The following is a 44,245-nucleotide window of genomic DNA, read 5'->3' as shown; positions in this document are numbered from 1 at the left end:
GCATCAGGAAACAACAATATACGATTCAAGGGAACCGGCTTTTCAAAATATTCCGAATAGAGGCATCGCGCGGGTGGATACAAGACGTGCTTCCGATATATCCATTTCTTATCGCTACAAGTCATTATGTCACTTCCGGGATTGGAAAGGTGATACAGACACCAAATCCCCTGTCAGACCCTGCTAGCGGGGAACGTAGGCGCAGGATTACATCCATCTGGGTTGCGATATTATTGGCGATGGCCAAGCCAAGGCCGCTACCATGCGTCCCGCTGCCGCCGCGCACGAATGGGTTGGTCAGGCGCGCCAACATGTCCGGCGGCATTGCAGGGCAATCATTCGTGATATCAATGCCGCCATCCTGCAGGACGGCCACCTGCACGGGCATATCGCCCCCCCCATGCATCAGGGCGTTTTCAAGCAGGTTGCGCAGCATGATTCCGGTGGCGTCCATGTCACCATGTACGAATATATGATCGCCCCCGTCCGACACCATGACAATACGCTGTCCCTCACGCGGATTGTGCCCAAGGTCATCGACAAGGACATGCAGGACAGTCAGTAGGTCAAAACGGTCGCGCCGAAAGGCAACACCGGACGAGGCGCGGGAAAACTGCAGGAGTTTTTCCACCGTTCGCCCCAGTCGGCGGGTCCGGTCGGCAATGATGTCCACCCGCCTGCCCGCATCCGACCCATCGGGCACCATGCGACCCAGCATCTGTACCTGCGCCAGCAGGGCACCCAGCGGATTGCGCAGTTCATGTGCGGCGCTAGCGGCAAAAGCCCGTTCGGTAGAGAGTGCCGCCTCCAGTCGCGTCAGCAACGTATTGACCGCACGCTGGATGGAGATCAGTTCATCAGGAAGGTCAAGCAGTGGAATGGGCTGAAGGTTGCCACTGCCACGTGCGCGCATCTCGTCATGCAGGCGGTCCAGCGGGCGCAGGGCGCGCCGCACGACCAGTCGCACCAGCCACCAGATCACCGGCAGGAAAAGCAGCATGGGCACAACAGAAATCAGCATCGCGCGACGGACGGCCTCGCGCCTGTGAAAAATCGGTTCGCCCACAAGAACACGGTATTTCTGCGCCATGAGATCCGCAATATAAACGCGAAAATGCGGCACATTGGCGAACCCGGTCCGCCAGTTGCGCACAAATGCGTCCGGCGGGGCATTCTGGGAACGCAACACGACATGCCCTGCGACATCCACGACCTGATAGGCCAATGTGCGCGGCCCAACCTCTGGCAGCCAGGCGATGGACGGTGCGGCACCTGACTCATGCAACCGTGTCGCGACTGCCGTCTGCAGGCGCTCGGACACTTCCTGTAGCGAATTGTCCAACCGTTCCGTCACCTCGTAGCGGGTAAATCCACCCACCGCGATACTGAGGATAAGTAGCCCCAGTATGACGACCATGAGTACACTGCTGGTAATCCGTGTGGCCAGACTCCAGCTTTTCATGAGCCGCTCCTTGCATCGAGGCAGTAGCCACGGCCGCGCATAGTCCGGATGACCGTATTGCCTACCTTGCGCCTCAGGCGGCTGATGAAGACCTCGACGGTATTGCTGTCCACATCCCGGTCCAGCGCATAAAGGACCGTGTCGATTTGCTGACGGGAATAGATCCGCCCCGGACTGCGCGACAGCAGTTCCATGATGGTCCATTCCCGCGCGGTCAGGTCCAGCCGCTCGCCATCACGCGATACGGAACGGTTTTCCCGGTCTATCGTAATGTCCCCCACGCGGCAGCACGCCTGTCTGCGCGGTGATGCATACCGACGGGCCACTGCAACAATGCGGGCCACGAGTTCATTCAGGTCATAGGGTTTGACGATATAGTCATCCGCCCCCTCAGACAGCCCCTCGATGCGATCGCTGATCTGGTCCTCTGCCGTGGTGATAAGGATGGCAATATTCGCTGACGTCCGCCGGATGTCACGCAGCAGGTCGCGCCCGTTCCCATCTGGCAGGCCAAGGTCGAGAAGCATGAAATCGTAATCCACCGTCGCCATGGCGGCACGCGCGTCCTCCAGTGTCGTGAACCAGTCCACCGCATGCCCATCCTGGCGCACGCGCTCCTGCACCGCCACGCCCAGATCGTATTCATCTTCAACAATAAGGATACGCATCAGTCTTTATCCCTTTCCCGCATGACCCGGGCATACAGTGATGGCAATACCAGCAGCGTCAGGAGCGTGGACGTAACCAACCCCCCGATTACCACGCTAGCGAGGGGGCGCTCGACCTCGGCGCCCGCGCTGTCTGAAAACGCCATCGGGAAAAAGCCAAGGCTGGCGACAAGTGCTGTGGCCATGACTGGGCGGAAGCGGGATTCAGCCGCCGCAAAGGCCGCCTGCGCCACCGCCATGCCGCGTGCCCGCAGAGCCGCGATCTCGCTGAGCAGTACTACGCCGTTGAGGATCGCCACGCCAAACAGCGCGATGAAGCCGATCCCCGCCGAAATGCTGAACGGCAGGCCGCGCAGTGTCAGCGCCACGATGCCGCCGGTCGCCGCCACCGGCAGGTTGATGAAGACCAGAAGGGCTGGCCGCATAGCCCCGAACGCCACCACCAGCAGCGCGAAGATCAGGCCAAGGGCGATGGGCAGCACGATTTCCAGCCGCTGCATGGCCGATTGCAGGTTACGGAACTGCCCGTCCCACTGCATGGTATAGCCTGCAGGCAGTTTCACGTCGCGCGCCACGCGGGCCTGAGCTTCGGCCACGTAGGAGGCCAGATCCCGCCCGCGCACGTTGGCCTGCACCACCATGCGACGGCGCACCCGGTCGCGGCTTATGCGCGGTGGGCCATCGACTTCATGCACATGCGCCACCTGTGACAGCAGGACATTCCCCCGCCCGTCCATCCGCCGGACCTGCAGCGCGCCAATCGCGGCAGTCGAACCGGCAATGCGCGGGTCAAGGCGCACCTGCGTGCCGATGATCGCGTTATCCACAATGACTGGCCGGGCACCGATATGCCCGCCAATCGCCTCCACCGTATCCAGAATGTCCTGCACCGCCACGTTGCGGCTTGCCGCCTGCGAGCGGTCGATGTCGGCCACGATCAGCGGTACGGTGCCATCGCCCGCTGCCGCCACGTCCGCCGCCCCCTTCACGCCTGACATGGTGGCCACGACCCTATCGCCCAGTTCGGCCAGTGTGGCCAGGTCATCGCCAAAGATCGAGACGGCAATCTGCGTGCGCACGCCAGAGAGCAGGTCATCCATGCGCATCTGCACCGGCTGGCTCCATGAATACAGCGCGTCGGGCAGTTCGCGCCGCAGCGTGTCGTCCATCGCGGCGACAAGCCCGGCTTGCGTGCGGGCGGTTTTCCATGTGGAGGGCGGGTTGAGGAAAATGAAGCTGTCGGTCTCGTTCATGCCCATCGGGTCGGTGGGAATGGCCGATGTGCCGGTATTGCTGACCACGGAACAGACTTCGGGGAAGCGGCGCAGGATCTGCTCCTGCTTCGTGACCGAGGCCAGAACGGTGTCAAGCGAGGCCGAGGGCAGCCGCGTGGTCGTGACCGCCAGCGCGCCCTCGTCAAGCTGGGGAATGAACTCGCCGCCCAGTCGCGTAGCCAGCCCCGCAGAGAGCAGCAGCACCGCAATCGTGCCCCCAAACAAAATGCGCGGATGCGCCTCCCCCCATGTCACCATATAGGTATAGGGGCGGCGCATGAAGGCGATCAGCCGGGTATCGCCCGCAGGTCGGACATGCCTGAGCGCAAGGCTGGCCAGAACGGGTATGCAGATGAAGCAGTACGCAAGCGATGCCAGCAGCGCCATGATGACCGTCTGCGCCATCGGGCGGAACATGTGCCCCTCGATCCCCTGCAGGGTCAGGATGGGCAGGTAGACCATGACGATGACCAGTATGGCGAACCCTACCGGGCGCATCACCTGCTGCACTGATGAGATGACCAGCGGAACGAATTCCGCCTCCGGTTCCTCCTCTCGCCGTGACAGAACATGTTCGATCACCACCAGTGAGCCATCGACGATCATGCCGAAATCGATCGCGCCAAGGCTGAGCAGGTTGGCCGAAATTCCGAACTGCCGCATGCCCGCCATGGCGCAGACCAGGGCCACCGGAATGACTGACGCAATGACAAGGGCTGCCTGCCAGCTACCGATCACCACCACCAGCACGCCCACCACCAGCACCGCGCCCATGACCAGATTGTCGCGCACGGTGGCGATGGTCTGCCCGGTCAGGGTGGCGCGGCTGTAATAGGGCTCCAGCGTAACACCTGCGGGTAGCGCCTGCCTTATGCCCGGCAGGGCGCGGTCTATGGCGGCAAGGGTGGCGTTGGAACTGGCCCCGCTTTCCATCATCACCACGCCGATCACGATCTCGCCCTGCCCGTCACGGGTTACCGCGCCAAGGCGGGTGCGCGCGCCGGTGGTGATGCGGCCAAGGTCGCGCAGGCGCACGGCGGACCCATCAGGGTTGGTGCGCACCGCGATATTGCCAAAATCCGCAAGGCTACCCACCAGCCCGCGCCCGACCACGCTCTGCTGTTCGGCATGGTGGGTGATCCACCCGCCGCCAGATGCCGCATTGCTGGCATCGACCGCGCGATAGACCTCGCCTGCCGACAGGTTGCTGCCAATCAGCCGCGCGGGGTCCAGTGTCACCTCATAGGTTTCCTCCGCCCCGCCATTGACGTTCACGTCCACCACGCCGGGCACGAGGCGCATCTGCGGCACCACGGTCCAGTTCATGATGCGGTTGAGGTCCATGAGCGAGCGCCCGGCGCCACGGATCTGGAACTGCATGATCTCGCCCATGCCGGTGGCCAGCGGTCCCATGCTGACGGTGATGCCGGGCACGGATATGCTGGCGCGTGCCTGCTGGATACGTTCATTGACGCGGGTACGGTCGAGGTTGATGTCGGTCTCATCGGAAAACTGCACATACACCACCGACACGCCGCCGCGTGAGACGGAGCGTAGGTCGGTCATGCCGGGAATGCCGGTCATGCTGGCTTCAAGCGGGAAGGTGATGAGCTTTTCCACCTCTTCCGTCGCAAGGCCGGGGGCCACGACCGAGACGAGCACCTGCCGGGGCGAAATATCCGGCACGGCTTCCACCGGCAGGCCCAGAACCGCCATCAGTCCCGCCGCCAGCAGCAGGCCAAGCCCGCCCAGCACCAGCATGCGCGCGCGCAGCAGGGCCTCGAGATACCTGCGCGCCATCAGTCCGCGTCCAAGCCGGCAAGGCCGATGACCGAACGCAGGGCAAAACTACCGTGCCCTACGATCGGTTCGCCGCCTTTCAGGCCGGAGCGCAGCACTGCCCGCGTTCCGTCATCGAGCGCCACATCAACCACGACGGGCCGATAATCGGTTTCGCTCATCCGCACGAACACGACGCTACACCCGTTAATAGGCTGAAGGGCTTCGGACGGCACGACAATGCCCGCAACACTGTTGCGCTGGGCCAGCGTGGCATCCAGCACCATGCCGGGCACCAATACGCCGGTTGGGTTGGCCACGCTGCTGATGACCCGGACCAGCCCGGTCAGCGGGCTGGCCATGCCATCCACCGTATCGATACGCGAAATGAGCGGGCCACCGGGTACCTGCGTTACTTGCTGGCCGCCTGATTCGATCCGCGCCGCCTGATCGGGCGGGATGTCCGAGACAAGCCATATACGTGACAGGTCAGCCACCGTGGCTACATCCATGCTCGGGTCCACGTCGCCCGCGACCGACGTGCTGATCACCTGCACCATGCCATCGAGCGGGGAAATCAGGGTGGAGGTTTCATCCTCTACGCCCTGGCTGTCCTGTTCCGACGATGAATTGAATTCCTCAGAAAAGCGGTGGCCCAGCGTGTCCACATCCGCCTGCCGTGCGCGCATGGTGGCGTCTGCCTGCGCCAGCACATCCAGCCTGCGGTGCAGTTCGGCCATGGAGAGGCTCTCGCCCGCCAGGGCCTTTGCCCGCTGCACCGCACCCGCCGCATCGGCCCGGGCCGCGACGGCGGCCGTAAGCGCCGCGCGCATTTGGACCGCCTGCAGGCGTGCGACATGCAGGGAATGATCCTGATAGCGCAGCAGCGCCTGCCCCCGCCGTACGGGCGTGCCCGGCTGGACCAGCACTGCCAGCACCTTGCCGCTGCCCGCAGGGTGGATATGCACGACCCGCGTCGTATCGGGCATGACCCGGCTCATGACCGGCAACACGGGCGCAAGCGTACCAGCGGTGGCCGTAGTAATGCTCACGCCTTCATTGGCGACTGCCGCCGCATCCAGCTTCACGGTCGGGGATAGCGCGCCCTCTTCGGCCCAAGCCGGAAGACTACCTGCCCCCAGAAGCAGCAGGGCAAGGGCAATGCGCATCATGGCACGATGCCTGTTGCGATCAGCGTGCGGATGCTGGCCACATGCCATTCCATCTCGGCCCGGGCGCTGGTCAGCCGGGTATTGGCCGCCGCCTGCCGGGCGGCAAGTGCCGTATCCAGGCTGGCCTCGCCCACACGCCATGCGCGTTCCTGTGCCGTGGCACGCTGTTCCATGCTTTCGGCGGCAAGCTGCGTCGCTCGCCGCGCCGTGGTGGCCGCAATCAGGCGTTCCCGCACCCGCATCATTTCCAGATGCACCATGCGCCGGGCCTGTGTTTCCTGGCTGGTGGCCGTGGCCAGCCGGTTGCGCGCTTCGGACATGATGGGGGTATTGCGGACTTCGCTGGGCAGGGGAATACTGAAATTCAGTCCCACGCGGTCATCCCACGGGCTGCCGTACTGCTTTTCATGGATAGCATCCACACCGATTTCCGGGTTGGGCATGAAGGAATGGCGCGCCAGCTTCATGTTGGCCTCGGCGGCTTCAACATTGCGGTGCGCCACCTTGATGCGGGGGTCATTGTCTTCCATGTCACGCGGGCTGACAAAACGCGCCTGTGTCACGTCGCTGCCGCCATAACGGGTCAGGTCGGGCACAACCGGGCGCCCCAGCAGCACTTCCAACGCCGCAGCAGCGTTCTCGGCTTCTTCCTGTGCCAGAGCCAGTTCATTGCGGGCATTTTCCATCGCGGCCTGCGCCAACTGCCCATCTGCCGAGGCCAGTTCGCCGCCATGCACCGCATGCGTGGCGCTGATGGCCATGCGCGCCGCCGCATCGTATGAGGCATGGGCCACGTCCACCCGGGTACGCGCGATCAGGGCCGCAGCAGCGGCATCAAGCACCCGGATGGACAAAGCCATGTGTTCGACATTGAGCTGCTCGTCAATGGACGCGGCTTCCGCGCTTGCTACCTGTTTCGTGGCACTTCCCTGCCCCGGCAGCCACAGCGGCACCGACACCCCGCCCTGATACGTTGTGTAGCCCTCATTACTGCCTATCATATGGTCATCCATATATTCCCCCGACAGGGTCGGGCCACCCGCAAACCATGAGCCCGCGGCACTGGCGCGGGCACGAGCAGAATGGTGGCCGACCTGCAGTTCGGTACGGACGGGATCAATAGCCCACGCCATCACGACTGCTTCGTGGAAGGATGGGCCGGGCTGCGACACCTGCGCCCGCGCGGGCAGGCCCCACGTCATGGCGCAGGCCATGGTAATGGACAGGAAAGGGCGCATGGAGTGGTTCATACCTTATACCGTCATGCAATGACGGAGCCACCATGGCCGATCCGTTCGACAGACTTGCTCCACAGCCTCCCCAATCCGATGAACCTCGTAGCAAAAACACGTGGATGCGGCACCGGATCGGTAACCAGACTGAACGCATGCAGTTCAGCCACATCAGACAGGCACGCCGCGCCCCGCAGCATTGCATTGCGCAATACGGAATGAAGATGTTCCCCATAAAGGCCACCCATATTCACGAGAATGCCGTACCCAACGATCATGCATATGCTTGCCAGTCTGTTTTCCGCCCATACAGGCTGGGCAAGCAAAAAAACAATACAAGCAAAACAGAGGTTGGTCAGAAATATCCCTCGCATAGCCTGTATGTCTACTCCCTAGCATATATAAACCCATGTCATCACGGTGACGACTGCATGCTGATAACAGAGAAACCTGACGCGAACCTGAATATTCAGTAGACAAGGACAGATTTTTTGAAAACATCTCCTTATGAAAATGATTACCATTATAAATAAGATATTTTCAGCATTAATCCTCGTATAATTTTCATTTCCAAGCGTTATATAGATGGAATTTTAGGAAACATTAGAAATTACGTTGGTATATCCTTGTTTGTTTTATGACTCCACAAGAACATTATGAGGAGAAAACGTGTATAGTCCCCATATGGGTCACTTTAGAAATTTGTCGTACAGCATAACCTATATACAAATTCTCCTATCGTCAGATAGTTTTATGACTTATACCAAAGGACGTAGCCACTGACTCGTGTATGGAGTGACGAACGGCGCCGGCTCTGATTCTCTTGATGCAGGAGGATCTGGCTGATGACGAGGGCGGTGAAGCTATGGGATGACTATTCAGCCTCTGATCTGAGGCGACTTGCGGCGCGCAGCCGGAATGCGAACGCTGCGCGCTGGCTTCTGGCCCAGGCAGCGTTCCGTAACGGGTCCATCCGGACCGCGATGCAGCCCGCGTAGGCGGCATGGACCGCCAGACATTGTGTGACTGGGTTCACCGCTTCAATACTGACGGACCCGATGGTCTGCGGGCGGCAAGGCTGCCGACTTGGCGCTACTGTTCATCGGTACCGCCAGCATACAATTGCATATCCAGGAAATCTCAAGCCGCGTCGCGCGCGGCGCCCACGCCATCGTGCTGCTTGATCGCGCAGGATGGCATACTACCGACAAGCTGAAGCTGCCCCGCGATGTCAGCCTGATCTTCCTGCCGTCTCGCGCCCCCGACCTGAACCCGGTGGAAAATATCTGGCAGTTCCTGCGCGCCAACTGGCTGTCCAACACCGTCTTCGACAGCGTCGATCACATCATCGACGCTGCCTGCTCAGCCTGGAACAGTCTTACGGCCCTGCCGGAAACCATCCGATCCATCAGACTCAGAAAATGGGCCCACACGAATCAGTACCTATAACCGTTGGTATTACTCCGCGTTTTCTGTATTATTCGAGTATTACTTAGAGCACCATATCGATCCGATTGTCAGTCTGGCATCTCCATCGTGATCAAGCTTGCTTTCGGGATCCAGATTCGGTCATCGTGCAATAGCGCGTTAGTATGGATAACGAGTTTGCTCATTATCGTGGTAACAGCGAGCGTCACATGCTTGCCGTTGTCAATGCGCAGATTATGGCTCTGCTTTAAATCAGGCTTGAACCGCAAGGCTACGAATGCGCTCATGTAAAGCGCATGCTGACTATAGGTGCCCCCAAAGAAACACTTGGTAACAATAACGAGATATGCGTTACAACAAGACGGAATCGTGTAGATTGAGCATCCTGATCATGATTCCGTGGAGCCAGGTGACCAGATTAAATCACGACGGAAATCGTCAATAATAGCAAAGTATATCAGGCTATCTCGTTCCAGAACTCCGTAAGAAGCATGATAATGGTGCATTTCGCTGCTTCAATGTGTTCATCTTGAGCCATGTGGGGATGACATGAAGTTTGATGAACTTCGCTCGCGTTTCGAGCTTATCGATGACGAACCATCCGGACAGCTATGTTTGACGCTGGTTCAAGCGGTTTTAGCGCTTAGATGCAATATTGAATATATCGCTTCTCCCGCGAAAACATCGACTGCCAGACGTGAGCAGGCAAAATCACTGCACCCCATTCTGGTGCTTTGCCACGAAAAAGGCCGTCAGTTGAAAAACGACCACCCGAATTCCCATTATTTGCAACTCCGCGTTGATATTCTTGTAAAAATGATAAGCGAGATGTCGGTCGACGAGTTAGGAAGCGAAACAGGAGAGACGTTTATTCTCTCCCCGAGAGACCCTGCTTTTGAAAATCCCCTGTCTCGAGAAAGGGGGAACGACAAGGAATGATTTTTTAATCGCAGTCGCATGATCAGGGCGTACAGGACATAGGTATTGTCCGGAGTCCGCCATGCGCTGTTTCTACGTGTTGCCATTTCTCCTGCTCATGCACGCGCCAGCGCGAGGACAGCAATGCTCTGTGTCCACTCCGATTGAGTCCAGGAGCGACACCATAGGGCCGACCCTGGAACACGATGATAAAGGTAGGACCGATGCAGTCGCCCACCTTGGGATCGCAGGGGCCAACATCGAAAAACTACCCGATCTCCATGGCTTCGAAACAGGCATCGCCCATACCCGGAACGAACTCCTCGTCTTTTTCGCCCCGGAAAGCCACGCGATCGTGCTTAGCGGCACGCTGATCCCTGTGCCCTACGACATCCTACGTTCCCTGGCCGGATCGCGCGCCCACGATCTCACTCCGGTCGATGGCATCAGGGGAATGTTTGTTCGGGCGGATAACCGTTTTCAGGTCGTCTATGCGACCCCGGATGGTAAGGCAGCAGTCGCGGCCCGCATGTGGGGCGCCACTGGACAGGACATCACAAAAGACCAGATCAGGGGCATTCCGGGAGCCTTACCGGAAATCAGTATCTCTGGCGCTTCAGCCGACGCTAACGAACAGTCCGGGCTCCCGGGTCTCTCGGGAGGCCTTATAGGGATACCTTCAGCCCCGGAAGTCATCATGTTCATAGACCCGCAATGTATCTACTCGATGAAGGCGATGCATATCCTTCAGCCCGCAATCGATGCAGGGAAAGTTCGCCTGAAAATAGTCCCGCTGTCATTGCTTGATTACGAGGATAATGGCGCCAGCACCGTCAATGCGAGAGCCATGCTGTCGCTTCCGGCAAACGAGATGGCACAAGCGTGGGTCAACGGTCGCCTAAACCCAGGATTGACAGCACCTGAACCGGATAGTGAGGAGAAGCTTGCCCGCAATACCGAGATTGCACGGCGGATAGGGCTCACAGGGACCCCAACCTTCGTCTGGATGCACCGCAATGGCAGGATCGGCCGGCTCGACGGCGTTCCCACGGATGTCGCCACGTTTCTGACCTCGGTCTCGCAATGAAGACACGACAGGACCAGACCGGCCCGCGGCGTTTTTTTGCAAGAACGCGCAAGGTGGCCCGGCTGGTGATTGGCGATCCACGTACATTGGTCGCCTGGTCCGATGTAACGAGAAATGCCGCGCTGATTGAAGCCCTCGGGAAGGGATTACTGACGCCAAAAGCCGGTATGCAGGACCCGCGGGCGCCAGACGGCACCCCTATTGATATCGCCGCGATCGCTGCCAAATATGGCGTCGAACCCCGCGTTGTGGCGACCTTACTCGATCAGAGACAGCATGAGACATACAGACGGGCGCTTGCTGCCAGTATGGTCGCTGTTGTTCTGGTTCTTGGCTGGACCGGAGAAATGCTCCTTTCCCACTGGAAGGGCAGCCAACTCCTTGCTGCGCTGGAGTTCGCGCCCTTCTGGACATTTCTGGCACTCGTGGCGTTTCAGAACGCGTGGCTCAACTGGCAGATCCGCGAACGCCGCCTGGGTTCCGCCCGCCAATTTGTCGCTACCGCCGACAGCCTCATTCCCCGCAGGCCGTAACCGCAAGTCCATCTGCATTGCGCTGGTGAATAGATAGGATCGGCGGAGCACTCAGAACGTGCCGGGAGGCGCGTTCTTGTCGCCGCCCTGAGCGCCTGTTGCCCAGGAGGCATGTTCGTAATCCTCGCGCCCCGACATCGCCCGTGGATCATCAGGCCGGACGATCGTACCGGCGCGATCGTACGTAGGGGGTGTCCAGATTACACGTGTCGATCCGTAGGCCGCGTGCGGATCATACCGCGCATGTCTGGTTGGGGGAGCCTTTGGGCCATGCTCATGGGCAGCGGATGACACGTTGCCAGCGCTGCATGCCGCAAGCCAGGGGGAGAAGACAAGAGGTAGAATGAAATGTTTCACGAATGGTCTCCCGCTTAGAGGAGACCATCCTGACCAAGGATCTTGCGACTAGGGCTGCCGCTTTCTCCATTCGTCTTCCATGGAAAGATAGCCTCGAATGCGACGTTCCATGTTCTTGGCTTTGGTCTTCAGCATTGTATGATCATTGCTAAGTCGATGGTATTTGTCGTGGGCTGCCGCAAGATCGCACGCCAGGCGTTTCTCTCGGTCCCCAGCAGCCTTGAGTTGAACTGCCTGCCGCGCAGTTGCTGCATCTGCAAGAGCGAGAGTGTCTTTCAGGTCTTTGATCTGAGCCTCCAGACCAGAAGCATATTCCCTGGATCTGAGCAGATGCTCCTCAAGTCTGTCAGATTCCGCGTTCTTCTGTCGCAGTAAACTTGTCATCTGCGAAAGCAGGTCAGCGAGTTCATCGGCTTCTGTCGGTCGCGCAGACCGTCGGCCGTTAAGCGCACGTTGTATGGAGTTTCCCAGCGTCTGTTCGTACTGGTGCGATGCACGTCCCAACATGAACGCTGCAGCCCCGCTCAGGCCACCATAGTTCGACATCTCAGTTCCTCCTGACCCTAAAGTCAGACGCTCTTTTTCATTGTTGTATCACTTATCAGGGCCCGAGCACCAGAAGATATGCCACCGTTGCCTTGTCCCGGCCCATTCTGATTATCTGCTTTATTTCCTGCCAGAGACTGCTGAATCGAGAGCAACGTGCCCGCCATACCGACAACGGCGGCATCCCGGCTGAACTGGTCGATATCAACCCGGTCCACGTCACCAAATCCGATCATGGCGGGAACCCGCTGGGGCAGGATCGAGATCATCCTGAACGAAATGAACGCCAAGGTGACGTGAATCATGACAAACAGGCTGACCAGAACAATCATGCCGAGGAAGTTGCTCACAATCCAGCCGTTTGACAGCACCAGTCCGGCCGCAATGCCGAAACACATGTGGATCAGCCACGACACTGAATCAAATATAAAATATCCAAGGAAAAGCCCGAACAGCATCAGTACCGGTCGGAAGATGACATTGAACAGAAGGGCATAACCCTGTTTTGCATGACCGTGCAGCCCCTCCCCGTTCATGGTCATATGCGCGAGCATCCACAGAGGCGCTGCAATCACGGACTCACAGACCATGATGAACCATCCAGCCACGGCAAACATCCACATGACAAACGGGATCATCGGGATGACATAGGCGATGGTGAGGCCTGGCATAAGCATGGCGAAACAGCCGCCGATAATCGGCGCGCCAAAAAAGTGCATCAGTGCGTGCCCGGCCCCTGCCGCAACGGCACCTTCAGGATTTCCGCTCAGAAGCGACAGCACGCCAATACCGACGGTGCCGGCCGTAGAAGAAAGAACCGACGCAGTGCCCATGGTGAGAAGGGAGGTCGTGATCATCCAGTTGCCAAGTGACATGAGATTGCCAAACGGATCCGTCCAGTAGCCGTTCGTACCGGACGGCTCGATAAATCCGGTCACGATCTGCAGGGCGTAATCGTTCAGGTGCAGGGCGCGGAACAGCTGGTCGAGCACACCTGCACCGTCTCCACCCGGTATCGCGCCTGTGTACAGGTCAGCATTCCCGCCTGGCGCGGTCACGCCATCCTGCGTCGCAACCATGCTGTCGATGTTTTCCATAAAGGTGTCCGCAGACTGCACAAGAGGCGCAATGTCCGAGGCAAGATAGTTTCCGAGACCGGAATAGGATGGCGTAGTGATGGTTGGCGTTGCGGTCATGAGAGACAGGGTCTGGCCATTGAGGCGCGCGAATTCGAGATAGTAGGCTCCTGCGCCAGTCCACCCGAGATTATCCATCTGGTTGCTGGTGTTGACCGCATCTCCGTTCGTCGAAATCCCCCATTGGTGAAGCGCGAGCGTCTGATTATTGACCGTGTCCTGAAGCTTAGACCGCAGTTGTGCCGCCTGCGTCGTGAGACGCGACGCATAATCGTTGGTGGCATTGACGATGATGGTCATGAGTGGGGCCAGCGACGCTGTCGTTTTCGTCTGCCAGTAATTCTGGGCCACCTGCGCAACCTGGCTGCGAATGTCGCCAAGGATCACGGAATCAAGGACCTGTTTTTGCATACCCGCCTGATCGACCTGAAAACCGGCCAGATTCACCGCGTCAGTGTTGGGCGCCTGCAGACTTACGGCCCCGCAAACTGGTGTCCCGTCTCCTGCGCCAGCTGCCATATTGTAAGAATAGTTGATGATTCCCATCTTCCCGCCGGTCACGGACAGGACAGTCTGCCCGGTGGGAGCCGCAATCAGGTTCGTGTTGTTCGCAGCAATATTAATAATGGCCCGGCAGAACTCATTTTTTACGAGACCGGTCACAATCCCCTTTGTGCCGGGGATGAGGGGCTGTGCGATGACCTTGCCGTCTGGTCCGATCGCCTGCTTCGCCTTGTCGTAGACGACTTTCGCCATGCCGATGCCCCAGAGCGAGCCCTGCACGACAACGGCCTGCGCCGCATTGAAGCCGGTTGTCGGAAGCGGCCACATCAGGATGGCCGCAATCCCGATCCGCACAATCGACATGCTGGTCTGGTTGTTACCCAGGAGTTGCGCTGTTTCTGCACCCCGGTGGATGTTCATGAAGTAAATGTAACTTACGACCGCCATGGCAAATGCCATGACAAACCCGGAAAACCATCCGATCATGGTTCCTATGACCGTCGCCTCGTTGCCGATGCTGGGTGCGTTCGTATCCTGCCCGAATACCGGGAATACGGATCTGATGACCTGCGCCGCCCAGTCACTGCCAGGATCGAGCAGGTCCCATGTCACGTTATAGCCTGTACTGTTCGCTGCATCTCCCGAACCGGTCGCGACGACCGTCTGCGCTGCAGCGGACACGGTAAGAGCCGACAGAAACAGGAGCGGCAGGATGGCGAATACAGGGCGACGAAAGGGCGTCATGGTTTGTCCTCCAGCAGCACAGTCACGGCGCAGGACTGGCGGCGGGACCAGGATTCATCCGCGTCATGAAATCCGTGACCGCAGTCACAGCCTTGTGCATCATCTCGCGGACCTTCTCGCTCACATCTTCCAGCGCACTGGCCCCTTCTTTTTTTCCGGGCACTTCGGCCGCGGTCCTGCCAATCTCGGCATCGATCTGGGTGAAGCGCTGCGTCACGCTGCCAGACATTCCCATGCGCTGGCCTGTTGCCTCGGCGGTTTCCCTTCCTTTTCCGTAGGCTTCGAGCCTGCTAGTGACATTCTCCAGTTGCGCCGCAAACGCCTGGTTATTCTGTTTCTCCGTCACAAACTGGCTATGCAGATCGGCATATCGGCCGCCAGCCTTCATCTCCGACAACACACCGGCAACACCGTCAGGATCACCCTTTCCTGCATCTGAAATCGCCGCCATGATGGAGGAAGCTGGCCGCTCCCTGAGGTCACGCAGGGCCTCCACCGCCTGCTTTCCCAGACGTTCGGTCGCCTCCAGGCTCTTTTCGTCACGCGCGGTGTGCAGCCGGGTACTGAAATCGACGGCCTTTTCCATCCACGATGATGCCGGGTTCGCAGGCTGGCTATCAATGCGCGAGGCAATCGCTTCCGCAAGGCGGGCAAAGCCCCCACCGCGAATAACCTTGACGTCCTCCTGATCCTTGGCCGCCGCGTTCGTTTCCCGTGTGTTCGCTGCCGCCTTTTCCTTTGTGCCGTTGCCATCCATCGTCGATCGGCTTTCCGGCGCATCTTTTGCCGAACCTGTCTGTTTCTCTTGAAAATCCTTCTGAGGATCCATCGTATGGGTCTGTCCGGGTTGGCTGCTGGCCGACTGCTCCGGTCCTGGCGGAGCGCCCTCCCCCGGCGACGCCATTCCACGGGTTTTGTCCGCCTGACCTTTCTCATCGTGCGCAGACCCGGCAGCATGGTCATGACCTGGCGCTGGCTGGCGCCCTGGTTCGGGAAAGATGGTCGCCCTCAGGCTATCGATTGTGTGCGCGATATCCGGGTGGTCCGGATCCTGATGTCCTTCAACCAGTTCGCTAGCAAGTGTCCGGATCGCGTTTACTTCCGGCTGCTGAAGGCGATGCGTTTCACGCATCATCGCAGCGACCACAGGTTCGTTCAGACCCGGGTAATGCGCAGCGCGCTCCGTCATCTCCGCATGAAGCGGATGGTCATCGTTCAGCGTCGGTCCCAAAAGGCGCTCTACATCCTGCACGGCGTATGCGACGCGCGTACGGAACCCGGGATCATTCTGGACGTCAGGCTCACGGGATTCCTGCCGCAGCCGGTCATATGCGGCGGCCTGCCCGGGCGCCTGCTTTCTGTATTCGGACTGCACGCGATCGAGGGTTTTCAGCACATCCTCGATATCGCCGGTTTTCTGCTGGGCCTCAGACATGACGGACCTCTTATGGGTTGATCGTGGGAGACGGCATCGGGGTGAGGCCGTCCTTGAAGGCGACCTCTTCTTCCTGTGCGACCCGGGTAGCCCCCATGGTCGCCAGATAGAGACTGAGGCGGTAGTTCTGGAGTGCCAGGTAATTGGCCTGCGCCATTTCGGTGGCGACCTCGCGCATGACGGACGCGGGAGGCATTGCCTGGAGCGAGGCGTTCCAGCTTACGCTGGAAACCCTGCGATTGACTTCCAGCGCCATGGCCTGCAGCCACGACGCCTTGTCGAGCGGTGTGAGCCCCTCAGCCGTCATTTCGGCCTTCTGGTCACGCGTCAGCGTGACGGACGGCACGCCAAGAGATGTGACGTAGCCCGTGACCCAGCGCGCAAGAGACATACGACTGTTGTATGACCGGCGCCGGGTTGCGGCTTCACGTCCCCGAAGGCTGGACAGCTGCTCGCCACGCAGGGCCGCCGGCGCTACCGGCTGGATGAGCGTGGTCGCATAATCATTGGCTGCATCCACTGCGCCATCCGCGGACAGGGTATCGGCGCCGAACAGACTGGCGGCACGCTGGTCGGCGTTCGGCAGCCGGGACACGGAAGAGCAGAGCCCCTGCGCCACGTCGTCGGATGAACAGTAGCGCTTGAGGTGCAGGGACATGTTCGCATCCGTGCCCTGCGACTTGCCGTAATAGGAGGGCGTGCCCTGGCCTGCCTCACCGCGGGGATCGCTCACGGTCGCAATGGCGTACACCGCAGAGCGCGCCGCTTTGGACGCGGCCACGGTGGACTGCTGGGCGTCAAGGCCCGCGCAGAATTCCGGGTTCATCATATGCTCGTCCCGGATTCCGGTTTCCTGCTGGCGCCGTAGAAAACCGGCCATCGCCGCGTCCTGGGCATCCATGAGTTGCGACTGGGCACCAACCTGGGCTTTTGCGTAATTGGCAACCTGCGTGAAGCCCTTCGTCAGGAGAGACGCCACGGAATTGGGGTTTGTAAGGCTACTGAGGTTTGAATCGATGCTGGTTGTCAGGTTTTTCGTCATCGTATCGAGGGCGCTGCCCGTGAACGCCTGAAGAAGCTTGATCGCTGCAACGACCGCGGCGTCACTGAAAAGCGCATATGCCGGACGCGGCGTGACTGCCAGCACGCAGACGCACGAAGCGGCACCAATGGCAACCATCTGCAGCCTGCGCATCAGAACACTCCGTCCACGAGATTGCTCAGGCTGTATCCGGTCGGAAGCTGGGGAGATCCGTTGATATACAGGTCAGTCGTACCGCTCGACGTCCCCGCAATGGCGGTCGCAATTGGCGGACCACCACCACCGAAACTCAGGCTCGGGCACATGAGTCCGCTACTCGAGCCAAAACCAAGCCCCAGGTTAACGCCTGACAGACTGAGTCCACATTGGGTCGACCCCATGGCGTTCCCCCATGCGGCCTGTGCTGCCTGACAGACCTGGCCACCTATCTGGCCCTCGACGGCCTGCAGCAGGGCCGCGGGGTCAAGGCCGTTCGTGATGAGATTCAATCCGGTGCCGTTGAAAAAATTGCTCAGGCAGGACAGGCCGTTGACGCTATCCGGCTGCTTTTCATAGGCGTCGTTGGCCTGGACGCGTTCGTTTACGGCTGTTGCCGCCGCCTGGGTCAGGGCGGCGCAGCCGACGCTTCCCGTCGATGTCGTGGCGCCAGAGGCGCCTGATGACGTGGTCTGCGCATGCCCCTGTATCGATACAAGAGCGGCAGCCACTGACAACAGGACACGGAAGCGCAGATCGATCATGCGGCCTCCTGACGTGTGGCCGGACGCGTCACAGCCTCCAGCAGGGCAATCCTTTCCGGAGCAAGAAGGCGATGAAGCGCCTGGCGCCTGCTTTCCGAAATCACGCCCCGTCCAAAAGGGCTGTCCGCCGACAACAGGTCCCTGCGGCCGCGCAGATAGGGGATCAGCGCGTCAAGGGAGCTGACCAGATCAGGCCATTCATGCGGCGCGACACCAGAGAGGATGGCGTGCCAGGCCGACCTCGCTGTCATATCATTGTCCAACATCGCGATGACGTCCTCTCCGCCCCTGATGCGCCAGATCTCGCCGAGCGCATCCAGCGCAAGGGCGACATTGGGCATCGGGGAAGGATGTCCGGATTTCAGGACGGATGAGGGCTTGTTCATGGAACCTTCCTCGGGAGATTACGACGAAGGTGTCGGGCCATCATGCGACCAGTCAGCGAATTCGACGTCGGACCGCGACTTTATTATGACCAACATCAATGACGTCACCCGCCTGGGCTACCGTGGTCGCCAGAACCTTGTTCCATTCCCGGCCGCCCTGCCAGTCAACAGGAACGCTGGTGTCCACGTCCGCCGCGAACACCACACGCACCCCATGCGGAACGATCTGACGCACGGCGAAACCAAGTGGGACCTGCTTTCCATAACCGCTGGCGATATGGAAATACCGACGGGCTGGAACATTCCCGGATGTTCGAGGATCCACACCAGTATCAGCCAATGCGCCCGGACCTTCCTGCCCAGCGTCTCCCGGTGATGGTAAGGCTTCCCCGCCGGTTGTCCCCATCAACGCCGGCTGGGACGGAGTGTCCGGAGAAGTTGTCTGGACAAGATGAAACGCGGCAGGTGTGACAGATATGGGACCAGAGGCCAGCGCCATAACCACGGCAGGCATAACAGGCATATGAGTGTCTCCATCAAGCTCTCCTGACCAGAGCAGCGGCCTTTGCGACCTCAGACACCTTTTTTGCGGGCTCCAACTCGACTATCATGACGTTCCGTCACGCGTGATCCCCTGTCAGGACGTGACCAGTCGATATCTTCTGGATGTTGGAAGTTTCTTTTGCTGAGGAAAACGCCCGCCGTGAGAGTAAACGAAAATGTCCCATGACAATGGCAAGATGCAAGCCGAGGCTTTATTTGCATCCGGCCAATTATATAGAGACATCGGGAAAATCATTTATGACAGGCGAACTGCGCTTGACTGGACGCAGGTACACCTCGCCAAACTGGCACGGTTGAATGTATCGGTCATACGGAGCATCGAAGCAGGTCGTCCGGTCTCCCTGGAAACATTATCGGCGCTGCTACGGGTATTTAAGATAGATCCGCGCGATATTCTTCCGCAAGGCGCACCGGAAGGTACATGGTTTGCCCATCTGGATCTCGTGGCATCCGCCACGCAGCTGAAAAAGACCATGAGGCAGTGTTCGGACTACAATCTGGCAATCCAGAAATTACGCGACATTATTGGAAATATTTCAAAGACGTTTAACCTGCCGGAAATACCGGCCAGATTGCCGATCGATCATTATTCACACAGTGTCGCCTTCACCTCGGGGGAACGGCAGGACCTCCTTGAGATATTTGGCCGCAGGATTCAGATATTCAGGACGCTTCAGGGGGCAACAGCGAGCCAGATCGCCCATAAATCACATGTTTCCCTGACCAGCCTGAGCCTGATCGAAGCAGGGCTCAGAAATCCGAGCCTTGAAACGGTTTATCGCATCGCCGAAGGACTGGCCGTCTCCGTTTATTACCTGATCCCGGGAATACATGACGACGCAGACCTTTTGCGTTCCCTGGACATGACCGCGTGGGCAATGTCCGCGCAATCACAACTCGAAGCCCTCGCTGATCTCGAGTCCATTATTGGTCACCTCGACGATATCGCAAGCCACTGACCGGGTGATGAAGGTATGGAGACTGTCAGGAAAGAGGTCTCCTTTCTTATGGCAGGCCATATGCCTTGGGCTGTCCATTCCAGGTGATGTGGCCCGGCGGATCACCAACGCGGACCGGAAACCGCGTCTGGAATCATATTAGCGCGTTCTGCGCTATTTATTTCTTGACGGTTATATAACGATTAAGAGATATTATTCCCAAAACACGCAGCCTATCCCGAAAACGCGATGACGAGGGCATACCGCCATGAAGTCAGCATCGTTCGGCCAGGTCATAAAACACGGTCTGTTTACATGGCTTCAGACCTATCCCACGCCAGAAATGACACGCGCCCTCTATGCCAGGCTGCGCGACGAGGTCCTTGTGGCGACAATGCTCACCCTGACAGTGCAGGAGGTGAAGGAGTCAGTCGCGCAATGGGCCGACCGACCCCGGAATGTTTTTTATGAAGCGCCTGCACGCAGGGGAGCATGGACAAGGACCGAGCTACTCATTCTCGGCCAACGCTGGCTCTGCGGTGATAAAACCGCCGACATAGCCGAGATGCTTGGCCGCTCGGCCGGGAGCGTGCGTGCAAAAAGAAAGCAGCTTGGCCTGCCACCGCGCATCAGACTCTCAAAAATACAGGCGGAGACCATACTTGCCGAAAAGCGGAGCGCCATTCCCGCAGATCCCGCAGTTGTCCTCACATGGGAACAGGCTTCGCTGCTTCCACCCGAAGCCCGACGGGGACGGACATGGCTTGTCAGGAACAGCCTCAGCAGGCTGACCCTCACAGGACATAAGGGCGGAGACAAGGTGCGGTGGCACGAGGCCGCCAACATTGAAATCGCCTACCGCCATTTTGCATTTCAGAACCCGCGTGAAATTGCACGGGACTTTCTTATTTCGGAAAGCGCGCTGAAATCCCAAAGCTGCTGGGAGCAGCTTCCGCCACGACGCGGCGCCAAAATGCCCTGGTTCATTCACGCGAGGGCCGAATATTATATCGGCGAACACCACTACATCCGGCGGGAATGCCTCTGCAAGAGCGGATGCTTTTTCTGGACCACCCGCAAGGGTGGTGACCGGGTCAGCAGACGATACCGCCGCAGCATTGCCGCCACGCATGGCATAGCCGCCTGAGTAGTAGCGGGAACCATCAAAGAAAAAACGTGCTGGTCGCAAGATAGACTTCCAGCCTGCTCTCATCACCGTCGGGAAATGAGAGTAGAGTGATGATCACCTTTTTTCATGCCCCCGTAAGGGAGGCGCGCCATGCGGCTGTTTAATTCCGCAGTAACCAGGCGGCTTACCGACCCCGACTTTCAGGGGATTGTTGTAGACAGATCACTGCTGCTCAACATCGCACTGGCGGGCGTGGTCATCGTTTTCGCGGCGCACGACGCCTATATCCGTGCACACCCGCCCACACCCCTCTATTTCTACGTTGACGGCCAGAATGCTCCCCGACCGGCCGTGGCGCTCACCAGTCCGGTACTTGGCCAGGACCAGCTTCTCGGCTGGGCCGTCAAATGGGCGATCGCACCCTACAACATCAACTATCGTGATTTTCCAACCCAGATGAACACCGCGGGCGCTCACTACACGCTCAACGGATGGAACACCTTTGCAAAGTCTTTCATTACGCAGGGGAATCTGGCGAAACTCAGAGATGCAAAACTGCTCTGTTATGCGCAGCCGACACGGGCCGCGACCGTACGCGCCGAGACAGTCGTGCAGGGACACTCGCGCTACGTAATACAGTTTCCTTTCATCCAGACCTGCGAAAACGTCAACCAGCAGAATACGCAAATGCTGATGGCAACCGTGACGATTGATCGCGTGGAGGACCTGGATCACCCTGATGGGCTGGCCATCGAACAGCTTGTCGTCTCGTCGGGGAGGGAGTGACAGCCGTGCGAATTCTTTCTCTCTTTCCGCTGACCCTGTCCATCCTGCCACTTGCGGCACTCGCACAGCAGCCATCACAGCCCGGACCTGCGGCAACGACACCTGCAGACGATCCCGATACGGCAGCCGAAGGTGAGGCCGAGCATGAGGCCATTCCTTTCACGCCCGAAGAAATCCTTCGGCTGGGGGAACGCCTGAAAGACGTGCGTCGTGCCACGGAGCAGGTCGGCACGGAATTCGCGACCCCTAATGCGCGCCCGGCGATCCGTGTCTCCTTTGCGCCTGGTCAGCAGACAAGCCTGATCTTTACGACAAAAGGCTATCCGACCGCATTGTCCTTCGTGGACAGCACGGGACAGCCCTGGCCGATCGCATGGAATACATCTGGCAATTCCGCCAACCCGGACGGCAGCACGAACTGTGCTTCCGGCAAAAGCGGCGCATCAGCCGGGAATCCTGCGGTTGAGACAACAGGTTTCTATACCTGCGTCCCCTTCAAGGGTTCCAATACCATCAATATCGAACCGATGTCGCTCCAGCCCAGAGGTGGACTGCTCGTAACGCTTCAGAACGCGCCAAAGCCGGTCTCCTTCCTGCTGATCGCGGGGCGTGGATCCTACGATGACAACCTGACCGTTCGCATGTCCGAGGGAGGACCCAATGCCCGGGAGCCGGTCGACAGCCGCCCCGGAGTGCCTGCGACAGGCGAGCCCTACATGAACGCCATGCTAAGCGGCATCCCACCAGCGTCAGCCATTCCGCTGGCCGTCGAGGGTATTTCACCCGATGACGTGCGCGCATGGCGGATTGGAAACGAGGTCTATCTTCGCACGCGCCTTCACCTCATGACGCCTTCATCGGACAGCATGGAGCACGGTGAAGGGGGATACACGCTCTATGCCTTCCATGAGTCTCCCGTTGTCCTTCTCTCCGACGCGGGACGGACGGTCTCGGCCCATATCAGGGACGCACAGTGATGAAACCCAGATTCAACCAGCTGTTCAGTGATGCGTCGCGGGGCGGAAACCGGCGTCTGCTCGCAATCCTTGGGAGTATCGGCACCGTTCTTGGCGTCACGCTACTCATCTCCACCATCCACCGTAAGGAGCTTCCACGCTCGGACCCCGGCAGGCCGCCTGCCGCCAACCCCCTGCCCGGCGGCCTGAATTCCAATCCGCGTCAGCAGGAACTCCGCGAAGATCAGATCCGCGACGAGGCTGGTCGGGCACAGACTGCGGGACAATCGTATTCACCCGATATTGCACCGGGCACGCCCACCCATCCCGACGACAAGCTTCCCCCGCCCCCGGTCGCTCAGGAGGTCGGGGCGGACGTCAACCCGGCGATGGCCAAGGCCACTGCGGCGCCAGCCCCGCATGCGCCTGAGGTCGTGCCAAGCGTTCCCGTCGTACCCGTGCAAACGGATGCAGCCTTCCGCGCCGCCTTGCCACGTGACCCGCAGCTCCAGAAGGACGCCATCACCGCATACAGACATGCGATCATGGATCTCGCGGGCCGTCTTGATGGACGCTTTCCGGTCACAAATGTCCTGTATGAAAAGACGGAAACCGGAAGGGAGCAGACAAAAAAACCGGTGGTCTCCCCTTCAATAACTTCGGCGGCGACAGCAAATTCCCAGACGGCCCTCTCCCGCGTCCTTGTTCCTGCCGGGCGGGGGATTTACGCCCATACGGTTTCAGCAACCAACAGCGATCTCGGGGGAGAAATCATCCTGGAAGCTGATTCAGGTCCACTCGCTGGCGACAGGATGAAAGCATCCGTCAGAAGGGCCGGGGGACATCTGAACAGGCTGGTTGTCCGTGTTGATCAGGTCTTCCATAAGAATGATCCGACCCCGATCCAGGTCGAAGGTATGGTGGTTGCGCCGGACACCATGGAAGCTGCGGTGGCCTCAAGCGTTGACCAGCTATACGTTGAGCGCTTTGTTCTTCCCGCCGCAGCCGCCTTTGTCCAGGGGCTCGGGCAGGCGATCGAGATGACGTCGAACACGACCGGTTCGATCGGAGCCCTCGGCAACGTCAACTACGTCCAGTCACTGAATTTTCCGCAACAACTGGGCGTGGCGGCCGGTGCAGCGGCCTCGCAGGTCAACAGCGCGCTCATGCAGCAGATGCCGACCCAGCCGCGCGTAAATCTTGCCGCTCAGGTCAGTGTTGGCGTGATCTTCATGTCGGACGTCGTCATGAAGAAGTAAGTTTTCGAGCACCGGTCGCATGATATTGGCGAATTCTGCACTCTCTACCAGAAGGCAGCATTCACCATGACCGCAACCGCAACGACGTCCCGGGATCCGTTCAGCGCGGATCGCGGCACTGAACCTGTTCCGTTTCGCAAGCTGGCCACGACGCCCGAGCCTGACCCTTCGCCCGAGGCGGACATAATTGCCGAGCCTCCCTCCCCTCACCCGCAACCTGTGACAGCAGCACCTGACAGGAACCGACCCGTTCCACATGCAATGGCCCTTTTCAGGGCGCTTCCGCGCCGCAGGCAGGTCATCATCGCGGGTACTGCCGTCAGCAGTCTGCTCTCCCTCTTCCTCGTGATGGGCATAGCAAAGAGGCAGGCGTCTCCCCTGGGCCAGGAAGTCGGAATGATTTCCGCCCCGCTACCATCAGGCCCCAAAGCGTCTCCAGCGCCGGGGCACTCACCTACATCATTGCCATCACCCCCGGCACCTCAGGTCTCGGCTACAGATGAGGATCTCAAGGCACTCCTTGCTATGAAAAAGCCGCCCCATCCCGCCGTCCCAACACCGGCAACTATGCCGACCGAGAACACGCCTGCGCAGAGACACGATATCGGCATCGAAAACGCTGTTCCGACGGACGATGCGGTCCAGAAAGCGACCCGCCTGCAAGCGGCTCCCATGACATCGGATGACCAGTTGCAGGTGCTGAAGCTTGTGACGGAAGAAGCAGCACTGGTGCAGCGGACCCGTAGCGAGATCGCAGCACTCCGGCAGGATCTTGACCGACTGCGTATCGCAGATACGGCAAAGGCTTCGGATCTCAACCGCCGGATGTCGCTCCTCGAAGCGAAACGAGCCGTGGCCGACGCCGAAGCGCCCCCGTCAGATGGACCGGCCGCCACACGTGCCGCAGCCGACAAGGCACGGGCAGCCCTGGAAGCAGCGGCGGCCGAGCCGCAGCCAGCACCAACGCCGCCGCAATCTCCAGCGTCCCGGACAGCGAAAATGCGCCCGACGCCTCCTGCTCCGCCCCCGACATGGACGCCCCACTACCGGATACTTGCCGCATCTCCCCAGCTTGCCATGGTGCAGGACGACGCTGCGCCGGTCGGGCAACCGCCGCAGTCCGAAATCGAAATCGGCACCGATCTCCGCGGATATGGTCGTGTGCGCGCCATCTCCCAACGCGGCACGATGTGGGTGATCCAGGCTGAACGCGGCATCATCCAGTAAGGCAAGGACACATCGACGTGCAAGGTCTGGTCAACCTCGTCAACGATCTCGCTCTCGCCATGGCCTGGCTGCTGCCAATGGCCTGCTATATTGCAGCGTGGATTGCCTTCCTGACCGGGGCATGGGGATTATGGCAGCAGCGCCAGCCCCAGAACCCGTTCGTCGGGCGCCCCTGGGTGCCCTGGATCGGGATTGTCCTCTCTGGCGTCTTTGCCACCTTTGACAGGATACTCACCAAGTCCACCACCTCTGCCGGTCTCGATACGCAGGTTTCGCTGGGAGCTTCTGTCACCGGCTATACGGATGCCGCGACGGGAAGCGTCATTTCCGGGACTGGCCCAGAGGATGCCATCCTGTCAATCGTCAGTGATTTCGCCCTGTTCTTCGAAATGTTCGGCGCCTGGGCGGCGTTCATGGCAGTCGTTGCGTGGAACGCGTCGGCGACCGGAAAAACAAACCGCTCAAAACTCAGTTGCCTCATCCAGTTCGTTTTCGGCGTGATCCTCCTCAATCCCGTCAAGGAAGCAACCTGGATCCTGAGCCACTGGACAACGTCCGGCTAGGTCCTGTCCGCAAAGAAAGCGTTCGAAGTCGCATGTTGCCGACAGAACAATGATTCGGGGGACATGATCCCTCTTTCAACGGAGCCCTCGACCATGAACCTCTCTCGCACAGGCATCACCAGCGCGGCGCGACTGACGCGTCTGGTGACACAACGGGCCGGATACAGACAGCGTGCCGTCATGGCACTTGGCACATTGGCCGTCCCGATCCTCATTGCCAGCCACGCGCTGGCCCAATCCGCAACCGGCAGCGCAAACGGTATCGGGGCCCAGATGCAGGCCACCGCCCAGGAGGGGCTGACAGCGGGCGGCTTTGTCGCTGCTGCATGCATGTATGTCGCTGCCTTCATCTGCTTCATCGGCGGCGTATGGGCGGCCTGGCAGAGCCGCAACGAACAGAACCGTTCGCCCGGAAAGGTCGGTATGGCAATCGCCGGCATCGTGCTGTGCGGTCTTTTCGCAACGGGTCCGCAGTGGATCAACAAGGCTGCCAACACCGCGTCCGGTGGCTCGGCAACCGTTGGTACGCAGGCTCAGGCCTATCAGTTCACGAGCGGCGGCTAGGAACCCGATCGCAATGGCCCGTCTCACACAGTCTTTCCGGCTGCTGCCGCGCCCATGGGATCCGTCAGCGCCAGGCGCCGGGGAAATGGGTGAGCCGGGCCTTTTCACATGCGCCTGCTGCGGCCTGATAACGCCTGGTCGCAGGTTTCCATGGCGCGGTGACGGACCCGGGCCTGTCTGCGCCTTATGCAACATCCTGCAGGATCCGACCCGTCCGGCCATTGAACGCGAAGCCGTCCTGATATGGTGGCCGAAACTGCCACAGACCCGCATCATGACCCTGACCCGCTGCGCGCATCAGACCCTCATGCAGACGCTCGGCAACGGGCCAAACGGACAGGATGCCGTCTGGCATCGTGCAATGGACGCGATCGCGTCAGGGTCGGATACCGCGATGATGCCTGCGCAATGCAAAAGCGCTCTCGCTGTGCTCCGCGCTCTGCACGCGCGGACGGCCGAAGCCCGGCGGCGGCTGGAGACAACCTCTCCCCGACTGCTGGCGACTGCCCTGCTGATGGCGAACCGGGCGGACCCGCAGATCAATGAAAGCGCGACCGCCCTGATGGACGGCATCCGGCTCCTCCCCCTGGGCCGTCTCCATAACGGACCCACCGACATCTACCCGGCGCTTGTCAGGGAATGGCTTGATGCCGATCCCCAACCGGTCATGACATGACAGGATCATATCAATGGGCGGTATTCTTTCCAGTCTGCTGGCCGGCATCAGCCTCGGGCTGCGCCAGCCCCTTGCCTCATTCTGCGATGTGGAAAGTACGCACGGGGACCATCTCATCACCAAACGCGGTGAATATGTCTCCGTACTGCGCATCAATGGCCTGCGTCGCATGTGCACGCGGCAGGAAGTGGAAGCGCTCGCCGAGCAGCAGCGTATAGAATTGCAGGGTCTCCTTGAAGAACGTGGCCATGCCATTGTGGGATGGTATATTTCCGATCCCGAGCGCTCGGGTATCGAGATTGACCGCCTGAGCCTCAATGGCTGCCGGTCCATAGCCCGACAGATCGGAGCGGACCTTTCGGACGTCATTGAAGAGAGGCGCCGGCGCTGGCCAAACGTCATGCGCTGGGAGGCCACCTGTTACGTCCTGTGGACCCGGCCCAGCGTGCTGACACGTGAGGACCGCAAACAGGTGGCAGAGGAGCGCAGGACCCTTGCCTCCCAGTTTCCCCGCGTGGGCAATACCCAACGTTTTGCCCTGCGCTCCGATATCATGGCCGCCCGCCATGAATCGTTCATTTCGCGCGTCCAGGCCGCCTTGCAGGGGTTCGACATTTCCTGCGAATTCCTCGGTCCACATCAGGCATTGCAGATTGCGCGCGAGGCAACCTATCGTGAAACGGCTGGCTCCGCCTGGAAACCGACCCTGCTGGGTGACCGGGTCATGCCACAGCTTCCCGACGATCTGGATGACCCGCAGCCACATCCGCAGGGCCTGCTCTGGCCAGCGATCCGGGACCAGATCTTCAATGCCGACGCCGAAACGAAAGGCGGGCAGCTCGTGACCGTGGGGGATTATACATACGCCCCGGTCGACATGACGATTGGCCCAGAGGATCCGCGCCCGTTCTCCGAACTGTCCAGCGTGCTCGGCCGCAAGAGACTGCCATGGCGTAGCGCCATGATCCTGGAGGGCGGTGGCCGCGCCGCCTTCGGCTTCAAGGAAGCCGGAGCCGGGTTTCTGGCGATGTTCCCTGGAAATAGCGACATTCGACGGGCGTTAGCCGCACTCAAGCTCGAGCGCCAGAAAAACAACCATAATTCCGTGCGGATGCGCATGACCGCCACAACCTGGGCTCCGGTCGGAGCAGAGGCGAAGCTGCGACGGCAGGCGTCGGACCTCTCACAGGCGATTGATGCGTGGGGCAACAGCAAGACAACGCGGATCTCCGGCGATCCGCTGGAGGCGGCCATGGGTTCTGTCCCTGCCCTGGCGCTCGGTTCGACTGCGACCTCATCGCTCGCCCTTGTCGGTGACGCGTTCTCCATGATGCCGTGGGCACGCAGTGCGTCACCGTGGCAGAAAGGATCCATCCTCTTCCGCAAGCCCGATGGTTCAATCTGGCCTTACGATCCGACCGGGGGCGGGCTACGCCCATCCGTCGTAGACATTATCGTAGCCCCGCCTGGCGGCGGAAAATCCGTTCTGGCCAATACCATTCTGCTGGGCTTGATCCTCAGCAGCGCCGCGATCAGCAGCCACGGCACGAAGCTCCCCTATATCGGCAAGCTCGACATCGGACCGTCCTCGCGCGGACTGATCGAGATGCTACGCAACGCGCTTGGCCCCGAACGCCAGCACGAGGCGGTTTACGTCAAGATGCAGGCAATCCCGGGCTTCGAGGTCAATGTCTTCGATACCCAGGTCGGGCTGGAATATCCCCTGCCACTCGAGCGCGTCTTCCTGCAGAATTTCATCTCGCTCCTTGCAACGCCGCTGGATGGCAGGCCGTGGGAGGGCATGGACCATCTGGTAGAGGACGTGATTGATGAAGCCTACCGCCTCTGTACCGGGGTGCAGGGGGGCACGCCCAAAATCTACACTCCGGGGATCGAGCCCGACGTCGATGCCGCAATAACATCGCTGGGCATCAGCCTGCCCCACCATGCGGGAGAGGACGATCCGACATGGTGGCGGGATGTCGTCGATGCCTTTGTCAATCTCAGGGAATACCGCCTGGCAGGTTTTGCCCAGCGCCATGCAGTACCGGTCCTGCAGGATCTGCTGATTGCGGCCCGCAGCCCGGAAATCGAAAAACGCTATTCGAAGATCACCCTGGAAACTGGTGAAAGCCTGATCGACACGTTTGATCGCTACATCATGAACGTGATCAAGAATTTTCCCATGCTGGCGTCCCCCACAAGGCTGGATATGGGCGACGCGCGCGTGATCGTTCTCGATCTTGCCGAGGTGGCACCTTCCGGCTCTCCCGCAGCCAACCGCCAGACAGCGCTCATGTATATGCTTGGCCGCCATATCCTGGCCCGGAATTTCTTTCTCCATCCCGATTATGCCGACGACCCGCATATGCCCCCATCCATGCGGGACTATCATCTCGCCCGTTTCACGGAGATGTATGAAACGACGAAACGTATCGACTTCGACGAGTGGCACCGTACCGAACCAGCGCCCCAGGTAGACAAGCAGGCTGTCCGCGACGGCCGCGAGGGGCGCAAGCACAACGTCCAACTCGCCTTCATTTCACAGAACCATACCGACTTCAGCGAGGACCTTTACAAGATATCAACCGCCCGATGGGTCCTCAAATGCGGTGATCAGGAGACGGCAGACAGCCTTATCCGACGCTTCAAGCTGTCCGATGCCAGCGCCTATGTGATCCGCAACGCACTGCCGGGTCCGGGAAAGAATGGTGCGCCGTTCTTCGTGGACATGTCGGCCGGAGAAGCAAAGTATGAACAGCTTCTGGTGAACGTCCTGGGGCCAATCGAACTCTGGTCTTTTTCGACGACGCCTGGAGACACGGCGCTCCGTTCGCGCCTTTACAAACGGATCCACTTTGCCCGGGCCCTGCGGATGCTTGCCACCGTATTTCCCTCGGGAACAGCAAACAGCGAGATCGAACGCAGAAAAAGCGAACGCATGAATGTTTTTGGTCTCGCGACCGATGAAGCATTTGCCGGCGTTCTGGACGAACTGGCGGACGAGATCGTAGGCGGCAGAGGCGTGGCTGCAGGACTGTACGAGACCCTGCGCGCCATTGATGAACAATCGGAACTCGAATTTACCACTGGGTAGAAAGTGACCGATATTCTCCTGACGTCCTCACAGCCTGATCATTGCGGACACAATGATATTGACCATGCTGTTCGATCAATAGCGCGGCGGCGTCTGGCAGGGATAGATTCGACAAATTTATGTGTCGTATCTGGCATATTATACGATATTATCAGTCATATGTGACTATCAGATCGTTAGCGCGATCCCGATCTGATCGTTTATGAAGGCGGCTTCATAATGACGCGCCATCGCCCCGGAAACACCAACCTCTCGCAGAACAGATCTCCACTCATCCGAAATTCGCCGCGCTGTCACGCGGATCATCTGCCGGGCCTCAGCAGGGGTAATTTCGAAGAATTCACACGCCTCCAGTGCCAGACGGATGGACCGATCATGCGGACCGCCCTCCAGTATCGCCGTTTCCAGATGCGGGTTACGGTCGGGTGCTGGATTCACATCGAAAACGGGGGATAACCGCCAGTGTCCAGCGCCCACATAGAGAAATCCGTGATTTTTCAGATGATCGTCCTTATTTGACACGAGAATAGTATAAACCAGACGCAGGAAGAGTTCGCGGAACTCTGCCTGGGGATCGGCGGCATAGGTCCGGATAAAATCGACAATCTCCGTATAGGAACCCAGTTCCGTTCCGGTTTTCCCCAGAGCAGTCCTCGCCGAAATATAAGGAATCCGGCCAGCCCCACGCCGATCAAACCGCTGGATCAGAGCCACAGGAAACGGCGTTTCAGCCAGTTCCAGCCTGACCTCTGGCGTCCGGATTCCGCATGCTCTTGCCAGACGAAGCGTGGCAACTTCAATACGTTCTATTGGCCACTGGTCGTGAACCGAGGTAAATTTTGCAAGCCAGAGCACATCGCCGTCCCGAACATTGGCCTTCGGTCGCGCCCCACCCGAACCACCTGCACCAGCGAGCGCCTGCATATCCCTTTCGGATATGTCCTTGCCCTGTTCATATGCCCGCGCGATAGCCGTAATAGCGGCAAGATCGACCAGACGCGGTATGATGTCATCGGCGCCGCCACGAATGATTTCTCCGTTATCATCGGCGAAACGAAGCGCACCCTGCCGACATACGTCATCCGACAGTGTGAGATATTCAAACTCGGAAAGCCCATTACCGTAGGCACGCTCGAGAAGCCTGCGCCCCCAACTGTCGGGCGCAGCATCAGCAAAGACACCCGCAAGAGCATCGCGCACGTTCCCTGGCTGGCCAGCCGCATGAAACGGCCCAGAGCCAAGGGGAAAGGTTGGCTGGATGGCAAAGGCCCGAGAATTCTCGACCCAGGCCGGATCATAAGTGAAGGTCGAAAACTGCCGTGGACCTGCCTGCGTAAAACGCAGTTGACCCACGGGAGTCAGGCTGTCGCCAAGAACGACATGGGCGCTGAAATCAGGCATCAGAACGAAGCACCGTCCATATCAATAACATCCGCTCCCCCATGCGTGGCCTTATCCTTATCCTGCTGCCTGCGTAACGTGGTCGCAGAAGACCGGCCTCGACGAGGCTGACGTTCAGCAGCCAACGCCAGTCCCAGATCATCCTTGCGGATATCAATCAGGTCGGCCAACCGGTCCAGAAGACCAAGCACGACAAGCACGTCGGCCAGAGTGCCGATCCCCACACCCGGGTCTCCCTTTTCCAGGCGCGCGATGGAACTTGCTGACGTGCCGGCACGAGCGGCCAGGTCGGCTATCGCTATGCCGCGCCGCAGGCGCGCGCCACGAAGGTCACGCCCCAGTCGCTCAAGAGCCGCGCGGGATTTTGGTGAGCCCATTACTATCACTCATATTTGGCATATAAAGTGCCTTATAGCATCATATATGGAATTCTGTAAACTCCACAGCCTCTGCCCTCCACAACACGTTCCTGGCAGGAACTGGCACGTCGCGTAGAAAACGGTGGGCAGGCCGCCTGATTTCCAGGGGCAGTTTCTGGTCGCAGGGCGATCATCGCCCTATAAGTCTATTTTCCACCTTGAGGTCATGATGCCTGTTCCACCAATCGATCCCTTCCACGCGCTGTCCATCAGCGCACTGGCGCATGAACTGGCCGCGCAGGGGCGCAGCATCATTCATATGGAATTTGGCCAGCCTTCCACCGGCGCGCCAAGCGCGGCGATCGAACGCGCCCAGCACATATTGGCGACAGACCCCATGGGCTATTGGGAAAGCCAGCCCCTGAAGGAACGGATCGCCCTGCACTATCACGAAACATATGGCGTTTCGCTCCGGCCTGAACAGATTATCCTGACCTGTGGCGCATCACCCGCGCTGGTCCTGGCGCTCATGACCAGTTTTGTGCCCGGCGCGCATGTAGCCATGGCGCGACCTGGCTACGTGGCCTACCGCAATGTCGTGCGCTCGCTCCATATGGAACCGGTTGAAATTCCGTGTGGGGAAAAAGAACGCTTCCAGTTGACCCCCCACGCCATTGCCGCGCTTGAACCTGCTCCCGACGGGTTGATCCTGGCCAGTCCCGCCAACCCCACCGGTACCATCCTGTCTCCTGATGAAATACGGCGCATTGTTGACGTCTGTCGCGCGCACGGGATCTGCATCATATCGGATGAAATCTATCACGGCCTGAGTTTTGGCGAACGCGCGCACAGTATTCTGGAATATGATCCCAATGCGCTGGTGGTAAACAGTTTTTCCAAATACTTCAGCATGGCGCCTTGGCGGCTGGGGTGGCTGGTTGTCCCGCCTGCCAAGGTGGAAGCCGCCCGTGCGCGGATGGGCAATCTGTTCCTGCCGCCCGCCGCCCTCAGCCAGCACGCGGCCCTCGCCGCCTTCGATTGCCGCGATGAGCTTGAAGGGCATATGGAAACCTACCGGCGCAATCGTGACCTGCTGCTGCGTACCCTGCCCGAAATGGGGCTGCGCCATATCGCGCCACCAGATGGAGCGTTCTATATCTATGCCGATATCAGGCACCTGACGGATGACAGCATGGCGTTTTGCAAGCGCCTGTTGCTGGATACGGGTGTTACGACAGCACCGGGCATTGATTTCGACCCCGTAGACGGGAAATACTTCATCCGTTTCAGCTTTGCGGTCGCAACGGACCAGATTGAAGAAGCCATCCGCCGCATGGTCCCATGGTTTCGTCACCAGAAGGACTGCTTACCCGTCAATGCAGTGACTTAAAGGGAGGTATGCGTCTTGAGCGCGCATAGCTGCGTTTCTGATCAGGAGACATGCGAATACGCACTTACCACGTTCCACTACTACGGACCATGCAGGGGGCTTCTTCCAACTTAAGTTCTGCGGCACACGTCTTCATTATAGTCAGCCCCTGCTGCATGCCTTACCCAGATCAATACATTCATACCAAACCATTACCTGCCTGCGATATTACTACCTCAAGCCACTGCTGGAGCTGAAATGCGAGGTGGAAAAACTATGCTTCAGCACGATCCCGTTACTCAACACAACAGTCATCATCTTGCTTTTGTTATTTGATCTTTCTCCAAGCATGCCAAGCCCGACTACGTCCTGCGCTATTGAAAGACCATCCTCCCTGCCGGACGTAAAACTATAAATCCAGACCTCATAACCATCTTCATAGGTTTTCTGCCCCGGTTCACCGTAAATCTGACGCACCTGGGATGAAGTTGTCACACCATCATGAATATTCTGATCAACTTCCGCGATGGTTGTTTTTTTTATGGAAGCATCACCCGTGGACGAACAGGCACTCGTGCCTGCAATGATCGCCATCACGATGGCCATTCTGATGATCTTCATCCTGCACTCTACCCTCTCGGCTACATATCATCGACATACCTCATTGTGTCCCATCGATACAGATTGTTCAGCGCACATCAGATGCTTGGTAGGACTGTCAGCAACATGGATGGCTGCCGGTGATCCCCTCACGTTCAGAGCCGAAAACAGAAAAGGGTTGCTCCTGTCCCACGCAATTCTGCGCGTCAATCCGGCGACAGCATACCCCAAAAGAGGACACGAATCTGTTCTCGGGGCCTGCATGAAAGAAAAAGCAACGCAGCCAATTTTTGCTGTAGCAGTCGCAAGATGATCTTCGAAGCTACTCCCATTATCCGGAGAAGCTCATGAAACATTCTCTGCTCATTTTTCTTTTGCCCATGGCGCTCAGCGCCTGTGCGCAGAGCCTGTCGTCACCTTCTCCCATTGCGACGACCGGCATGGCCAATCCTGAACTGGCCTTGCAGCGGTCAATAGCAGAGACCACAACCGATCTTCGGGAACTTGGCAGCATCCGCCCGTCTCCGGTCGTTGCATCTACCAACCAACCCCCGCTCCCCGATGACCTGACCCGCCGGATCTGGTTCGTGTGGGACGGCCCGCTGGGCAAGGCCGTCGCAAAACTCGGCCAGGAGATTGGCTATAGCGTGACTGTCACCGGCCATCCCCGAGCAATGCGCGTCGCGACCAACAGCGTTGCTGCTGTGGTGGATATCCTGCGGACATTGGGCGATCAGGCCGGAGATCAGGCCATGGTCTCGGTAGACCCACTTCACCACGCAATAACGGTGGCGTGGCATGCGTAAGATGGCGCTCTTTCTATCTTCGGCCATCGTCGTGACGGCCGCAGGCGGTCCGACCCATGCGGCGTCTGTCTCCACGGGGAAGGTTGTCATTGAGGAGGGGCAGCACGTCCGGCTACCGACATCGTCTCCATTCCCGCCATCGGCTCGCAGCGGCACATTGGTCCCGGTGCCACAGCCGCCCCAGCCGGGTGCGGATCAGGTGGATGGGGCTGACCCCGCCCTTGCCAATCCCATCAATAAACCGGTGACAGGGGCCTCAACGCTCGACGAGGTAGTCGGCGGCGAAGCGCCACCTTCTCTTGAGGCCCTTGAGAATACCCGCCCCAATGACGAGCCAGGCGATGACCTGAAACCCGGTCGAAGCGCCCAGCTTCGGGAAGCCGCGCATATTTACGGCGCGCAGGGCGGTCTGGCCGCCCGGGCATTCGCCATCAACGAGATGCTGCGGCGCCATGAGGAGACACTCGACGCCACTTATGATTTCCGGTCGATCGTGCTTCCGATCGGGAGTGGCCAGACCCTCATGCAGCCCCCTATCGTCACCGAGGCGCAGATGGCCTTTGCGCTCAATGACACCGGTCAGGTGGCGCACGAGACAGAATGTGTTTTCGAGATCACCCGGGAGGCACAACTGACATCCGCGCCCCCGGACTGGCGCACGTATCTCGTCCGGACATGGGGCAAACCGCATCATCCGGTAGCCACGGCCCTGCCTCGCACAAAGGCGGAAGTGTCACACTGGAACCAATGGGTGGCCGAAGGCTGGGCAGATGGAGAAAAGCAGGCGACCGAGATCTTCCTCTCCGACCTGTCGCGTCTGCAGCGCGACATTACCGGCATGGCCCGCTACCGGGTGCTGCTGAACGCCGGGCGCGTCGAAGAACCGCGCGTCGTGTTCGAGCACCAGGACGCCGTGGGAGGGGGAGACACCCTCCACCTCAATGACCGCACGATCCGGATCGCGAGCCAGCCGGGGCTTCAGGGCCACGTCCGTCGCGGAAGCGATTACGGTTATCCGGAGCACTGCCGATGAACATGACGATCCCCGTCACGACCGACGAACGCTGGCCGGATGAAGGCAGGAAAGCGTTTGCCTGGGTCGAGGAACGACGGCGTAACGCGCCGGGGCTGGACTCCCTCCTTCGCTGGGCGCACGGCCTCGGCGCCTCGCGCATCGACATCAAGACCGGCCATCCGGTCACGATCAAGGTGCACGGCGTGATCCGCTATGCCACATGCAAAGCGACGGACTCCCTCGCGCTGGCGGATATCGTCGGCCATGTCTATGCCTCTGACGGGATGGCCATGCTTGGTGTCGGCCATATCCTCGATACAGCCTACAGCGTGGCACTGGACCGCAAGGTCAATCTGCGTTTCCGGATCAATCTTTCGCCCATTTCGGTCAAGCGGGGCAGTGGCGTCCACATCGTCATGCGTCCGATCCCCGCCCGCCCCGCAAGCCTTGACCAGCAGATGGTCGAGCAGGAAATCCGGGACACGAACAGGCTCAAAAGCGGCATGGTCCTGTTTGGTGGGGCAACCGGTTCCGGAAAGACCACGTTGCAATTCGGGCTCGCCATCGAAAAACTCATGGACCCGACCGTGTATTGCGACATGGCAACTGGCGAGGAGCCCATCGAGTTCCTGCTGGACGACCTGCGTCCGCCTTCAGGTTCGCGGATCAGCCAGACGGAGATCCGCCCCCCTACCCTGACTTTTCCCACGTTCACCCGCAGCCTGACACGCCGCGAGATGAGCGATGGCATCATCACGGAATGTCGGGACGGCGAGACCATGAATGCAGCCATCAATATCGCCATGATGGGCGGTATTCTGGGCACAACGCTACACGCAGACAGCGTCTCCCTCATGATCCAGCGCGCGATCGCGCTCTGTCCGCCCTCGGAACGTGACAACCTCGTCTCGGCCCTCGCTCAGGCACTGCGGTTCTGCATCAACCAGCGTCTTGTACCCCGCAAGGGCGGGGGGCGTGTTGCGATCCGCGAATTCCTCACCTTCGACCGTGATCTGCGCCGCAAGCTGACCCGAACCGAGCCAACGGACTGGCCTGACGTCGTGGCCGACGCAGTCGAGGCGCAGGGCCAGTCTTTCGGAAATGCCATCCGCAAACTGCTTGATGCCGATCTGATCACCGAAGACACCGCTCTGGCGGAAGAAAGGAGAGACGCGTGATGTGGCGTGCAACGGCCTATCCTGTCCGGGTTTTCATTCTCGATGCCCGCAGCTGCTTTCCCATTCTCATCTCCGTGACACACTGGAGCCTCACCACCCTGCTGATCGGCGTCTTCGGCGTGGTGTTTTTCGGCACGATCTCGTTTTTCGGGCTGACGCTGCCGGCCGCGATACGCTCCATGCGACGCTTCCTCATCGGGCCGGTCCGCACCGCCCTGCCGACATGGCAAAGGAGGCGGTTCTCATGAGCGCGATCGATCTGGCGGCGATCAGTGCGGCGCAGACACGGCTTCTGGCCAAAATCGGCAAGCCGATTGAGCTGCTGGACCCTGGGACCGGAAAAAGGGTGGTCGTATCACCGGCTGACGCGGCACACCCTGAAGCCTATCTGCCCGTTTTCCTGATCAGTGCCGAAGCCCTGTGGCTGGAACTGACAGGGACGGGCTTTGCCCTTGATGTCAGCAGGACGCCCGACAGCGCGCTCGGCTATGCCGTACGCACGGTGCGCGCCGGTTCATTTACGGTCGTGATGTTATGTCTGATCGATGTCACGATGAGGCTTGCGGAGATGGACGACGCGCTGGTCCTCAATCATCTGATCGACTTCTGGGGCGAAGCCCATGGCCGGATCGCCGATGTCGCGCCGACCCTGCAGGGGGCGACATGATCCCTCGCCTCGCTCTGGCGGCACTCGGGGTGTTTCCCCTTTTTGCCGCCAGCACGACCGCCCGTGCCGCGAGCATCGAAGAAAATGGCCGCCAGATTGCAGCCTGTCTGGAGGCTTCGGCAAAAATCTCCGGCGTGCCCCGTGGCGTGCTGCTCGTCCTCCTCTATGTCGAGGCCGGCCGCCCCGGAATGGTCAGCCCGAACGGTAACGGCACGGCGGATCTCGGGCCGATGCAGGTCAACACGACATGGGTCGATCGCATCGCGAGGCGATGGCACAGCACGCCCGCGCAAACATATGCGGCCCTGCGCGACAGTTCGTGCGCCAATATCGAGGCAGGCGCCTGGATCCTTGGTCAGGCGATGCACGAGGCACACGGCGACCTCTGGCAGGCCGTGGCATTCTATCACTCTCATACCCCACGCCATGGCAACGCCTATCTCCGGCGTTTCTACGACATCGCCCTCACGATGATGGCCAGAAACCGCGGGGACGATCGTTCATGAGCACGAGCCGTGTCCCATGGTCATCCAGCGATGACTATCTGCTCTTCTCCTCGATCATCATCATCGTCGGGGTCCTGCTGTTTAGCTACATGGCCTGGAGCCTGTGGCATACGCAGATCACGGCCTTCTATCTGCGGGCCATGCTGGGGCAGATCAACCTGCTGCATACGTCTAATCCCGACCTGATGCACCTGCGATTTCAGTTGCGGGCCGCACAATATCGACCGGACCTGGTGCGGGCGATCCAGCTTTATTATGGCCTTGCGATCCTGGGCAATGCCCTGAAATGGCCGGTGGCCATCGTGATTGCGCTCATGGGCGGGTTATGCATGTGGCGTGCTGCCCCCGGCCGTTTTGCAAAAGCGCTCGATCTGGAAGGTCTGATTGCGGTCCAGGCAGAAATGTTTCCGACACTGAGAGGCTTCGTCCGACGCCGACTGGACAGGCTTGTAACGCCCACGGATGGCATCCCCCTGCCCGCGGACCCGGCCCTGACACGTGCCGAATGGGGCGCGCGCTTCGCTGTCGATGCACAGGACCGCTGCAGTGAAACCGGCGCGCTCGAAGCGTTCACGCGCCAGCTGGGCCGCCACTGGTCCAGCATCCACGCCGCGTCCCCTGTCGAACAGGTGCTTCTCGTTGCCTTTGCGATGCACTACCTCCAGAGGCGCCGGGAAGCCCTCGCCCTGCTTGGTGAACTCTCTGCCGGCCTGGCCGACGCTGGCCTTGATGGTCCCCGTGGTCCGCTAGCGCCACTCACGGTGCCAGAGTCCGTTGTGCGAAGCGCCCGCTCTGCCCTGCAGGACAAGGAAATCACAAACTGTATCGATACGGTCTGCGAGCGCAGCGGATGGAGCGTGACCGCGCTCATGACCCTGCTGCACGAAGCCCGGCGTCAGGCGGGCGTGCTCGCCCCCTCCTCATTCGCCATCGTGAAGCTCATCGACCGATCATTGTGGTACGCGCTGCACTCACTCGGCTTTCCTGCTGAGATCCCGGCCGAAGACCTTCATCCCAATCCCCGCATCGAGGCCGCCGGCGCACGTGCGCACTGGAGCGAAGAACGACGCTACCAGCGTCCGATCTACATCCCTGCGGTTGAGAACGCACTCGCCATCCTGCGCCCGATGCCCGAAGCACAAGGATCTTCCCATGACCCGTATCATCCTGCACGCTGATGGCCGGGCTCCCATCACCATTGAACTCGACGGGACAGGCTTACAGCCCCTCCATCTCCATCTCGGATCTGATTTCGGGCAGATGGAGACGAGCAGCGCGGTCCCGACTTTACCGGCACCGGAAGCATCACGGCACTGGCGCCTGAAAAAAGCGTTGCCCGCGCTCATCGCTGGGGGACTGGCCGCCATCCTGATCATCGGCACACGTCAGGCCATGGTTTCCGACCGCACTGTTCCCGACACGGGGCCCGCTGGCATGCTACGGCCGCCTGCAATTCTACCCCCACTCTCCGGCGCGCCCATGACGGACGAAGGCGCGCCAGGGGTCCGCTCAACCTATGTCCCGGGCGAGCACATGCCGGTCGACGGGAATGTGGTCGGCAATCCCGACGGTCACCCGGCGAGCGCGGAAATTGATGCCGCACGACGCATCATGACGCAGCGGCCCGTCGTCATTTATCCGCACCCCCCAGGTGGCGCGCAGACAGCGCCGACGGCGCCGGTTTCCCCCACGGCACCAACAGCGCCCGTACCGCATACGATCGGCACGGGAAAATCTCCTTTTGGGCTGGAAGACTGAGGCATGGTGAAGCGCGAGATCGGCGGACCGCAGGTCCACCAGCAACTGAAACACGGCGCTACCTATCGCGATACGCGTCCCTTCACGGTCCGGATCGCCGAAGAGTTGCAATCCAGCAGTTCCGGGTTTGCTCTCATGATGCTGGCAGGGCTCAGCGTGCTGGCTCCCGCGATCGTCGGGATCACCTTTCCCCTCGCCCTCTGCCTGACGCTCTGGGTCATGACCCGCCAACCCGTGTTGCCTTTTCATCTGCCCCGGTATTGCGGACTGAAGGATAAACACGATCTTGATCCCAAAACCCGTCGGCCGCGGGCGGCGGCAGGCATCATATATCTTGGAACGGACGGACTGACCGGCCAGCAACTCTGGCTTTCATCCGACGCGGGACGCCAGCACGCCGCCGTGCCAGGCACGACCGGTGCGGGCAAAACGACATCCGCCATCTCCCTGCTCGCCAATCCGCTTGCGCATGGATCCGGGTTTATCCTGATCGATGGCAAGGGTGACAACACGGTCCACGGCGATGTGCTGGCGCTTGCCCGCCGCTTCGGGCTGGATGACCAGGTGCTCAATCTCAACTTTCTAACCGCAAGCGGCATCCGCCAGTCCAATACGTTCAATCCGTTTGCGACCGGCAATGCCGACGCCATCCGTGAAATGCTGGTCAGCCAGCTTGGTGAGCCGTCGAGCAACGACGCCAACGGTGTCTTTCGGGATCGTGCTGTCGGCCTTGCCGGCACGATCGCGCCGGTGCTGACCTGGATGCGCGACACGCACGGCGTGCCGATCAACATCGAGACCATGCGCTATGCCATGGAACTGCGCTGGATCGGCACGCTGGCCCGGCATCGCGTATTCCTGATCCGCAATCCCGGCTCCGATCATCCCATCGAGATCAGCGTTCCCGAAATTCCCGACGATATCCTCTATCCGGCCCAGGCCTATCTGGGCGAACTGCCGGGGTATGATTCCTCTCTGGCGTGGAATGAACAGAAAGAAAACAAACCGAGCGAACAGCATGGCTACGCCAAGATGTATTTCACCCGGGTCTTCACGCAGCTTGGCGTCAGTCTCGGGCATATCTTCCGCGCCCAGACGCCCGACATCGATATGCGCGATGTGGTGCTGAACCGCCGCATTCTCGTCGTCACGCTGCCCGCGCTGGAGAATTCCTCGGATACGCTGGCCGGACTGGGCAAGATCGTGGTCGCGGCCGGTCGCGGCGTCATGGCCCAGCTTCTTGGCGCCCGCCTCGACGGCCCCGCCGAGCAGGTCTTCAAGCTCAAGGCAGGCAGCGGCGACGCGCCGTTCCATTTTTTCTACGATGAACTCTCCGCCTACGTCACGGACGGCATGGACCGGCAGCTGGCCATGGGACGCGGCCTGAACTGCATGTTCTGGCTGGGGTTTCAGGATCTTCCGGGTCTCACGACACGCATCGGCGACAAAGCCTTTACCCTGCTCGGCAACGCCAACCTTACCCACGCCATGCGCCTGCAGGATGCCATGCGCACGCGCGAGTGGATCGAAAAGCAGTCCGATCGGATCGAGGTCAGTCAGGCCACGCATTTCGAAGGCAACTCCGCGGGAAGTTACCGGGAAGGACGGGGTGCCGAAGTCCGGGAAGTCGCCCGTATTCCCTGGGCAGACCTTCAGTCGCTCATCGAGGGCGAGGCCATAACGATGTATGCCGGTCGCATCGTCCATTCGAAGACGTTCTTTGCCGCCGTCAATGGGCGGTCAGGCGCGATCCGCATGGCCCAGCCGGTCATGCTTGCAGCGCCGCTGGACCTGAATCGGGTGCCCCCGGACCAGCAGTTGCTCGCCCTCCTCGCGACGATCGAAGGCGGCCTGTTTCAGTCTGAGCTGACCATGGTACACGACGAACCGGATGTTCACGCACTCCAGGAAGCAGTCGACCGCCTCGGTTCAGGTTCTAAAGACATCCTGCGCAATTTTGCACAAATTGGTGCAGCAGTCGCCGCCACACCACGCCGGGTTACGACCGCCAATGACGATGAAGGGAATGAACACGCAGCCAGAACAGACATGCTGACACCATTTTCCTATATGCTGCGTGATGCTGCCTCCACCCCGAAACCCGGTTTTCAGACACAGCCCCGCACCATACCTCCCATCGACGGTTACCTGCTTGGACGCCTTGAAGCCATTGAACGCCGCGTGGACCGGCAGCCTGGTGTAGCCCGGCGTCAGGCACTGCTTATATTGGGTGTCAGGGACGCGATGACAAAAGGCGCACCGAAGGAGGGCGCGGCTGGCACCGGGATAACCGAGAAGGAAATCCTCGCCCAGATCAGGATATTGCGAGAAAAAACCTCGGCATGACCGGCACGATCATCATCCTTCCTGGCGGGGAAAGGTTCCAGCTCGAATGGCGCCGGAGTGACCCGGAGCGCTGGGAACGCCGCCTGAAGGCAAAATATGATGAGAGCCGGAGCGCGGAGCGTTCTGACAAGGCGCGATGCCTGTGCCAGCATCGCGGGGCCGCACTGCCTCTACAGATCCGTTACCGGGCGGACAGTCACAGTTTTCACCTCGCCGTCTGGCCAAATGAAGGGCCGCTGCATGAAAAGACATGCGCGTTCTACAAGCCTGATCCAGAAAAAAGTGGGCGCGCCAGCTATGTAAATAGCGTAATTCGCGAGGGTGAGGATGGGGATGTCGCTGTGACCCTGTCGATCGGCCTGCGCCGCAAGGGGCCACCCCGGCCAGTCGATGACACGCCGCTGCCTGCTTCAGATCGGCCCGGACAGGCGCGACAGCGCCGGATGACGCCTCTCGGGCTGCTCCATCTCCTGTGGGAACGGGCGGGGCTGACCGAATGGCGGCCACAATTTGCCAGACACCGCACACCGACGGTTGCCCTGGGCCGGATCGCCTCAGCCGGAACCCGGATCCGGGCGCAGGGCAGACTGATCTCCGATCTTCTATGCCCTGTCGCCCCAGGGCATGAAAGGTTCGGACGGCGTCTCCATGCCATTGTCCGGACGGAAGGAAAGGAAAACCATCTGTTCCTGATCGGGTTCGTGGAGACTCTGGAACCAGACCCCAGGGGCAATTTCACCATGACCCTGAGCGGCCAGCGCAACGGTTACCGCTGCTTTCTGACAGTGCCTGCAGCCGAGAGGAACCGTCTTGCCCGGTCGCACCAACTGGCGGCAGCCACGCTCGCCCTGCCCGAAGCGGCGCGGCAGGCGCACGTTGTAGCGCTGCTCTATGTGACGGCACGAAACATCGGAACGCCCAATAGCCGGTGGAGGGGCTGGATCCAGGCGGAAGTCAGGACCGGTGCCCTGATGACCGTCTCTCGCAGCATGCTTCCTTTCGAAAGCAGTCATGAACTGGCGGTAGCCGATGCCCTCGTGGCAGCGGGGCGCGCATTCGAAAAACCACTGCGTTTCGACGCGGAACGGGATCTCGTTTTCCCCGACTTCATCCTGCAGGACACCGCGCGGAGTGCCGGATATCCAATGGAAGTTTTCGGCCGTACGGACGAGGCCTACACTGCCAGACGAGCCGAGAAGGAAAACTACTACAACATAACTTTTGGAGCAGACGGATGGTGGTCATGGGATGCAACAACGCGAAGCGGGATTCCAGCCTTTCCACCCGCCAGAAAGGGAGCAACACTGTGCTGATCACGCCAGACAATGACTTTCATCCGGCTTGGTCGGGCTCCAGATTTTGTCAACGCAACAGAACCCTGCCGGACCATATCATCGGACACCAGAAGCAAACAGGCTGATCATGCGGCGCTTCAGCGAATGGGAATTATTGATCACAAAGACGAAGTGACGAAAGCATACGCGTGGCCACGGCTGTCCATATATATTTTTTTACACAAGGCACCGTTTATATGCGATTTTAAGCATTAATAAACGGTTTTGGACAATTCAGCAGGAATTTAATTCCAATGGCAGACCCGATCGGCGGCATGTGGCTCGCACTGAAATATGATGCAGAGCCATTCGGCGGACTGGCTGTCAAAAGCCAGCTTGGAAGTCGCCGGTCGAGCAGTCATCATAATTTATACAGCATCGAGACGTATCCCGAAAACATGCGTCCGACCGACGCCGCAGCCGCGCATCTGCAGTTTCATCTGCGACACGAACCCACCAGCCTTGAGTTGCTGGCGCGCGTCTTTGCGAAGACCGGACCAAGTTTTGTCCAGGAGTGGATAAACAATGCACCGACCGGACAATATGCCAGACGGGCATCGTTTCTCTATGAATTCGTCACCGGACAAACGCTCCTGCCGCCAGTCGACCTCGGCGGCAACTACGTTTCCGCCCTGGATGCATCTTTTCAGGTAACAGCTTCTCCGGACAAGATGAGCAACGTCAGCAGATGGCGCGTCCGTGAC

At 59.9% G+C, this 44,245-nt stretch carries 42 protein-coding genes and 2 pseudogenes; 27 read left to right on the top strand and 17 right to left on the bottom strand.

Annotated elements, in window-relative coordinates:
* Nucleotides 1–124: 124 nt before the first annotated feature.
* From AC1RQ9_RS14035 to AC1RQ9_RS14010, 6 genes are read right to left on the bottom strand one after another with little or no spacing between them, the layout of a single operon-like run.
* Nucleotides 125–1,462 (bottom strand): sensor histidine kinase, encoded by a 1,338-nt coding sequence (locus AC1RQ9_RS14035; RefSeq protein WP_010515561.1) that lies wholly within the window; start codon nt 1,460–1,462, stop codon nt 125–127.
* Complete coding sequence (locus AC1RQ9_RS14030) at nt 1,459–2,130, bottom strand: response regulator transcription factor (protein ID WP_010515560.1); 672 nt, start codon at nt 2,128–2,130, stop codon at nt 1,459–1,461. The genes AC1RQ9_RS14035 and AC1RQ9_RS14030 overlap by 4 nt, the downstream gene beginning before the upstream one ends.
* Entirely contained in the window at nt 2,130–5,204 is a 3,075-nt protein-coding gene (locus AC1RQ9_RS14025) for an efflux RND transporter permease subunit (RefSeq protein ID WP_010515559.1), read from the bottom strand. Before AC1RQ9_RS14025 ends, AC1RQ9_RS14030 begins: the two co-directional genes overlap by 1 nt.
* Nucleotides 5,204–6,355: an efflux RND transporter periplasmic adaptor subunit gene (locus AC1RQ9_RS14020; RefSeq protein ID WP_110507685.1), complete on the bottom strand. Its 1,152-nt coding sequence runs from the start codon at nt 6,353–6,355 to the stop codon at nt 5,204–5,206. The genes AC1RQ9_RS14025 and AC1RQ9_RS14020 overlap by 1 nt, the downstream gene beginning before the upstream one ends.
* Complete coding sequence (locus AC1RQ9_RS14015) at nt 6,352–7,605, bottom strand: TolC family protein (protein WP_110507684.1); 1,254 nt, start codon at nt 7,603–7,605, stop codon at nt 6,352–6,354. The genes AC1RQ9_RS14020 and AC1RQ9_RS14015 overlap by 4 nt, the downstream gene beginning before the upstream one ends.
* An 11-nt stretch (nt 7,606–7,616) precedes the next feature.
* The gene (locus AC1RQ9_RS14010; protein ID WP_254511744.1) at nt 7,617–7,961 is read right to left on the bottom strand and encodes a hypothetical protein; all 345 of its coding nucleotides are present in this window, start codon (nt 7,959–7,961) and stop codon (nt 7,617–7,619) included.
* Between the two features lie 471 nt (nt 7,962–8,432).
* Between AC1RQ9_RS14010 and AC1RQ9_RS14005 the strand changes: the two are divergent.
* Nucleotides 8,433–9,036 (top strand): annotated as a pseudogene (locus AC1RQ9_RS14005) (helix-turn-helix domain-containing protein).
* 68 nt (nt 9,037–9,104) lie between these two features.
* Here the strand turns inward: AC1RQ9_RS14005 and AC1RQ9_RS14000 are convergent.
* The gene (locus AC1RQ9_RS14000; RefSeq protein ID WP_110507789.1) at nt 9,105–9,302 is read right to left on the bottom strand and encodes a hypothetical protein; all 198 of its coding nucleotides are present in this window, start codon (nt 9,300–9,302) and stop codon (nt 9,105–9,107) included.
* 262 nt (nt 9,303–9,564) lie between these two features.
* Here AC1RQ9_RS14000 and AC1RQ9_RS13995 point away from each other — a divergent pair, with 262 nt between their 5' ends.
* From AC1RQ9_RS13995 to AC1RQ9_RS13985, 3 genes are all read left to right on the top strand, one after another.
* Nucleotides 9,565–9,954 (top strand): hypothetical protein, encoded by a 390-nt coding sequence (locus AC1RQ9_RS13995; protein ID WP_217420063.1) that lies wholly within the window; start codon nt 9,565–9,567, stop codon nt 9,952–9,954.
* Nucleotides 9,955–10,015: 61 nt separating this feature from the next.
* Entirely contained in the window at nt 10,016–11,020 is a 1,005-nt protein-coding gene (locus AC1RQ9_RS13990; RefSeq protein ID WP_217420062.1) for a thioredoxin domain-containing protein, read from the top strand.
* Nucleotides 11,017–11,553 (top strand): hypothetical protein, encoded by a 537-nt coding sequence (locus tag AC1RQ9_RS13985; RefSeq protein WP_217420061.1) that lies wholly within the window; start codon nt 11,017–11,019, stop codon nt 11,551–11,553. The genes AC1RQ9_RS13990 and AC1RQ9_RS13985 overlap by 4 nt, the downstream gene beginning before the upstream one ends.
* 51 nt (nt 11,554–11,604) lie before the next feature.
* On the opposite strand, the gene AC1RQ9_RS13980 is transcribed toward AC1RQ9_RS13985, so the two are convergent.
* Genes AC1RQ9_RS13980 through AC1RQ9_RS13950 form a run of 7 tightly spaced genes read right to left on the bottom strand, consistent with a single transcriptional unit; the run spans nt 11,605 to nt 18,443 of the window.
* A complete protein-coding gene (locus AC1RQ9_RS13980) occupies nt 11,605–11,910 on the bottom strand; it encodes a hypothetical protein (protein WP_084758343.1) in 306 nt (101 codons plus the stop codon).
* Nucleotides 11,911–11,958: 48 nt separating this feature from the next.
* Nucleotides 11,959–12,456, bottom strand: coding sequence for a hypothetical protein (locus tag AC1RQ9_RS13975; protein WP_217420060.1), 498 nt, complete (start codon nt 12,454–12,456; stop codon nt 11,959–11,961).
* A gap of 23 nt (nt 12,457–12,479) precedes the next feature.
* Nucleotides 12,480–14,840, bottom strand: coding sequence for a DotA/TraY family protein (locus tag AC1RQ9_RS13970; RefSeq protein ID WP_217420059.1), 2,361 nt, complete (start codon nt 14,838–14,840; stop codon nt 12,480–12,482).
* Nucleotides 14,841–14,862: 22 nt separating this feature from the next.
* On the bottom strand, nt 14,863–16,275 hold the full coding sequence (locus tag AC1RQ9_RS13965; RefSeq protein WP_217420058.1) for a hypothetical protein: 1,413 nt from the start codon (nt 16,273–16,275) through the stop codon (nt 14,863–14,865).
* A gap of 10 nt (nt 16,276–16,285) precedes the next feature.
* Complete coding sequence (locus tag AC1RQ9_RS13960) at nt 16,286–17,470, bottom strand: hypothetical protein (RefSeq protein ID WP_053323846.1); 1,185 nt, start codon at nt 17,468–17,470, stop codon at nt 16,286–16,288.
* The gene (locus AC1RQ9_RS13955; protein WP_019086208.1) at nt 17,470–18,057 is read right to left on the bottom strand and encodes a hypothetical protein; all 588 of its coding nucleotides are present in this window, start codon (nt 18,055–18,057) and stop codon (nt 17,470–17,472) included. Before AC1RQ9_RS13955 ends, AC1RQ9_RS13960 begins: the two co-directional genes overlap by 1 nt.
* Entirely contained in the window at nt 18,054–18,443 is a 390-nt protein-coding gene (locus AC1RQ9_RS13950; protein ID WP_235450579.1) for a hypothetical protein, read from the bottom strand. The genes AC1RQ9_RS13955 and AC1RQ9_RS13950 overlap by 4 nt, the downstream gene beginning before the upstream one ends.
* Between AC1RQ9_RS13950 and AC1RQ9_RS13945 the strand changes: the two genes are divergently transcribed.
* From AC1RQ9_RS13945 to AC1RQ9_RS13895, 11 genes are all read left to right on the top strand, one after another.
* Nucleotides 18,442–18,819: a hypothetical protein gene (locus tag AC1RQ9_RS13945; RefSeq protein WP_029329627.1), complete on the top strand. Its 378-nt coding sequence runs from the start codon at nt 18,442–18,444 to the stop codon at nt 18,817–18,819. The two genes, AC1RQ9_RS13950 and AC1RQ9_RS13945, sit on opposite strands and share 2 nt — an antisense overlap.
* A gap of 343 nt (nt 18,820–19,162) precedes the next feature.
* On the top strand, nt 19,163–19,966 hold the full coding sequence (locus AC1RQ9_RS13940) for a helix-turn-helix domain-containing protein (RefSeq protein ID WP_053323850.1): 804 nt from the start codon (nt 19,163–19,165) through the stop codon (nt 19,964–19,966).
* A 247-nt stretch (nt 19,967–20,213) separates the two neighbouring features.
* Complete coding sequence (locus AC1RQ9_RS13935; protein ID WP_217420057.1) at nt 20,214–21,092, top strand: hypothetical protein; 879 nt, start codon at nt 20,214–20,216, stop codon at nt 21,090–21,092.
* Between the two features lie 132 nt (nt 21,093–21,224).
* Nucleotides 21,225–21,860, top strand: coding sequence for a DotI/IcmL/TraM family protein (locus tag AC1RQ9_RS13930; RefSeq protein ID WP_010515538.1), 636 nt, complete (start codon nt 21,225–21,227; stop codon nt 21,858–21,860).
* Nucleotides 21,857–22,837: a DotH/IcmK family type IV secretion protein gene (locus AC1RQ9_RS13925; protein ID WP_217420056.1), complete on the top strand. Its 981-nt coding sequence runs from the start codon at nt 21,857–21,859 to the stop codon at nt 22,835–22,837. Before AC1RQ9_RS13930 ends, AC1RQ9_RS13925 begins: the two co-directional genes overlap by 4 nt.
* Nucleotides 22,837–24,075: a DotG/IcmE/VirB10 family type IV secretion system protein gene (locus tag AC1RQ9_RS13920; protein ID WP_217420055.1), complete on the top strand. Its 1,239-nt coding sequence runs from the start codon at nt 22,837–22,839 to the stop codon at nt 24,073–24,075. The genes AC1RQ9_RS13925 and AC1RQ9_RS13920 overlap by 1 nt, the downstream gene beginning before the upstream one ends.
* Before the next feature lie 525 nt (nt 24,076–24,600).
* The gene (locus AC1RQ9_RS13915; protein WP_254511742.1) at nt 24,601–25,302 is read left to right on the top strand and encodes a hypothetical protein; all 702 of its coding nucleotides are present in this window, start codon (nt 24,601–24,603) and stop codon (nt 25,300–25,302) included.
* A gap of 17 nt (nt 25,303–25,319) precedes the next feature.
* Complete coding sequence (locus AC1RQ9_RS13910) at nt 25,320–25,865, top strand: hypothetical protein (RefSeq protein WP_010515535.1); 546 nt, start codon at nt 25,320–25,322, stop codon at nt 25,863–25,865.
* 93 nt (nt 25,866–25,958) lie between these two features.
* Nucleotides 25,959–26,429 carry a hypothetical protein gene (locus tag AC1RQ9_RS13905; protein ID WP_010515534.1) on the top strand — a complete coding sequence of 157 codons (471 nt, stop codon included), beginning with the start codon at nt 25,959–25,961 and terminating at the stop codon, nt 26,427–26,429.
* A gap of 13 nt (nt 26,430–26,442) precedes the next feature.
* A complete protein-coding gene (locus AC1RQ9_RS13900; protein WP_217420054.1) occupies nt 26,443–27,105 on the top strand; it encodes a hypothetical protein in 663 nt (220 codons plus the stop codon).
* A gap of 13 nt (nt 27,106–27,118) precedes the next feature.
* Complete coding sequence (locus tag AC1RQ9_RS13895; protein ID WP_217420053.1) at nt 27,119–30,202, top strand: ATP-binding protein; 3,084 nt, start codon at nt 27,119–27,121, stop codon at nt 30,200–30,202.
* Between the two features lie 168 nt (nt 30,203–30,370).
* On the opposite strand, the gene AC1RQ9_RS13890 is transcribed toward AC1RQ9_RS13895, so the two are convergent.
* Both AC1RQ9_RS13890 and AC1RQ9_RS13885 read right to left on the bottom strand, forming a co-directional pair.
* Nucleotides 30,371–31,603, bottom strand: coding sequence for a type II toxin-antitoxin system HipA family toxin (locus AC1RQ9_RS13890; RefSeq protein WP_010515531.1), 1,233 nt, complete (start codon nt 31,601–31,603; stop codon nt 30,371–30,373).
* Nucleotides 31,603–31,980 carry a helix-turn-helix domain-containing protein gene (locus AC1RQ9_RS13885; RefSeq protein WP_019087395.1) on the bottom strand — a complete coding sequence of 126 codons (378 nt, stop codon included), beginning with the start codon at nt 31,978–31,980 and terminating at the stop codon, nt 31,603–31,605. Before AC1RQ9_RS13885 ends, AC1RQ9_RS13890 begins: the two co-directional genes overlap by 1 nt.
* Nucleotides 31,981–32,191: 211 nt before the next feature.
* Here AC1RQ9_RS13885 and AC1RQ9_RS13880 point away from each other — a divergent pair, with 211 nt between their 5' ends.
* A complete protein-coding gene (locus AC1RQ9_RS13880) occupies nt 32,192–33,352 on the top strand; it encodes a pyridoxal phosphate-dependent aminotransferase (protein ID WP_217420064.1) in 1,161 nt (386 codons plus the stop codon).
* Nucleotides 33,353–33,562: 210 nt separating this feature from the next.
* Here AC1RQ9_RS13880 and AC1RQ9_RS13875 read toward each other — a convergent pair whose 3' ends face one another.
* The gene (locus AC1RQ9_RS13875; RefSeq protein ID WP_217420052.1) at nt 33,563–33,952 is read right to left on the bottom strand and encodes a hypothetical protein; all 390 of its coding nucleotides are present in this window, start codon (nt 33,950–33,952) and stop codon (nt 33,563–33,565) included.
* 326 nt (nt 33,953–34,278) lie between these two features.
* Between AC1RQ9_RS13875 and AC1RQ9_RS13870 the strand changes: the two genes are divergently transcribed.
* From AC1RQ9_RS13870 to AC1RQ9_RS13820, 11 genes and pseudogenes are all read left to right on the top strand, one after another.
* Nucleotides 34,279–34,737, top strand: coding sequence for a DotD/TraH family lipoprotein (locus AC1RQ9_RS13870; protein ID WP_217420051.1), 459 nt, complete (start codon nt 34,279–34,281; stop codon nt 34,735–34,737).
* Nucleotides 34,730–35,770 (top strand): type IV secretory system conjugative DNA transfer family protein, encoded by a 1,041-nt coding sequence (locus tag AC1RQ9_RS13865; protein WP_217420050.1) that lies wholly within the window; start codon nt 34,730–34,732, stop codon nt 35,768–35,770. The genes AC1RQ9_RS13870 and AC1RQ9_RS13865 overlap by 8 nt, the downstream gene beginning before the upstream one ends.
* On the top strand, nt 35,767–36,930 hold the full coding sequence (locus AC1RQ9_RS13860; protein WP_217420049.1) for a type IV pilus twitching motility protein PilT: 1,164 nt from the start codon (nt 35,767–35,769) through the stop codon (nt 36,928–36,930). The genes AC1RQ9_RS13865 and AC1RQ9_RS13860 overlap by 4 nt, the downstream gene beginning before the upstream one ends.
* Entirely contained in the window at nt 36,930–37,178 is a 249-nt protein-coding gene (gene icmT, locus AC1RQ9_RS13855) for an IcmT/TraK family protein (protein ID WP_010511855.1), read from the top strand. Before AC1RQ9_RS13860 ends, icmT begins: the two co-directional genes overlap by 1 nt.
* Nucleotides 37,175–37,597: a hypothetical protein gene (locus tag AC1RQ9_RS13850; RefSeq protein WP_129552106.1), complete on the top strand. Its 423-nt coding sequence runs from the start codon at nt 37,175–37,177 to the stop codon at nt 37,595–37,597. The genes icmT and AC1RQ9_RS13850 overlap by 4 nt, the downstream gene beginning before the upstream one ends.
* Complete coding sequence (locus AC1RQ9_RS13845; RefSeq protein ID WP_129552107.1) at nt 37,594–38,103, top strand: lytic transglycosylase domain-containing protein; 510 nt, start codon at nt 37,594–37,596, stop codon at nt 38,101–38,103. The genes AC1RQ9_RS13850 and AC1RQ9_RS13845 overlap by 4 nt, the downstream gene beginning before the upstream one ends.
* Complete coding sequence (locus AC1RQ9_RS13840; protein ID WP_217420048.1) at nt 38,100–39,281, top strand: secretion/conjugation apparatus DotM-related subunit; 1,182 nt, start codon at nt 38,100–38,102, stop codon at nt 39,279–39,281. The genes AC1RQ9_RS13845 and AC1RQ9_RS13840 overlap by 4 nt, the downstream gene beginning before the upstream one ends.
* Nucleotides 39,256–39,861 (top strand): hypothetical protein, encoded by a 606-nt coding sequence (locus AC1RQ9_RS13835; RefSeq protein ID WP_026018810.1) that lies wholly within the window; start codon nt 39,256–39,258, stop codon nt 39,859–39,861. The genes AC1RQ9_RS13840 and AC1RQ9_RS13835 overlap by 26 nt, the downstream gene beginning before the upstream one ends.
* A gap of 3 nt (nt 39,862–39,864) precedes the next feature.
* Complete coding sequence (locus tag AC1RQ9_RS13830) at nt 39,865–42,207, top strand: type IV secretory system conjugative DNA transfer family protein (protein WP_217420047.1); 2,343 nt, start codon at nt 39,865–39,867, stop codon at nt 42,205–42,207.
* A complete protein-coding gene (locus tag AC1RQ9_RS13825; RefSeq protein WP_217420046.1) occupies nt 42,204–43,520 on the top strand; it encodes a DUF1173 family protein in 1,317 nt (438 codons plus the stop codon). The genes AC1RQ9_RS13830 and AC1RQ9_RS13825 overlap by 4 nt, the downstream gene beginning before the upstream one ends.
* 275 nt (nt 43,521–43,795) lie before the next feature.
* Nucleotides 43,796–44,245 (top strand): annotated as a pseudogene (locus AC1RQ9_RS13820) (Fic family protein); the annotation flags it as partial.

The sequence above is a fragment of the Komagataeibacter ossonobensis genome, from assembly GCF_057359305.1.
The sequence above is the reverse complement of the archived record's forward strand: the minus strand, read 5'-3'. Positions and strand labels throughout refer to the sequence as shown.

Bases quoted from the DNA above. Each gene is read 5' to 3' on its own strand.
- AC1RQ9_RS14035 (WP_010515561.1), bottom strand. From the start codon at position 1,462: ATGAAAAGCTGGAGTCTGGCCACACGGATTACCAGCAGTGTACTCATG.
- AC1RQ9_RS14030 (WP_010515560.1), bottom strand. From the start codon at position 2,130: ATGCGTATCCTTATTGTTGAAGATGAATACGATCTGGGCGTGGCGGTG.
- AC1RQ9_RS14025 (WP_010515559.1), bottom strand. From the start codon at position 5,204: ATGGCGCGCAGGTATCTCGAGGCCCTGCTGCGCGCGCGCATGCTGGTG.
- AC1RQ9_RS14020 (WP_110507685.1), bottom strand. From the start codon at position 6,355: ATGATGCGCATTGCCCTTGCCCTGCTGCTTCTGGGGGCAGGTAGTCTT.
- AC1RQ9_RS14015 (WP_110507684.1), bottom strand. From the start codon at position 7,605: ATGAACCACTCCATGCGCCCTTTCCTGTCCATTACCATGGCCTGCGCC.
- AC1RQ9_RS14010 (WP_254511744.1), bottom strand. From the start codon at position 7,961: ATGCGAGGGATATTTCTGACCAACCTCTGTTTTGCTTGTATTGTTTTT.
- AC1RQ9_RS14000 (WP_110507789.1), bottom strand. From the start codon at position 9,302: ATGAGCGCATTCGTAGCCTTGCGGTTCAAGCCTGATTTAAAGCAGAGC.
- AC1RQ9_RS13995 (WP_217420063.1), top strand. From the start codon at position 9,565: ATGAAGTTTGATGAACTTCGCTCGCGTTTCGAGCTTATCGATGACGAA.
- AC1RQ9_RS13990 (WP_217420062.1), top strand. From the start codon at position 10,016: ATGCGCTGTTTCTACGTGTTGCCATTTCTCCTGCTCATGCACGCGCCA.
- AC1RQ9_RS13985 (WP_217420061.1), top strand. From the start codon at position 11,017: ATGAAGACACGACAGGACCAGACCGGCCCGCGGCGTTTTTTTGCAAGA.
- AC1RQ9_RS13975 (WP_217420060.1), bottom strand. From the start codon at position 12,456: ATGTCGAACTATGGTGGCCTGAGCGGGGCTGCAGCGTTCATGTTGGGA.
- AC1RQ9_RS13970 (WP_217420059.1), bottom strand. From the start codon at position 14,840: ATGACGCCCTTTCGTCGCCCTGTATTCGCCATCCTGCCGCTCCTGTTT.
- AC1RQ9_RS13965 (WP_217420058.1), bottom strand. From the start codon at position 16,275: ATGTCTGAGGCCCAGCAGAAAACCGGCGATATCGAGGATGTGCTGAAA.
- AC1RQ9_RS13960 (WP_053323846.1), bottom strand. From the start codon at position 17,470: ATGCGCAGGCTGCAGATGGTTGCCATTGGTGCCGCTTCGTGCGTCTGC.
- AC1RQ9_RS13955 (WP_019086208.1), bottom strand. From the start codon at position 18,057: ATGATCGATCTGCGCTTCCGTGTCCTGTTGTCAGTGGCTGCCGCTCTT.
- AC1RQ9_RS13945 (WP_029329627.1), top strand. From the start codon at position 18,442: ATGGAACCTTCCTCGGGAGATTACGACGAAGGTGTCGGGCCATCATGC.
- AC1RQ9_RS13950 (WP_235450579.1), bottom strand. From the start codon at position 18,443: ATGAACAAGCCCTCATCCGTCCTGAAATCCGGACATCCTTCCCCGATG.
- AC1RQ9_RS13940 (WP_053323850.1), top strand. From the start codon at position 19,163: ATGTCCCATGACAATGGCAAGATGCAAGCCGAGGCTTTATTTGCATCC.
- AC1RQ9_RS13935 (WP_217420057.1), top strand. From the start codon at position 20,214: ATGAAGTCAGCATCGTTCGGCCAGGTCATAAAACACGGTCTGTTTACA.
- AC1RQ9_RS13930 (WP_010515538.1), top strand. From the start codon at position 21,225: ATGCGGCTGTTTAATTCCGCAGTAACCAGGCGGCTTACCGACCCCGAC.
- AC1RQ9_RS13920 (WP_217420055.1), top strand. From the start codon at position 22,837: ATGAAACCCAGATTCAACCAGCTGTTCAGTGATGCGTCGCGGGGCGGA.
- AC1RQ9_RS13915 (WP_254511742.1), top strand. From the start codon at position 24,601: ATGAAAAAGCCGCCCCATCCCGCCGTCCCAACACCGGCAACTATGCCG.
- AC1RQ9_RS13905 (WP_010515534.1), top strand. From the start codon at position 25,959: ATGAACCTCTCTCGCACAGGCATCACCAGCGCGGCGCGACTGACGCGT.
- AC1RQ9_RS13900 (WP_217420054.1), top strand. From the start codon at position 26,443: ATGGCCCGTCTCACACAGTCTTTCCGGCTGCTGCCGCGCCCATGGGAT.
- AC1RQ9_RS13895 (WP_217420053.1), top strand. From the start codon at position 27,119: ATGGGCGGTATTCTTTCCAGTCTGCTGGCCGGCATCAGCCTCGGGCTG.
- AC1RQ9_RS13890 (WP_010515531.1), bottom strand. From the start codon at position 31,603: ATGCCTGATTTCAGCGCCCATGTCGTTCTTGGCGACAGCCTGACTCCC.
- AC1RQ9_RS13885 (WP_019087395.1), bottom strand. From the start codon at position 31,980: ATGGGCTCACCAAAATCCCGCGCGGCTCTTGAGCGACTGGGGCGTGAC.
- AC1RQ9_RS13880 (WP_217420064.1), top strand. From the start codon at position 32,192: ATGCCTGTTCCACCAATCGATCCCTTCCACGCGCTGTCCATCAGCGCA.
- AC1RQ9_RS13875 (WP_217420052.1), bottom strand. From the start codon at position 33,952: ATGAAGATCATCAGAATGGCCATCGTGATGGCGATCATTGCAGGCACG.
- AC1RQ9_RS13870 (WP_217420051.1), top strand. From the start codon at position 34,279: ATGAAACATTCTCTGCTCATTTTTCTTTTGCCCATGGCGCTCAGCGCC.
- AC1RQ9_RS13865 (WP_217420050.1), top strand. From the start codon at position 34,730: ATGCGTAAGATGGCGCTCTTTCTATCTTCGGCCATCGTCGTGACGGCC.
- AC1RQ9_RS13860 (WP_217420049.1), top strand. From the start codon at position 35,767: ATGAACATGACGATCCCCGTCACGACCGACGAACGCTGGCCGGATGAA.
- icmT (WP_010511855.1), top strand. From the start codon at position 36,930: ATGTGGCGTGCAACGGCCTATCCTGTCCGGGTTTTCATTCTCGATGCC.
- AC1RQ9_RS13850 (WP_129552106.1), top strand. From the start codon at position 37,175: ATGAGCGCGATCGATCTGGCGGCGATCAGTGCGGCGCAGACACGGCTT.
- AC1RQ9_RS13845 (WP_129552107.1), top strand. From the start codon at position 37,594: ATGATCCCTCGCCTCGCTCTGGCGGCACTCGGGGTGTTTCCCCTTTTT.
- AC1RQ9_RS13840 (WP_217420048.1), top strand. From the start codon at position 38,100: ATGAGCACGAGCCGTGTCCCATGGTCATCCAGCGATGACTATCTGCTC.
- AC1RQ9_RS13835 (WP_026018810.1), top strand. From the start codon at position 39,256: ATGACCCGTATCATCCTGCACGCTGATGGCCGGGCTCCCATCACCATT.
- AC1RQ9_RS13830 (WP_217420047.1), top strand. From the start codon at position 39,865: ATGGTGAAGCGCGAGATCGGCGGACCGCAGGTCCACCAGCAACTGAAA.
- AC1RQ9_RS13825 (WP_217420046.1), top strand. From the start codon at position 42,204: ATGACCGGCACGATCATCATCCTTCCTGGCGGGGAAAGGTTCCAGCTC.